General features: G+C 38.4%; 47 protein-coding genes, 7 tRNA genes and 1 pseudogene (1 of these 55 cut by a window edge). 22 read left to right on the top strand and 33 right to left on the bottom strand.

What is annotated here, in order from left to right; translation table 11 throughout:
* Nucleotides 1-94: 94 nt before the first annotated feature.
* The 9 genes from H5161_RS15195 to dnaQ form a co-directional block, all read right to left on the bottom strand.
* Nucleotides 95-171, bottom strand: a tRNA-Asp gene (locus tag H5161_RS15195).
* A gap of 54 nt (nt 172-225) precedes the next feature.
* Nucleotides 226-302 (bottom strand) — tRNA-Asp (locus tag H5161_RS15190).
* A 37-nt stretch (nt 303-339) separates the two neighbouring features.
* Nucleotides 340-416, bottom strand: a tRNA-Asp gene (locus tag H5161_RS15185).
* A 38-nt stretch (nt 417-454) separates the two neighbouring features.
* A tRNA-Asp gene (locus H5161_RS15180) sits at nt 455-531 on the bottom strand.
* Between the two features lie 31 nt (nt 532-562).
* Nucleotides 563-639, bottom strand: a tRNA-Asp gene (locus tag H5161_RS15175).
* A 41-nt stretch (nt 640-680) separates the two neighbouring features.
* Nucleotides 681-757: transfer RNA gene (locus tag H5161_RS15170), tRNA-Asp, on the bottom strand.
* A gap of 27 nt (nt 758-784) precedes the next feature.
* Nucleotides 785-861 (bottom strand) — tRNA-Asp (locus tag H5161_RS15165).
* A 97-nt stretch (nt 862-958) separates the two neighbouring features.
* The gene (locus H5161_RS15160; protein WP_182769598.1) at nt 959-2,329 is read right to left on the bottom strand and encodes a TIGR03503 family protein; all 1,371 of its coding nucleotides are present in this window, start codon (nt 2,327-2,329) and stop codon (nt 959-961) included.
* Between the two features lie 9 nt (nt 2,330-2,338).
* Entirely contained in the window at nt 2,339-3,052 is a 714-nt protein-coding gene (gene dnaQ, locus H5161_RS15155) for a DNA polymerase III subunit epsilon (protein WP_182694170.1), read from the bottom strand.
* A gap of 68 nt (nt 3,053-3,120) precedes the next feature.
* Here dnaQ and rnhA point away from each other — a divergent pair, with 68 nt between their 5' ends.
* A complete protein-coding gene (rnhA, locus tag H5161_RS15150; RefSeq protein WP_002963021.1) occupies nt 3,121-3,585 on the top strand; it encodes a ribonuclease HI in 465 nt (154 codons plus the stop codon).
* Nucleotides 3,586-3,748: 163 nt separating this feature from the next.
* Here the strand turns inward: rnhA and H5161_RS15145 are convergent, their stop codons facing one another.
* Nucleotides 3,749-4,534 carry a class I SAM-dependent methyltransferase gene (locus tag H5161_RS15145; protein WP_002963022.1) on the bottom strand — a complete coding sequence of 262 codons (786 nt, stop codon included), beginning with the start codon at nt 4,532-4,534 and terminating at the stop codon, nt 3,749-3,751.
* A gap of 53 nt (nt 4,535-4,587) precedes the next feature.
* Between H5161_RS15145 and gloB the strand changes: the two genes are divergently transcribed.
* Nucleotides 4,588-5,361, top strand: coding sequence for a hydroxyacylglutathione hydrolase (gene gloB, locus H5161_RS15140; protein WP_182712737.1), 774 nt, complete (start codon nt 4,588-4,590; stop codon nt 5,359-5,361).
* Between the two features lie 155 nt (nt 5,362-5,516).
* On the top strand, nt 5,517-7,097 hold the full coding sequence (locus H5161_RS15135; RefSeq protein ID WP_182769597.1) for a LysM peptidoglycan-binding domain-containing protein: 1,581 nt from the start codon (nt 5,517-5,519) through the stop codon (nt 7,095-7,097).
* Between the two features lie 69 nt (nt 7,098-7,166).
* Here the strand turns inward: H5161_RS15135 and H5161_RS15130 are convergent, their stop codons facing one another.
* The 3 genes from H5161_RS15130 to H5161_RS15120 are packed head-to-tail and all read right to left on the bottom strand — an operon-like array spanning nt 7,167 to nt 8,693.
* The gene (locus H5161_RS15130) at nt 7,167-7,616 is read right to left on the bottom strand and encodes a flavodoxin (RefSeq protein ID WP_182769596.1); all 450 of its coding nucleotides are present in this window, start codon (nt 7,614-7,616) and stop codon (nt 7,167-7,169) included.
* Nucleotides 7,616-8,380, bottom strand: a complete 765-nt coding sequence (truC, locus tag H5161_RS15125; RefSeq protein WP_182769595.1) for a tRNA pseudouridine(65) synthase TruC — start codon at nt 8,378-8,380, stop codon at nt 7,616-7,618. The genes H5161_RS15130 and truC overlap by 1 nt, the downstream gene beginning before the upstream one ends.
* Entirely contained in the window at nt 8,373-8,693 is a 321-nt protein-coding gene (locus H5161_RS15120) for a YqcC family protein (protein WP_182769594.1), read from the bottom strand. The genes truC and H5161_RS15120 overlap by 8 nt, the downstream gene beginning before the upstream one ends.
* 104 nt (nt 8,694-8,797) lie before the next feature.
* On the opposite strand from H5161_RS15120, the gene H5161_RS15115 reads away from it, so the two are divergent.
* Together H5161_RS15115 and H5161_RS15110 are read left to right on the top strand one after the other, a co-directional pair.
* Nucleotides 8,798-9,826, top strand: coding sequence for a DUF3549 family protein (locus H5161_RS15115; protein ID WP_182769593.1), 1,029 nt, complete (start codon nt 8,798-8,800; stop codon nt 9,824-9,826).
* Nucleotides 9,827-10,126, top strand: coding sequence for a DUF3301 domain-containing protein (locus tag H5161_RS15110; protein WP_002963032.1), 300 nt, complete (start codon nt 9,827-9,829; stop codon nt 10,124-10,126).
* Nucleotides 10,127-10,977: 851 nt separating this feature from the next.
* Here H5161_RS15110 and H5161_RS15105 read toward each other — a convergent pair.
* On the bottom strand, nt 10,978-11,631 hold the full coding sequence (locus H5161_RS15105) for a GNAT family N-acetyltransferase (RefSeq protein WP_024597670.1): 654 nt from the start codon (nt 11,629-11,631) through the stop codon (nt 10,978-10,980).
* Nucleotides 11,632-11,783: 152 nt separating this feature from the next.
* Here H5161_RS15105 and H5161_RS15100 point away from each other — a divergent pair, with 152 nt between their 5' ends.
* The 3 genes from H5161_RS15100 (at nt 11,784) to H5161_RS15090 (ending at nt 13,170) form a co-directional block, all read left to right on the top strand.
* The gene (locus H5161_RS15100; protein ID WP_002958240.1) at nt 11,784-12,020 is read left to right on the top strand and encodes a DUF2789 domain-containing protein; all 237 of its coding nucleotides are present in this window, start codon (nt 11,784-11,786) and stop codon (nt 12,018-12,020) included.
* Nucleotides 12,021-12,116: 96 nt separating this feature from the next.
* Entirely contained in the window at nt 12,117-12,383 is a 267-nt protein-coding gene (locus H5161_RS15095; RefSeq protein ID WP_007378199.1) for a hypothetical protein, read from the top strand.
* 13 nt (nt 12,384-12,396) lie between these two features.
* Complete coding sequence (locus tag H5161_RS15090; protein ID WP_024599765.1) at nt 12,397-13,170, top strand: Zn-ribbon-containing protein; 774 nt, start codon at nt 12,397-12,399, stop codon at nt 13,168-13,170.
* A 66-nt stretch (nt 13,171-13,236) separates the two neighbouring features.
* Here H5161_RS15090 and syd read toward each other — a convergent pair whose 3' ends face one another.
* Entirely contained in the window at nt 13,237-13,776 is a 540-nt protein-coding gene (gene syd / locus H5161_RS15085; RefSeq protein WP_182696501.1) for a SecY-interacting protein, read from the bottom strand.
* 59 nt (nt 13,777-13,835) lie between these two features.
* Here syd and queF point away from each other — a divergent pair, with 59 nt between their 5' ends.
* The gene (queF, locus tag H5161_RS15080) at nt 13,836-14,681 is read left to right on the top strand and encodes an NADPH-dependent 7-cyano-7-deazaguanine reductase QueF (RefSeq protein ID WP_182769592.1); all 846 of its coding nucleotides are present in this window, start codon (nt 13,836-13,838) and stop codon (nt 14,679-14,681) included.
* A gap of 204 nt (nt 14,682-14,885) precedes the next feature.
* On the opposite strand, the gene H5161_RS15075 is transcribed toward queF, so the two are convergent.
* Genes H5161_RS15075 through H5161_RS15065 form a run of 3 tightly spaced genes read right to left on the bottom strand, consistent with a single transcriptional unit; the run spans nt 14,886 to nt 21,240 of the window.
* A complete protein-coding gene (locus H5161_RS15075; RefSeq protein ID WP_182769591.1) occupies nt 14,886-15,791 on the bottom strand; it encodes a peptidylprolyl isomerase in 906 nt (301 codons plus the stop codon).
* 32 nt (nt 15,792-15,823) lie between these two features.
* Nucleotides 15,824-19,513 (bottom strand): translocation/assembly module TamB domain-containing protein, encoded by a 3,690-nt coding sequence (locus H5161_RS15070; RefSeq protein WP_182769590.1) that lies wholly within the window; start codon nt 19,511-19,513, stop codon nt 15,824-15,826.
* Entirely contained in the window at nt 19,513-21,240 is a 1,728-nt protein-coding gene (locus H5161_RS15065) for an autotransporter assembly complex family protein (protein WP_182712745.1), read from the bottom strand. Before H5161_RS15065 ends, H5161_RS15070 begins: the two co-directional genes overlap by 1 nt.
* Before the next feature lie 214 nt (nt 21,241-21,454).
* Here H5161_RS15065 and H5161_RS15060 point away from each other — a divergent pair, with 214 nt between their 5' ends.
* Nucleotides 21,455-21,790 carry a ribonuclease E inhibitor RraB gene (locus H5161_RS15060; RefSeq protein WP_002958248.1) on the top strand — a complete coding sequence of 112 codons (336 nt, stop codon included), beginning with the start codon at nt 21,455-21,457 and terminating at the stop codon, nt 21,788-21,790.
* A gap of 44 nt (nt 21,791-21,834) precedes the next feature.
* Here the strand turns inward: H5161_RS15060 and H5161_RS15055 are convergent, their stop codons facing one another.
* From H5161_RS15055 to H5161_RS15040, 4 genes are all read right to left on the bottom strand, one after another.
* Nucleotides 21,835-23,586: a DEAD/DEAH box helicase gene (locus tag H5161_RS15055; protein ID WP_182769589.1), complete on the bottom strand. Its 1,752-nt coding sequence runs from the start codon at nt 23,584-23,586 to the stop codon at nt 21,835-21,837.
* Between the two features lie 124 nt (nt 23,587-23,710).
* On the bottom strand, nt 23,711-24,013 hold the full coding sequence (locus H5161_RS15050) for an H-NS family nucleoid-associated regulatory protein (RefSeq protein WP_002958250.1): 303 nt from the start codon (nt 24,011-24,013) through the stop codon (nt 23,711-23,713).
* Between the two features lie 334 nt (nt 24,014-24,347).
* Complete coding sequence (locus H5161_RS15045; RefSeq protein WP_149602364.1) at nt 24,348-26,288, bottom strand: S9 family peptidase; 1,941 nt, start codon at nt 26,286-26,288, stop codon at nt 24,348-24,350.
* Nucleotides 26,289-26,413: 125 nt separating this feature from the next.
* Entirely contained in the window at nt 26,414-29,068 is a 2,655-nt protein-coding gene (locus H5161_RS15040; RefSeq protein WP_182769588.1) for a TonB-dependent receptor, read from the bottom strand.
* Between the two features lie 314 nt (nt 29,069-29,382).
* Between H5161_RS15040 and H5161_RS15035 the strand changes: the two genes are divergently transcribed.
* The 3 genes from H5161_RS15035 to H5161_RS15025 all read left to right on the top strand — a co-directional run bounded on the left by H5161_RS15035 (nt 29,383) and on the right by H5161_RS15025 (nt 33,605).
* Nucleotides 29,383-30,546 carry a DUF547 domain-containing protein gene (locus H5161_RS15035; RefSeq protein ID WP_182682303.1) on the top strand — a complete coding sequence of 388 codons (1,164 nt, stop codon included), beginning with the start codon at nt 29,383-29,385 and terminating at the stop codon, nt 30,544-30,546.
* Nucleotides 30,547-30,609: 63 nt separating this feature from the next.
* Nucleotides 30,610-32,406, top strand: a complete 1,797-nt coding sequence (locus H5161_RS15030; RefSeq protein WP_182769587.1) for a putative 2OG-Fe(II) oxygenase — start codon at nt 30,610-30,612, stop codon at nt 32,404-32,406.
* 5 nt (nt 32,407-32,411) lie between these two features.
* Nucleotides 32,412-33,605: a DUF547 domain-containing protein gene (locus tag H5161_RS15025; protein WP_182716175.1), complete on the top strand. Its 1,194-nt coding sequence runs from the start codon at nt 32,412-32,414 to the stop codon at nt 33,603-33,605.
* Nucleotides 33,606-33,651: 46 nt separating this feature from the next.
* Here the strand turns inward: H5161_RS15025 and H5161_RS15020 are convergent, their stop codons facing one another.
* The 3 genes from H5161_RS15020 to H5161_RS15010 all read right to left on the bottom strand — a co-directional run bounded on the left by H5161_RS15020 (nt 33,652) and on the right by H5161_RS15010 (nt 40,845).
* Nucleotides 33,652-35,304, bottom strand: coding sequence for a sulfotransferase (locus H5161_RS15020; protein ID WP_182769586.1), 1,653 nt, complete (start codon nt 35,302-35,304; stop codon nt 33,652-33,654).
* A gap of 58 nt (nt 35,305-35,362) precedes the next feature.
* Entirely contained in the window at nt 35,363-38,227 is a 2,865-nt protein-coding gene (locus tag H5161_RS15015) for a TonB-dependent receptor domain-containing protein (protein WP_182716177.1), read from the bottom strand.
* A gap of 278 nt (nt 38,228-38,505) precedes the next feature.
* Entirely contained in the window at nt 38,506-40,845 is a 2,340-nt protein-coding gene (locus H5161_RS15010) for a DNA polymerase II (protein ID WP_182769585.1), read from the bottom strand.
* Between the two features lie 108 nt (nt 40,846-40,953).
* Between H5161_RS15010 and H5161_RS15005 the strand changes: the two genes are divergently transcribed.
* The 7 genes from H5161_RS15005 (at nt 40,954) to H5161_RS14975 (ending at nt 47,609) form a co-directional block, all read left to right on the top strand.
* Entirely contained in the window at nt 40,954-42,687 is a 1,734-nt protein-coding gene (locus tag H5161_RS15005) for a tetratricopeptide repeat-containing sulfotransferase family protein (RefSeq protein WP_182712601.1), read from the top strand.
* A gap of 84 nt (nt 42,688-42,771) precedes the next feature.
* Complete coding sequence (gene dinG / locus H5161_RS15000) at nt 42,772-44,847, top strand: ATP-dependent DNA helicase DinG (RefSeq protein ID WP_182769584.1); 2,076 nt, start codon at nt 42,772-42,774, stop codon at nt 44,845-44,847.
* Nucleotides 44,847-45,623: a TSUP family transporter gene (locus H5161_RS14995; RefSeq protein WP_002958254.1), complete on the top strand. Its 777-nt coding sequence runs from the start codon at nt 44,847-44,849 to the stop codon at nt 45,621-45,623. The genes dinG and H5161_RS14995 overlap by 1 nt, the downstream gene beginning before the upstream one ends.
* A 1-nt stretch (nt 45,624) precedes the next feature.
* Entirely contained in the window at nt 45,625-46,233 is a 609-nt protein-coding gene (locus H5161_RS14990) for a primosomal replication protein (RefSeq protein WP_002958255.1), read from the top strand.
* A 13-nt stretch (nt 46,234-46,246) separates the two neighbouring features.
* A complete protein-coding gene (locus H5161_RS14985) occupies nt 46,247-47,140 on the top strand; it encodes a histone deacetylase (protein WP_182769583.1) in 894 nt (297 codons plus the stop codon).
* Nucleotides 47,141-47,191: 51 nt separating this feature from the next.
* Nucleotides 47,192-47,473: a late competence development ComFB family protein gene (locus tag H5161_RS14980; RefSeq protein ID WP_182769582.1), complete on the top strand. Its 282-nt coding sequence runs from the start codon at nt 47,192-47,194 to the stop codon at nt 47,471-47,473.
* Entirely contained in the window at nt 47,457-47,609 is a 153-nt protein-coding gene (locus tag H5161_RS14975) for a DUF2496 domain-containing protein (protein ID WP_182769581.1), read from the top strand. The genes H5161_RS14980 and H5161_RS14975 overlap by 17 nt, the downstream gene beginning before the upstream one ends.
* A gap of 2 nt (nt 47,610-47,611) precedes the next feature.
* Here H5161_RS14975 and H5161_RS14970 read toward each other — a convergent pair.
* Together H5161_RS14970 and H5161_RS14965 are read right to left on the bottom strand one after the other, a co-directional pair.
* Nucleotides 47,612-48,025: pseudogene (locus tag H5161_RS14970) on the bottom strand (sel1 repeat family protein); the annotation flags it as partial.
* Nucleotides 48,026-48,161: 136 nt separating this feature from the next.
* Nucleotides 48,162-48,299: a hypothetical protein gene (locus H5161_RS14965; RefSeq protein ID WP_002958262.1), complete on the bottom strand. Its 138-nt coding sequence runs from the start codon at nt 48,297-48,299 to the stop codon at nt 48,162-48,164.
* A gap of 102 nt (nt 48,300-48,401) precedes the next feature.
* Between H5161_RS14965 and H5161_RS14960 the strand changes: the two genes are divergently transcribed.
* Nucleotides 48,402-49,286, top strand: coding sequence for a DMT family transporter (locus H5161_RS14960; protein WP_182733824.1), 885 nt, complete (start codon nt 48,402-48,404; stop codon nt 49,284-49,286).
* A 32-nt stretch (nt 49,287-49,318) separates the two neighbouring features.
* Here the strand turns inward: H5161_RS14960 and H5161_RS14955 are convergent, their stop codons facing one another.
* From H5161_RS14955 to H5161_RS14945, 3 genes are read right to left on the bottom strand one after another with little or no spacing between them, the layout of a single operon-like run.
* Nucleotides 49,319-49,831 carry a CC0125/CC1285 family lipoprotein gene (locus tag H5161_RS14955; RefSeq protein WP_182769580.1) on the bottom strand — a complete coding sequence of 171 codons (513 nt, stop codon included), beginning with the start codon at nt 49,829-49,831 and terminating at the stop codon, nt 49,319-49,321.
* 25 nt (nt 49,832-49,856) lie between these two features.
* The gene (locus H5161_RS14950) at nt 49,857-50,597 is read right to left on the bottom strand and encodes an anti-sigma factor (protein WP_182769579.1); all 741 of its coding nucleotides are present in this window, start codon (nt 50,595-50,597) and stop codon (nt 49,857-49,859) included.
* Complete coding sequence (locus tag H5161_RS14945; RefSeq protein WP_024596777.1) at nt 50,594-51,085, bottom strand: RNA polymerase sigma factor; 492 nt, start codon at nt 51,083-51,085, stop codon at nt 50,594-50,596. Before H5161_RS14945 ends, H5161_RS14950 begins: the two co-directional genes overlap by 4 nt.
* Before the next feature lie 140 nt (nt 51,086-51,225).
* Here H5161_RS14945 and H5161_RS14940 point away from each other — a divergent pair, with 140 nt between their 5' ends.
* Nucleotides 51,226-52,572 carry a S8 family serine peptidase gene (locus tag H5161_RS14940; protein WP_182769578.1) on the top strand — a complete coding sequence of 449 codons (1,347 nt, stop codon included), beginning with the start codon at nt 51,226-51,228 and terminating at the stop codon, nt 52,570-52,572.
* Here the strand turns inward: H5161_RS14940 and H5161_RS14935 are convergent.
* The 3 genes from H5161_RS14935 to H5161_RS14925 all read right to left on the bottom strand — a co-directional run.
* Entirely contained in the window at nt 52,556-53,509 is a 954-nt protein-coding gene (locus H5161_RS14935) for a hypothetical protein (protein WP_182769577.1), read from the bottom strand. The two genes, H5161_RS14940 and H5161_RS14935, sit on opposite strands and share 17 nt — an antisense overlap.
* A gap of 62 nt (nt 53,510-53,571) precedes the next feature.
* The gene (locus H5161_RS14930; RefSeq protein ID WP_182769576.1) at nt 53,572-54,453 is read right to left on the bottom strand and encodes a hypothetical protein; all 882 of its coding nucleotides are present in this window, start codon (nt 54,451-54,453) and stop codon (nt 53,572-53,574) included.
* A 135-nt stretch (nt 54,454-54,588) separates the two neighbouring features.
* On the bottom strand, nt 54,589-56,088 hold the 3' portion of the coding sequence (locus H5161_RS14925) for an exonuclease domain-containing protein (protein ID WP_182769575.1). The gene runs 702 nt beyond the window's last position; the window shows 1,500 of its 2,202 coding nt (coding positions 703-2,202); its start codon lies off the right edge, out of view; it ends in the stop codon at nt 54,589-54,591.

The raw sequence follows: 56,088 nt of genomic DNA, 5'->3' as shown, positions 1-56,088 counted from the left end.
CTGATAGCTGATAGCTGATAGCTGATAGCCAAAGAATGTTTTACTAAATCATTTAATCAAGGATTTTTAAACTTGTTATTGAGGAAATAACAAGTGGCGGAGTGGACGGGACTCGAACCCGCGACCCCCGGCGTGACAGGCCGGTATTCTAACCAACTGAACTACCACTCCGCAGTGGTATGTGCATGGGGTAATGCACTTACAAATTTTAATCATGATATCAAATGGCGGAGTGGACGGGACTCGAACCCGCGACCCCCGGCGTGACAGGCCGGTATTCTAACCAACTGAACTACCACTCCGCAGAGATATCATTATACTTGTTATTACTTAATTTGTTGGCGGAGTGGACGGGACTCGAACCCGCGACCCCCGGCGTGACAGGCCGGTATTCTAACCAACTGAACTACCACTCCAGCATACAAATTTTGTAATATAACATTGTTTAAATAGTTGGCGGAGTGGACGGGACTCGAACCCGCGACCCCCGGCGTGACAGGCCGGTATTCTAACCAACTGAACTACCACTCCAGCGCGTATTTAAACTGTTATTTTTTCTTATTGGCGGAGTGGACGGGACTCGAACCCGCGACCCCCGGCGTGACAGGCCGGTATTCTAACCAACTGAACTACCACTCCATAATAAGAATATGTTTTACAACCATACGTTGTGTAAGTGTTGGCGGAGTGGACGGGACTCGAACCCGCGACCACCGGCGTGACAGGCCGGTATTCTAACCAACTGAACTACCACTCCAGCTTTTACTTACAAGTTTTACGAAAATGGCGGAGTGGACGGGACTCGAACCCGCGACCCCCGGCGTGACAGGCCGGTATTCTAACCAACTGAACTACCACTCCATATTTTCGTTGCTGTTTAGGTCTCCCTGACAGCGGCGTGAATAATACGAACCAACCCCTATTTCGTCAAGGGCTTTTTTGTTTTTTTATAGGTTTTTTAGTCATCTGTCATCGAAAGGTTTAAAATTTCACCTGATCTGTCATTTTTTGAGCCATTTTTACCGACTTGATTTTTTTCTGTGTCGGCAACACCACCTTCACTTGTTTTCTTTTTCTTTAAAAAAGGCAGCTTCACTTTAAATTTAATCGATTTTTTCTGAACAAATATACGAATTAACAACCAACCGAGTAATAAAATGAGCGTATTGCAGCCTACAATTAAACTAATAATTGCCGATGTGGCCATTTTTTCTTCAACAGGCTCACTCTCAATCATTTTATCTGGCGTAATAATTGTTGCCGAATCAATTTCGGGCACCGCTTCTATGGGTCGTTCTATCTCAAATTTATACGTTGGTAGCGTTGCCATAAATTCACGGCCATTAATATTAGTGCCAAAAACAGACAGTTCAACACTATATCTACCCCAATCATAATTTTTAACACTAAGCTGACGTGAGTCTTTAGCTGCAGCATCTATGGTAAACATTTGCTCTTCGTTATTGGGATAGTAGATTTTTCCCTGGATGATGACTGTCTCTGGCTTAACAATACTTGGGTCTATATTTATAGTTAACAGATGCTCGTCTGTGTCTTGTTCTGCTAACGCGACATCGGTTATAAAAGGTGGCTCGTGCACTTCTATTGTATTTTGCACAATGCGGCGCTGCAGCAGAGGTGTTGCCACGTAAAGCTCTGGTGTCCATTCACCCGCAGGAAAATCTAAAGTAAACTCGCCGGTAAACACACCATCTTTAGGACGCTCATCAAATCCACGTCCATCGTCTTTAAATTCCGCTACTTCTTGAATGCCTGCGCCAAAGTTAGCAAAGTTTTCATTGTTGGTACTTACAAAGTCAACATTAAGGCTCACAACATCCCTAAATAGGTTTGTGTTAATTGGCTCACCGTCGTTTAGTATTTTCCCGGTGATTTTTATTGTCTCCCCCCTAAACAACATTGAAGGAAGAGGCTCTGCCTCAAGAGATATTTCGCCTAATACAACTATTCTGCTGTCGGGTAAAATACTGCCTATTACTTGCCAAGGACCCGCCATAGGTTTTTTTATGGTAACTAAATCGTAGGTGAGTTCGTCAAACCAATCTAAGTTAGGGTTTTTAACTGAGTCAGTAGCAAAGTACTTACTGCCATCGGGCCGCACTAAAATAACAGCAGGTGCACCTGATTTTCTAAAAAACAGCAGTGTTATTTCATCTATTTTGCTATCTATGCGAAAACGATTATCAAGTAAAGGGATCTCATTTTGATGCCCATCGCGCTTGAGCACTTCTACTTGTTTTACGCCATATGCATTGCCAGTAAATAAACTAGCGGCACATAACGCTGTTACAAAATACATCGTTTTCATTAAATCGCCTTATTCTGCGCGCCATATACATTGGCCGCCTTCTTTGTTTACAAGATCTAATCGTGCTTCGTGTGCGCTTTGCTCAGCGTCGCTTGCTCGCAATACAACTAATGGGGCTCTATCGCTATTTAAACGCTTTATACCGCCTTTCTGTTGCTCGCTGCCGTCATCTTTGTTTTGATTCAAATTCAGCTTTGTTTGACCACCCGTCATGGCAAGGTAAACATCGGCTAAAATTTCAGAATCCAGTAGCGCGCCGTGAAGTGTTCGCTTTGCGTTATCTACATCGTAACGACGACATAATGCATCAAGATTGTTCTTTTGACCTGGATGCAAGTCACGCGCCATTTTAAGCGTGTCGAGAACTTGACAAAAAGTCTCTGTTTTAGGATAGCCCTGATTAAGTAGTGCAAATTCATTATCCATATGGCCAATATCGAACGGCGCGTTATGAATAACTAACTCTGCCCCTTCAATATAGTCGAAAAACTCTTGGGCAATTTGATGAAATAACGGTTTATCACGTAAAAATTCGTTAGTGATACCGTGAACGTCGATTGCTTCTTCTTCGCTTGGGCGTTGTGGGTTTATATAAACGTGAAAGTTATTGCCTGTTAAACGGCGATTTACTAACTCCACACAACCAATTTCTATAATACGGTGCCCTTGTTTAGGGTCGATGCCGGTGGTTTCTGTATCTAAAACTATTTGTCTACGTGCCATATCGAATTTAGCCTGATTCTGGTATCTTTCTATAATCACTTTATTGTACATAAGATCAAGGTAAAACAGTGCAAAAAACCGTAGAGATTTACACCGACGGCTCATGTTTAGGTAATCCAGGCCCCGGCGGTTATGGTATTTTTATGATTTATAACGGCCACGAAAAAGAAATGAGCCAAGGTTATAAACTCACAACAAATAACCGAATGGAAATGCTCGCGGCTATTGTTGCCCTAGAATCACTCACTCGAGAATGCGATGTAAACCTAACAACCGATAGCCAATATGTTAAGCAAGGCATTGAATCGTGGATCACTAACTGGAAAAAACGTGGCTGGTTAACATCAGCTAAAAAGCCGGTTAAAAACGTCGATTTATGGAAACGCTTAGATAAAGCCTGTAGCGAGCACAATGTAACTTGGAAGTGGGTTAAAGGGCATAGCGGCAATAAATACAACGAAATAGTTGACGATTTAGCGCGCGATGCCGCTGGCAGTAAAGATTTACTAGAAGATGTAGGCTACCAGCCTTAAATTTATTCTAAGCTAGTTGTTATACCAATTTTATTAAAAACATGTTCATTTTATCGCATTAAATAACTCACTAACTGCGTTAAAAATTATTCATATAGAACAACTATATGTCACAATTTTCGCCTTGTTAATGTGCTATTTTCTTAGCGCTATGATAGATCACTTATTTAATGCAATTGGTATTATTTTTTTGCTCGCACGATTTAAAGTGTTGCTTTGACGTTTGTCTAAGCCCTGCCCCTTTTACTGGTGCAAACTGCGGCCTAGCATGCCACTTAGGTTTTATCGGCGTAAGTGGCGCAACTCTCTTTCGTGCCACCAGCATATAAACACTGCCCATTGGTTTTAAATACTGTTTTGCAAAAGTCCGCCAAAACTCAAATCTTGATAACCTGTTACCTCTTGCCAGTGATGAATAAATAAAACGTTCGTCACTTACAATTTCAAAACCCAATAAATTTAGCCAATCTTTAACCCTCGCAGGGGTAAAAAAGCGCCCCGTCCATGGTAACTTCTGACCACTAAAAGGCAGCATTTGTGCAAGCCCACACAAACTAAACGGATTAAAACCAGTCACTAGTATATAACCGCCCGGAATAAGCGTGCGATGTGCTTCTCGTAAAATGTGATGTGGGTCTGAATGATACTCTAAGCAGTGGCTTAGTATACAAGCATCAATACTGTGCTCGTAAAATGGCAATTCATCTATGTCAGCAACTACCCCAGTGTAAGGCCCAGGCTCTGCCACACACACTTGGTGTTTAATCGTACTTATACTTGTGTTTAATTCGCCACTTAAATTACCCAACTTAAGCATATGATAGCCAAACATACGCGGAAGCCATTGCTCCATTTTACGTTCAATATCTGTGCGTAAATAATCCCCATGAGGAAACTGCTGCCACGACAGTGGTTTGGGTCCTTCTTGAAAACTAAGGGCTGGTTTCATTTTTTGAGCTCGTTATACTATGCGATAAGTGTCACTTTATAGAGCAATTTACCATGGTGCAAGTCAAAGCAATTAAAGCCTTTTCTGATAATTACATTTGGTGTTTAACTACCGATAACAGTAACCAAGCATGGGTAGTCGATCCAGGCCAAGCACATCCCGTATTAACGTACTTAGCTGAGCACAAACTAACGCTTGGTGGCATTTTAATTACGCATCATCACTACGACCACACTGATGGCGTAGCTGAATTAGTTGACGCCTATCCAGATATATCGGTTTATGGCCCTGCAAATAGTCCATTTAAAGGCGTCACTCACGCACTCACTGATGGACAAAGCATCAGTGTGCTTAATATTAACTTTACTATTTTAGCAACTCCTGGGCATACGCTTGATCATATTTGTTACACAAATGATGAACTTGCTTTTACAGGCGATACATTATTTAGCGGCGGATGTGGGCGCTTATTTGAAGGCACGCCAGAGCAAATGTGGAAATCTTTTAATAAACTAAGAGAGCTGCCTGCAAGCTGTGTTGTTTATTGCACGCACGAATACACGCAAGCTAATCTTGCCTTTGCCAAAGCAGTTGAACCACGCAATCCAGAACTCCTTGAGTACAGTAAAAAAGTAGATGAATTACGCAGTAATAATCAAATTTCTCTACCGACCTCTATTGGACAGGAGCTAAAAATAAATCCATTTATGCGTAGCGATTTGCCAACCATTATAGAGTTAGTGCCAGAGAAATTTATCTCGGTTACAAAAAACAATGAACCTTGGGGAAACTTTGCGAGTCTGAGACAGTTCAAAGACAATTTTTAATGCAAAAACTAATACTTTAATATTTATTTCATTAGAATCATTAACTTAAGATATAGTGATGATTCTATTTCTGCGTTTTAAAAAGTCATTAAGTGGCAATGTTAACTCATAACAGGTAGTATTCGCCGAGTTTTTTACCCGATGTATTGGTATTTATGAATAAATCTCCCCTATTAGTAGCCTTGGCGTTAGCGCTAAGTGGTTGTCAAACTGTGACAACATTAGAGTCAGACTCTCAAGTTGCCACGCAAGCAAACCAACAACTCGAAGGCGCAAGTCCTAACGACATTAACAATGCATTGATGGTAAACGCACAATATCAGCAAGTTGACTCTGATGAGCAAGAAGCGCCCGTGTTTGATGATGTGTGGGAGCGAATTCGCTACCAACTTTCTATCGAAATACCGCAAAACCGCCCTGTTGTTACTGAACGTAACTATTACGCTCGCCACCAAGCCTATTTAGATCGTATTTCTAAACGTGCAGAACCTTACTTACACTTTATTGTTGAAGAAGTAGAAAAGCGCGAAATGCCAATCGAAATTGCACTACTGCCTATTGTAGAAAGCGCATTTGACCCATTTGGTTATTCTAATCGCAGCGCATCGGGCATTTGGCAGTTTATGCCTGCAACCGGTGAGCGATTCGATTTAAAACAAAACTGGTGGTACGACGGTCGTCGCGACATAGTGCAATCGACTCGCGCAGCACTTGACTACTTATCGTATTTACATAAAACACTTGAAGGCGATTGGCTAAATGCGATTGCTGCTTACAACTCAGGTGAAGGGCGTTTAATGCGCGCGATTAAAAAGAATCGTAAAAAGCATTTACCTACCGATTTTTGGTCTCTTGATTTACCTAGCGAAACAACAGCCTACGTACCAAAGTTATTAGCACTTGCCGATTTATTAAAACGCTCAGATGATTTTAACGTTACATGGCAACCAGTAATTAATGCACAAGTGGTTGAAGTGGTTGATGTTGGCTCGCAAATAGATTTAGCACTTGCTGCTGATATGGCCGATATGACGCTTACTGAGCTATACAGATTAAACCCTGGTTTTAACCGCTGGGCAACTGATCCTAATGGCCCACATTCTTTATTACTGCCAGTAGATAAAGCAGAGCAATTTAGCCAAAAACTAGCAAACACTGATGTTAAAAACAGATTACGCTGGCAACGTTATATTGTGGCTCGAGGCGACAGCTTATCAGTAATTGCCAAAAAGTTTACAACGAGCTCAAGTGCAATCCGATCGCTTAATAAACTCAAATCAAATACGATTAAAGTAGGCCAAGAATTATTAGTCCCGCTTACTGATGGCGCTATAAATAGCGAACATTTACCAAAGCAGATGCGCTTAGCTGCTAATAAAGCAACTCGCACAAAGCTTTCGCACACAGTTAAAAGTGGCGACACGTTATGGGACATTAGCCGCGAATATGACGTAACTATGGATGAGTTGACTAAATGGAATAAGCTAAAGAAAAACTCTGTACTGCGCCTAAATCAAAAACTTACTGTGTATAAGTCAGCTAATAAACCACAAGCAACGGCAAGTACCAACCGTACTATTACATACAAAGTACGCCGTGGTGACTCACTTGCACGTATTGCGTCTAAGTTTAATCTAAGCGTTAACGAAATTATTAAGTGGAATAATTTAGCCGGTCAAAAATACTTACAACCTGGCCAAAAGCTAAAACTTAAAGTAGATGTCAGAAGTAGTTAATTTATAAAACTATATTAAAAGTAAAAAGGAGCGCATGCGCTCCTTTTTTAATACTTTAAAATTAAAGGATTAAGCAGGTAGTTTTTCTAGCCATACTTTTAACCAAGGCTCGGTTACCGGCCACGGTTCAAAATCTTCACATGCATCTATTTCTAGGCGGTTGCCCACAGGCTTTGCTTGTAAATCACGAAGTAGCTCGTCAAAGCTTCGCCCTGCGCCACAAAATGTATCGCCGTAACATCTGTCACCCATTGCAATTACACCAAACGGTTTATCGGTAAGCATTGGGAAAGTGCTATTCATTGCAAAGTACAATCCGGCCAAATTACTCGGTACATCACCTTGGCCTGTTGTGGAGGTAACAATTAAAATATGCGATGCATTTTTTATATCATCAAGCGATGCTTCTGTAATTACTGTAGCAGTATGACCCGCTTGCTCTATTGTGGCTGCAACTTCATCGCTTAAACGCTCTGCACCGCCATTAACGCTGCCTACAAAAATACTAATATGTGACATTAATAATCCTTTTCTTGCTCTGGCCAACCTAGCTGCTTACATATTTCAAGCATGTCTTCACCTAGTGGCGCTTTAATTGTTATTGATTCATTACTATAAGGGTGCACAAAACTAAGCTCTGTTGCAAATAACATTAAGCGTCTTAGCTCAAAATGCACTCTAAAAAATTGATTATGCTGGTTATCACCATGATTTACATCACCAATGATAGGCAGTGATAAGTGCTTTAAGTGTCTGCGAATTTGATGCTTTCGCCCGGTTTTTGGAAAACACTCAACTAACGAGTAACGCACTGTTGGATACTTACCTATAGGAATAGGCAATGCAGCTTGGTGCAAGCAATTAAACTGGGTTTGCGCTTCTTGCGGTGCTTTATCTTGATCTGCAAACTTATCGGCTATTTTATCAAGTTCTTCTTTAAGCGGTTTATCTAAAAATACTGACTCTGGCGCAAAACCGCGTACTAAAGCCAAATAGCGCTTAGCAATAGTACCTTCAATAAATAGCTGGTTCATATCGCGAGCTGCTTCAGAGCTCAATGCAAACAGTAATACGCCCGACGTAGGTCTATCGAGCCTATGTACTGGAAATACATGTTGCCCTAGCTGGTCGCGCAACATTTGCATAGCAAACTGGGTTTCGTGTTTATCTAAAAACGAGCGATGCACTAATAAACCTGAAGGCTTATTTATAGCCACATAGTTTTCATCTTGATACAAAATAGTCAGCTCGCCATATTCAATAGGCGCTGGACGCTCACTCATTTGGTTCTCCTAAAAAGGTATCAAGGGCTGTTAGTAATTCAATAATTTCATCGCTTCCGGCTTTATACACAAGTGTCATTTGCGCCATAGGGGCAATAGCAAAGTTACGCGGCAGTGGTTGCCTATGTGTTATTAATTGCTGTATTTTTTCAATAAATACAAATTGTAACCACTGCTCAAATGCCATTGTATCGTGACAAAAAGGAGTATTTGAAAGCAGTGCCTCAGCGTCTATTGGCTCACTTTGCCAAAGCGCGTGTTTTTGTAAAAGTGCCGTTAGCTGCACTAAATAAGTTTGGGTTTGCTGGTACATAACCACCCTCTTTTATATATGTAATGCAATTATACCCTGTTCCCTCACAAGCGGCTATGACGTATAATTAATGTAATTTTGCAGTAAAAACAGTTGAGAAAACAATGAGTGATCAAATAGCTACATTAGGTCAGCTTTTAGATGGTGCGGGTACTCAGTGGCGTGCTTTTGATATTGGCAGGCACATTACTAAGCTTGATAAAAAACAATTTTTAGCTATTGAACAAGCTCAAGTGCCTTACCCTTATCCACTTGCTGGTCATGCATGGCTCGCTATTCAATTTTGGGATACTAAAGCCAGTAAAGAACCGTATGTATGGTTTTTAAAATTCCCCCTTGATGAGCAAAGTATGCTGGTAAGTGCTAGTCGGGATCACTTTGCTGATATGGTTATTCAAGCGCTAGGCACTGAAATTACAGGCGAGCAAGCCGATGGAAAGCTTGATAATAACCCTTATGTTTTTACACCAAACGCAAATAAATTAGCGGCATTTAACGCCCAAGTAAAAGTACTATTAAAACAGCCTGCATCGCAGTATTACGAGCATGCACAATTGTACTTTAGCGGTAAAATTGGTTTTGATAATTGGCAAAGTGTTGCACTACAGGGTATTGCCGATTTTGCACTACGCTTAGACAGTGATACAAACTTAAGTAATCTGCAAAAAGCATGGGCGTATTTACCTATTGAAGTACTACAACCACTCAGTGCCATGCTTGAACACGTTGAAATACCAACATCAATGAGTGAGTTACTTGTTGATTACACACAGACCGCAATTAGTAATAACGATACATTAGCTATAACCGCAGCACTAAGATCAGCTTCAAAAGGTCAAGCTCAAGGGTTATGCGCTCAATTAGTTGATACTGTACTAAGCTCACCAGTGAAGCACGACTCTGACGTGTTACTAACAATCGCTGGGCGGTGTTTTAAACAATTAGAAAACCCTGAACGCTTACATGTATTTATGGATAATTGCGCGCATCATCAAAAAATTGAAGAATTGTTTCCAAGTATTTTTGCTGACTTAGTTGCAATACCAACTATTCGCCCGCATTTATTAGGCTTATTACGTAAAGAAAATCGTAGCGAAACCCTCGCGCGTGCAATTGGAAGGTTATTCTCTTAAATGGCAAGTTTATGGACGTTCATACTTATTGGTAGTGTAATTTACTTATTTTGGCTTAACCGAAAGGTTGCTGAAGCGGCGAACGTTCATGCTAAACGTCAAAGTGAGCAACTGCAGGTGCAGTTGATGAGTGTTGCATGCACAAAACGCCGCTTTGGTTTTTTAAAGAACGGCAAGCCAGGCATTAAAAGTGAATTTATATTTGAATTTTCAAGCGATGGTGAAAATGCTTATCAAGGTGTGTTAATTATGGAAAATGAGTTTTTGAAAAGTGTGGTTGTTCCACCGCATAAAATATAAAACTTAATGTACTTTAAGAGTATGTGTCTTAAATTAATAAATTTAATTCAACACAAAAAACTAAGGCGTAACTAAAGTTACGCCCCAATTGGACTGCATCCTGCTAGATATCCATTATCTTAAATCCGTATTATCATCCCCTGAACGAGTAAACAACCTTGTTTACCCTCACATTGCATCCTGCAATATCCATGGCCACCTTGGCAAACCCACGAAATCTATCGTTTGGCTACATCCGCAGCATCATCCTTGGTAATCCTTTTAAGTAGCTCCTGCCACTTTTTGCATCCTGCAATGTCCATAGCCATCTTGGCAAACCCACGAAATCTATCGTTTGGCTACGTCCCGTAGCATCATCCCTGGTTATCCTTTAAAGTAGCTCCTGCCACTTTTTGCATCCTGCAATGTCCACTTGCCATCTTGGCAGTCCTGCGTAAACTAACGCTCCTGCTACTTCCTGTAGCGTCATCCGTGATTATCCTAAAGTAACTCCTAGCTACTAAGTGCTTCATGCACTTCCTTATTCTTCCTTGTATCCGTTTTAGCTTGTCCTTTATGCTTCCTGCTAGCGTCTGCTATGTTGCCTATTCCTTATCCTTGGCAGTAACTCAATCATTGAGCTATGTCGTCTTGACAAAGAGAAGTTTAAAGCAATCAGGGGGGTGAAATAGGACTTAACACTAAATAAATAAACGTCACAAAAATGAAAAAACAAAATAAACACTGCAGAACAATAACTTAGAACAAAAAAGGCTACTTATTAGTAGCCTTTAAGTGACAATGCTTACGATGATGTGAGATATATCTCACGGTCTTATGTCCGTTTGGGCGCATTGGCTTACATTATAATTTTAAATAGTTGGCTCAATTATTGATTTAAACAGTAACTCGCCCTCTACTTGATTAAAAGTAAGGTGTTTAAATGCTTCAAACTTTTCAGTTTTAAAAAATTCAATGTGCTCCTTACGTGTTACAAATACAGCCATCCCTGTTGACTCAGCGTTACATTTAACCAAGTCATCAAGCCCGCGTAGTAAGTAACGACCAAAGCCTTGTCCATGAAAATGCGGATCTACGGCAATAAAAGCTAAAAAATAGTAATTGCCTTTTTGTTTAAGGGCGTCTCTAATTGTTTGTTCTTTATCTATTAATTGATTTGTTTGTAAGTAGCCCGCACTCAGCATTAATTTTAAACGCCAGTGCCAATAACGCTGCGCTTGTAATTGGCTATTAGATTCAAATACACACGCTACTGCTTTTAATTTATCGTTGCGGTATAAACCAATTAATGGCTGTTTTTCTTGCCAAAAACTACTGAGTTCTTCGCGAATTAATGATCGTAATTTTTTTTCGTAAACTGATTTATTTTCGTCATTGTAGCTAAGCATGTTTAGTAATACAGGATCGTCATGATAAGCCTGATAAATTAGGCTCGCTGCAGTACTAATATCTTCTGCAGCTAAATACTGTACGCTGAACGTATCAGCTGGTGTGGTTACACTCATTGTATTTCCTTTATTATTTAGCTATAGGCTGTTTAACTTTAAACCTAACTATATACCTAAAATTATTAACCGTAAATTCAGCGAGAGTTTAACTAGCAGGAGGTACAGTTAGGTACTAGTATGAATTTTCATTCATTTAAAGGAGCAATATCATGGATACGACAAAACACGACATTAACACACTTTTTGCACAGCTTGGATTACCAAATAGTGATGAGCAAATAGATGCATTTATTGCCTCACATGAATTAGAAGACACAACACTACTCCAAGAAGCTTCTTTTTGGGATGAGGCACAACAGCACTTTTTAGCTGAATCCCTTGCACAAGACGGAGATTGGAGTGAAGTAATTGACGAGTTAGATGTACGCATTCGTCAAAGTAAGTAATTTTATTTAATGTACCCTCCCTTATTTATTGCTAACATAGCATCTGCGCAGCATTTATATGCTGCGTATTTATTTTATTAAAGAGTTATATATCTAATGAATTCAGTTGTATTTGATGCAATCAAAGCCCTTCTCGATGAAGGTAAAACCCCTACTGTAGCACTAACTAAAAGCCGTTTGGCGCAACCGGTTCCAATGCCGATGATTATTGCAGCAGTAAGCCAATATAAAAACAATCCTGATTCAATTAATAACTTCATGAGAAACCCACAGCAGTCAGATAATACTGAGCTTAAAACAAGTCAATTAGATAGAATTGAGCAAAAACTCGATAAACTTCTTGCGCTGCTAGAACAAAAATAATTTGAGACTATAAATGTTCGTTGTTGATTTAACTTTTGATTGCTACCAAGACACCACCCTAGAACAAGCCGAACAAGCAATAAATCGCTTAGTAAATGCACTGCGTTTTAATGGTCAAATAATGGGAGAAGAATTTCCAACCGTTTTAAAAGATGGATTTTTTATTACACGCGTTATGTGCCCGACCGAAGATGCAATGCACCCGCTAAATAACAGCCCGTTTGTTAAGCACAGTATCGAAAAGTTACATAGTGCTGGGCTACTTGCGCCAAAAGTAAAAGTGATCGGACAAGATATTCACTCCAACGGCGCTGATTGCTGCAAAGAACCATCAAGTTATATTTTATATACAACCTATGTGCATACGTGCAGCCCGCTTTATTGTGGTGATGACTTTTTGCCTGTGCCGCTATTTCGTATTCCGGCAATTGCTAATGGTGACTATAAAACGCTTATAAAATGGCAAGAAGATTGGCAAGCCTGCGATCAAATTCAAATTAACGGCGCAACCCGTTGTGAATTTCCGGCGCTTGAAGAAATATCGAGTATTAAAAGCGACTTATATAGACGCGGAAAAGACATAACAAAGCGAATTAGTTTTTTAACTAAAAAGCCAACCTATTATTATTTATACCGTGTAGGCGGCGTAGATAAAGCGTCTGAACTTGAACGAAAATGCCCTAGTTGTAATGGCGATTGGAAATTACCTGAATCGTGGTTTGGGTTATTCGACTTTAGGTGTGAGCCCTGTGGCTTAGTGTCTAATATATCGTGGGATTTTCAGTAGTTACACTAAATTAATGAGCAACAATAGCTTGGTGCTAACTGCACCAAGCTGATTGTTGAATAGACTCTAAACCTCTAATGCCTTTAAAAAAGCATTAATGTTGGGAGCAAGTACATGGTGTGTGTTTTTGCCAACATGCTCTAAACATACTTCACCAGTGTGCACCAAAACACTCACTAGTAAATCATCTTGATCTGTTAAACCAATAAATACTGTTTCTGGCTGCTTAAGCTTGCGTTTCATTAAAACGTGGCCCGTTATATTTTGCTGTAGCAAATTAAAGTCTTCTTCGTTCCATGCTTGTAGTAATTCAACCTGATGCCCATCAATACTTGCTAAAATACTTCCACCGTACATATGTCCGTATAGCTCGCTAAGCGCTTTTGGAAACTCAAGTTCTAGTGCACTGGCTAAATCATTAAGCGAACCTGCAGGTTGCTGACGCGCCCCCTGCCATTGAATGTTTCCTTGCTCGTCAACCTCACCAACTTCACATGGGCTTGGCCATTGCTCGTCGTGCGCAATAAGTGGGTACTTTGTAGTGTTTTTAAGGGTATTTTCGCTAAATGTTTGATGAAGTTGTTCTATAAGCAATGCAACAGACATACTGTGAAACTCATTTAAATTAGATATAATGTCCCTATTGTAACTATTTAAGAGCAAACATGACAGATTACAGCAATTCTCCAGACCTTAAAGGTAGCGTATTAGGCCAATCTACTGAGTATGTAGATGTGTACACGCCAAGCTTGCTTTTCCCTATTGCGCGCAAATTAAATCGTGATGCTTTAAATATTGACGAAGCAGAGCTGCCATTTAAAGGCCAAGACATTTGGACAGGTTACGAGCTTTCATGGTTAAACATTAAAGGTAAACCCCAAGTTGCCGTGGCCTTATTTACCTTTGAGTGCCAAAGCAGCCATATTATTGAGTCAAAGTCGTTTAAACTTTATTTAAATAGCTTTAACCAAACCCTATTTGAAAGCATTGATATAGTAAAACAGCACTTAATTGATGATTTATCAAACGCGGTTAACAGCCCTGTCAAAGTGACTTTATACAATCCTGACGATTACAATTGCTTACCGTGTACGGCGCTGCCAGGTGAATGTATTGATGACTTAGATATTGAAATTAATAATTACGATATTGATGCAAATTCACTTAAAGCAAAAAGTGATGAAGTAGTTACTGAAACGCTCTATAGCCACTTACTTAAGTCGAACTGTTTAATTACCTCCCAGCCTGACTGGGCAAGTGTGATCATAAGATACACAGGCGAGCAAATATGCCGTGAGTCGTTATTGCGTTATTTAATTTCATTCAGAACACATAACGAATTTCATGAGCAGTGTGTTGAGCGTATTTATAGCGATTTAACAACACAACTTAATATTAAAGAGTTAGAAGTTTACGCGCGTTATACTCGTCGCGGCGGGCTTGATATAAACCCGTATCGCTCTACACATTATAACGATACGCCATTTGCAGTTAAAATTAATCGTCAGTAGGTTATTTTAAACTGGAATATGAGTATAAAAAAAGGAGCCAAGGCTCCTTTTTTCATTCTTTAATTAATACCAATTCCATTAAGTATGTGATCTAAATTTTACGCAGAAAAAATAATTCAGTTCTAGGCGTAAATTGATGTAAATGGTTGTTCCCTTTGCGAAATTTACAACAAAGAAATGGGTTGTTTTAGCAAGTAAAATAGATCAGCTATTTATTGGAATTGGTATAACTTCGCGCTTAGTGGGTATAGGCATACCACACACATCAACGTAATTATGTGCTTTAACAAACCATGGTTCAATACGGTTTTTACGAGCACTGATCAAGTTTTTAAACACCGATGAGTTTGTTTTCATCACTTTAAATATACTTTTATCACTTTGTACATCACCAAGTACTTGTATATTGGTAATTGGGTTAAATGCTTTTCCTTCAGTTGGTGTACGCGCTAAACGGTTAAAATGCTCTATACCTTCGAGCACTCGACCAAACACCGTAATATTTTTATCAAGGTAGCGCGGGCCTTGCCCTATTGTTACAAAAAACTCCGTACTCGCACTATTTATATCGTTGTCGCGCGCCATGGCAAACACGCCACTACAATGCACTTGCCATGTTTGCGTATGTGCTGAGTTTTGAGCTACTGCAAAACCGTTTAAAAAGCCAGTAACTGGTGCATATCCGTCGCCATTTAGCTCAGTAATTAAAAGTGGTTTGTTTGTTGTTAAATAAAACTCAGCAGGGACTGTTTTATCTGCCGTTTTAATTAACTTTTTACCCGAGCTGTCCCCGCCTTGCGCTACAAAACCTTCAACAAACCGATAAACGCTGGTATTTTTATAAAACCCTTCTCGCGCTAACTTTTTAATATTTTGAACGTGCTTTGGGGCAAGTTGTTCATTGAGCTCAATGTACGCATCGCCCGTTGGCAGCGTTACCTTTAAAATATTTTGAGCATCCACTACTCGCCAGTCATTATCTGTTGCACTAGCAATTACCTCACTCGCGCTCAATAAAGGTAGCTCTTGTTTAGCAACATCATCACCTAGTTGTTGAGCACAACCGCTCAATAAAACACTAAGCAGAGCTGGCAATATAATTTTTTTCATCGCTTATATCCTTATAATTATTATAGCTTTGGTTATTCCCAATCAAACTTATATAGCACATCAACATTTTGATATAGGCCGCTCGTTATTTCTATGTATAACTGTGAAAGTAACTGATAACGCACAGCCACTTCACTGAGCGAATCAAATACACCCACGCTATATTTAACTTGTAAGCTGGGTGCTACGTAACCAGATATTTCTACTTTGGTGCTATCACCACTACCTGATGAGCTTAAACTTACATCTGACAGCCCAAAGGTTTCACCTACCTTAGAAACAACCCCTTCGCTGCGGCTAACCCCTTGAGAGAGTAATAACTGTGTAAGCATAGCATCGCTTGACGAACTTTCTCCATCACCTAAAGGTTGGCCATTAAGTAAATATGCAAGTGCTTGTGCTTGATCCATCGCAGGCTCAGAAAATATTTTGAGCGTTGGTTGTTCAACATTACCCGTAAGCGTAACCCCTGCAATGACACCATTTGCAGTCGTATCGGGGTTACGTATTGCTTTAATATTTAAAAATGGTTGTTCAATTGAACCGCTAAAACCGACTTGCCCGGTGCTGATTATTAAATCTTGCCCAAAGGCTAAGTAAGTACCTTCAATTAAGTTAAGCTCACCTGTGGCTATAATTGGTGCTCCTTGACTCATTTTTATCGCTAAATCACCCGCAACTTTTGATTCCAAGCCAAACGATTCTACTTTTACATCGTTTTTGACAATCACTTTTAAATCTATGTCGTAATCAAATGGAACTGTTTCTGTGGCCTCGGTTTTTTGATCAACAATAATTTCATCATCGCTAACTTGCACTGCGCCCTCAGGAAGCTCTTCAATCATTATACGACCGTAAGGCACAACTACCTCACCAGCAAGCTTGAGTGCATTATTTGCCAAGCCTATTTTTAAATCCGGCGATACTTTAAAAGTAACCCCTTGCTGCGCACGTACATAAAACTGCTCGCCAACTACCGCCACATTTACAGCTGGTTGCGCACCTTGCCAATCAACGTCACCGGTGAGATTTATTTTACCGCCCTGGTTGTCGTTTAAGTTGCCTTTTATTGTGGCTGTTGTTTTATCAAACAATACGTTTATATTTGATTTTTGCAGCGCTATAGGTAATTGCTCGCCCTCTAAACTAATATCGCTCACATTAAGTTCGCCATTTAATAATGGATCTTTTAACGTACCTGCTAATGCGACTTTTCCACTAATATCACCTTTTAACTGCTCAAGGGTTTCAAGAAATGGTTGTAAGTCTGAAAGGAGTATTTTATCAATATTAATAGTGCCGTTAAGCGCTTGCGTATTTTGTATGTCGTCAATATCAATTTGTGTGTTTATTTTACCAAGCACACTTGATTCTAAATTAGCTTCAAGCTTGCCAACTTGAGAGTCCGAAAATGCACTAACAGTTAGAGTTTCGATTGGTAATTTAAAACGATCTTCTTCCGAGGTAAGCACCGCTTCTAAGTCGCTAGAATCGATATTTGCGCGTAATGTTTTAAGCGCACCGCTTTGCCAATTAAGTGCTACATCGCCCGCTATATTACCGCGAGTACGAATGCTATTAGGTAAAAAGTGCTTAAGCTCCTCAAGTGCTAAGTTGCTTAGTTTAGCATTTAGCTGACCGAGGTTTTTTGATTGGGCTAAGGTGTCTATGCACAATTTACTTTGCTCAGATGCCCAACAATGTGCACTTACATCAAAGTCGCCACTTTGCGTATTAACCATAATGGCAATATTTTTAGTATTACTAAAACTAAGCTTTTTATCGCTGAGCGTTACATTACTAAGCTCGCCATTCCAAGTGGTATTATTAATTTTGCCATTAACTTCAAACTCTACACTGCCTTGCTCAGCATCTACAGATGCCGTAAGTTGGTGATCTGTTTTGTCGCCGCTAATATCAATTTTAACGCTATTAATTTGCTGTTCGGCTACAAGCGCCGAACCAACACTTACCGAAACATCGGTTTGCCAATCGGCTGCGGTATCTAACTGCCCTTTTACTGATAATTTATTAATGTTTATTTCATCAAAAATAAAGCGATCGAGTATTAGCGCTAAATCAACAGAGGGCGTTAACCTTTCCCCCCTTACTTTTAAATTTGCGTTGCCATCGGCAGTAAATGGAATATTAGCTTTTTCATCACTTTTAAGCGTTACTTTGCCATCAACCTGCCAAGTATCATCAACTTGCCCGCTTAGTGCTAATTTATTGGTGCCACTACTTAAATAAAAACTATCAATATTAGCTTTTAACGTGTTGTCGAGCTTAAAGTTTGAAGCAAATTCTAGTGGCACGTCGTTAAGTAATCCGTTTAACTTTGTATTATTCATTTGTAGCTGCCACTTGTCGTCAGCTGCATTAAACGAGCCTTTAAACTGTCCTGAAATATCACTGGTAGCGGCATCAGTTAAGTACTGCGCTTTTAAGTTAGCAAGCGTGCCATTAAAGTTAGCCTGTATGCCTTTTTGCCAATCAACATTGGCTTTTATAGTTGCACTGCTTTCGTTCGCTTTAATGCTTAGCGCTTGTAAAGTTGCTTTGGTGAGACTGCCTTTTAATTGGGTATTTAAGTCAACAGCTGGGTACGCGCCTAATTGGCTATTCCCCTGCAGGCTAAGCTGGTAATCGTCGGCATTACCTTGTGCATTGAGGCTTACATTTCGCACTTTAAGCTCATTACTTTGTGCATCAATAAGCCACTGTTTAATTTTGCCATTTAACTCAAACGGATAGTTTTTTTGCTTTAAATTTGCCGTTGCCGTTAAACTAAGTGGATATTGCCCCTGCGTTTCTAAATTTAAGTTTAGATTTGATAAGTCACCATTCAACTGCAAATTGGCTTGGTGCTCATCACTTTGTAAAACAACATTCCCTTTTATGGGCAAATTTCCTGCAAGCTCAGCGTTAAGATGCGTATTAAGCTGCCACTGTTCATACTTTGCTGAGAATGACTCTAAATTAATAACCGCATCTTCCACACTTAATTGCAGCGAGATCTTTTCAATAACATGTTGGGCTTCGTTTTGCTCAATCGTAATGTTAGCTATTTCAAAGTCTTCAACAACTAAGTCAAGTGGCGAAGTAAATTCTATATTAGGTAATGCGGGTAGGTGCGTCAAAGGCGCTTGAGTATTTTGCGCCGTTTGTGTTTTCGCATCTTGTTCTTGCTCTTTTAAAGCAACAAGTATGGTGGGAATATTCAGGCTTTTAACCGTCAGCTTTGAACCCTCTGCTTTTGCTGAGAGTTTAAAGTGATTAACGCTTACGTTTGCACTTGGGTGCTCTAGAGTAAATTTATTGATCGCAATGTTTTTTACAGCAATATTAAAAGGTAAGCTGATTTTTTCAAGCGGCTCTGCAGCGGCTTCTTCTTGTGACTCTGCAGTTTTTGGTAATGTTAAATTTATAGATTTAGCACTTAAGTTATCTATACAAATTCCATCGCACTGCCACCAAAACAAATCAATTTTCAATTGTTGTGCATTAAAATCCAATCCGTTGCTAGTAAAGCGCACATTAAAGGCATCATTATAAATAAAACGGCCATCTTTAATTACGATATGTAGTCCATCTACCGCTTTGTTTGCACTATAAGCAATAAATTGATTACCGGGTGCGGTAAATAACAAACAAAATAGTGCAACAACTAACGTGACAAAAATAGCACTTACGGCGGCTGTTATCTTTTTTAATACTGACATTAAATTTCTGGCCCTATGGTAATACTTAAACGTGTGCTTTTACTTTCTTTTGTTAATCCCCAAGCGTGGTCTATACGCACTGGGCCAACGGGTGTTAAATAGCGAAAACCAAAACCAGCGCCTACTTCAAAATCATCAGAAAAATCATTCGTTGCAGTACCACCGTCAACAAATAAAGCTGCGCGCCAGTTTTGAGCAAACTGATAGTTGTACTCTATTGTACTGGTTAGTAAGTATTTACCACCAATGAGGTCGCCATCATCATTTTCTGGCGATATTGATTGATACGCAAAACCACGAACACTTTGATCGCCACCTGCATAAAAGCGCAGTGAGTAAGGTACGTTTTCAATATCATCAACAAGCATTGCACCAACATTTGCTTTTAAAAACACTAAATGCTTATCTAAGTATGTACGTAACCACGCATGTTGCATTTGCACCCTAATCAGATTAGTACTCGAAAGCACATCATCTAAACCAAACTCAGCAGATATAAGCCACTGCTCTCCCCAGTATGGAGTCGTGCCGCCTTTTGATTTTTTGCGGGCGTAGCTAATGCCCGGCATTAACATTTCGGTGCTTTCTTCCTCTTCATCACCGATGCGGTAGGTTTCTTGGTCGCGGCGTAAAAATGCAGTACGCACCCACTTATTTTCGGTTAACCATTGGCGCTGAATTTGCCCCGTGAGTATTTCACTGTAGGTATCGTTTGTTAGTTCATCCTCTAATTTATATCCAGCAGAAAAACGCCATAAATCATCATTCGGATCATCAACTGGAATGGTATAAGCCATGGAAATATCTTGCTGCTTTTGCGCCACATTTAAATTAGTTTCGAGATAATGGCCGTCTTCTGTGATCCACGGTTTACTCCATTTAAAACGCACTTTGGGCCCTAAGTCAGTACTAAAACCGCCGCCAATTTCATAGCTATTTGCAGGCTTGTGCAACACATCTACCTTAATAGGTACTTGGCTATTTTTACGCGCAGCAATATCGGCGTAAACGCGCACGCTTGCAAAATAAGGGGTGCTTGATAAATCCAAATTATAGTCAGCAATATGTGTTGATTTATAAGGTTGACCCTGAGTAAAAGGCGCAAGCGAGCGTATGTATTTTTCAGCAGGCGTATTACTAGCTATTTTTATATCACCAAACTGGTATCTAACCCCAGTATCAATTACAAAAGTAATAACAGCACTATTTTTCTTAAGTGACACTTCTAATTTGCGCGCTGGCCACTTTGCATCAAAATAGCCAAGCTCCAATAGCATAGATTCTATTTTTTTATGAGCAGAGTCATATCTACCATGATTTAAAACATCACCTTGTTTTAAGTTGGTATTTTTAATTAATGCCTGTAATTGAGTATCATTTTGGCCATCGCCGTTTAGCGTAATATTAATTGCTTCTATGCGTGTTGCAGGACCTCGCTCAACTTTAACAATTAGCTCGCTGTTGTCTTTATCATAAATAACCTCGACGGTCGGGCTATAATAACCAAGTGCTTTAATACTATTTTGTACTTGCTTTTGGGCATAACGACGAAGTGTACGGGTTGGTTTTTCACCAATTAATTGCTTGAGATAAAGGGCTACGTTATTTTCTAAATCGCCACTTAACCCTTTAATTTCGTAATCTTCTATGACTTTTTCTGCCGCATAGCTACTTGTCGCAATTAAAGCGCTCACAACACACATGCAACGTAAAAACTTAATAAACAAGTAAATATCCTTACTTTTAATATCTTACATAAAACTGGCTGATTACGCGCATATTAGCATAGCCATAATGAGCAACACATTAACTTAATGACAATCTAATGCGTAAATTTAACTTTGAATAAGTATCAGCATAATTAAAATTAGTACGCGTTAAGACAATATTTTAGTTACAATAGTGCCTACGAATAAAAAATTAATTTTAAATGAGTTTTTAATGCAATTCCCTGATGATGATAACGGCCAACTTTTAGCCGAAATAGCCGCTGCTGGCATTGATTTAAATAAAATGCACCAAGTCGATTTTTTTATTTTATTTGAACAAGAAGCCGATGCTGAAAAATTTGCTAAAGAAATAGTTTCTGATGCATTAGTTCAAAAGGCTGAGCTTGAAAAATGTAAAGACACTGGCGTTTGGGAAGTAATCACTCAAGTACAAATGGTGCCAGAGCACACCCTTTTAGGCCAAGCTGAGCAATACATTGAAAGCATTGCTAATAGCTTTAATGGATATGGTGACGGCTGGGGATTAATGGACGGTGACGAGGCTTAGTTACCTTTTAATTGTATTAGTTCAATGCACTCTATCAGTTAAGCTTAACGGCTTAACTGATTTGCCTTCCTAAAATTGCCTTTATAGTCAAATAGCTTATCAGCTACTTTCCAACCATACTTTTTGCTTTTTCGTGCAATAACAAAATCTGGTGGTACTAATTCAAATTGTGCGCTTACTACTTGCGCTGCAGTTTTAAAATTAATAGGTGTTTGTCCAAGTCCTACTCGTAGACCAAATTGCTTATTAAATATAAATTGCCCGCCCTTATTTGCGAGGTTATATACCTCATCGCAACTTGCGCCATCTTCATCAAAATACGTTACTTTAATAAGTTCATCTTTAATTTGAGTAACCGATAACCCACTACATCGAAGCACAAGTGCGTCTTTTAAGTTTAATGCATTACGTAACTTATCATCAGGGTCGGCCATTACCGAGCCGCAATCATGGCATTTACGTGCCGCAATATCATTTTGGGCACCGCACTGCTCACATTCTTTAAACCTAAAACGATAATCGCACTGCTCTTTATGCCCATCATCATCTTCTAACAGGCCTTGGCAACGCCTGCCAAAGTGCTCTATTACTTTGCCAGTGGAGTCTGTTTTACCCCAAAATATATTCGCAAACCCACAACCTGGGCAAAGTACCTGCACAGGTTCATTATCACTATCGCCTTTTTTATCACCTACTTCTGGGTGAAATAAATTAAAACCATTGCCAGCATAATCTATTACTAAGCAATCCGTTTTCGATTCAGATAACCTTAAACCTCGCCCCACAATTTGTTGATATAAACTAACTGATTCTGTAGGTCTTAAAATAGCTATAAAGTCGACATGTGGCGCATCAAAGCCGGTTGTTAGTACCGATATATTAACTAGATACTTTAATTGCTTAGCTTTAAATTGCTTAATGATTTTATCGCGCTCAGTGTTTGGCGTATCACCTGTGATTAGTGCACTTTGATGAGCTGGCAAGTAGCTTAATATTTCCTGGGCATGCATTACCGTGGCGGCAAAAACCATAACACCTTCGCGCTCTTCACTGTATTGAATTACTTGCTGTAATATAGCTTTCGTTGCGCGCTCACTGTTTTTTAAAAGCGCATTCATGTCATCAGTCGTATATTGCCCAAATGCATTGCTATCTAATGACGAAAAATCATAATGGCTAATTGCTGCATCAACTTCGTTAGGGGGCGTTAAATAGTTATGTTTGATCATATACCTGAGCGGCAATTCAAAAATACAACTTTTAAACGGACTTTCTTGAGTACCCTTAACAAAACCATGATAATGGTGGTGGTATATCCACCCCATTCCTAACCGATAAGGTGTTGCTGTTAAACCCAATACTTTTAACTGAGGGTTATACTCTTTTAAACTGTTTATTACTTTACCGTACTGACTTTTTTTATCCCCATTTACCCTGTGGCATTCATCAATAATAAGTAATGAATAATGCTCATTTAATTTATTTAAATTACGAGAAAGTGATTGCACACTGGCAAAGGTTACTTGATGGTTTAATGATTTTTCTTTTAAGCCTGCTGAAAATATACTCGCCTCTAAACCAAAACTTTTATATTTTTGTGAATTTTGCTCTACCAGCTCTTTTACATGAGCAAGCACTAATATTTTTTGCTTAGCTATACGCGCAAGTTCAGCAATAACCAAACTCTTACCTGCGCCGGTTGGTAGTACAATAACGGCAGGATCATTACTCTTTCTAAAGTGTAAAACGGTGCGTTCTACGGCTTCTTGTTGGTAAGGTCTTAGTTTATAGCTCATGGGAAAACAAATAGGTTCGAGTGAAGAGATTTTAGCAAATAATAGCTGGGAGTTTTAAACTTTAATTATATTTTATTGAGGGGTAAACAAAAAAGAGAAGCCGAAGCTTCTCTTATATTTAGCTTTAAGCTAAAAACTTTTCAAGCTCAACACCTTCAAACGCTTTAGGACGACGGCCACGGCCAGTCCATTCAATAGTCTCACCATTAAGTTCCATACGGTACTTAGGCTTAACTTTGGTGCGCTTGTCTGATGCTCCATCTTGTAAATCTTCTAGCGTAAGTCCTTTTTCTTTTAAAAGATCCAAAACTTCCTGTTTCGCTTTTTGCTGCTGGGTATATTTTGAAATTGCATCATTGATAAGCTGTTGAGCTTTTTCAAGCTCTGTTAATGATGCTGTTTTAATAAAAGATCGGACTTCTTTCATCTATATCTCGCTAAATTGTGTGATTGGAATTATTTAATTATTCCTACTTAGTATAATGCCAAGTAGTTATTTTTACCATTCAAAGACACCTGCTGCTTTAAGCTTTATAAAAAAATACTTTTACAATAGTATAATTATCAAATCTAGAGGCTATAAAATGACAATGCAATACTTCTAACCGAGTAGACTCAATAACTAGAGATTACCCTTTTTTACCGTGGCTAAAAACTCTAAGTTCATATTTAGCCTATTTATTAAATAGTACATGCATATAAAAATCACAATATTAAAATTATTTAACTTTATATACATGTATTAATAAAATGGTAAATAACTATAGATGTTTAGCTAAAAACTTTTCAATTTTAGTATATAGCTCTATTTTATTCTCTTCTTTTTGGAATCCATGTCCTTCGTTATCTTTCATAATCCACTCATCGTCAGATAATATAATTCCGCGCTCTTCTAAAGAATCTCTTAAATCGAGTGCATGTTTTTTTACAACACGAGGATCCTTGGCTCCTTGCACAATCATTAATGGCGCTACTATTTTATCTACATGATGAAGTGGAGACATTTTTTTCATTAAAGCTTTATCATCAGGGTTACCAATTTGCTTTTCTAGAAGCTCTCTTTGTGGTTCCCAATGCTTAGGAAGCGAGTCAAAAAGTAACTCAACGTCAGTTATACCTACATAATTAATACCACATTTATAAAGCTCTGGAGTAAAAGTAAGACCGGCCATAGTTGCATAACCGCCGTAACTAGAACCATAAATACATACTCTTTTTGGATCTATAACCCCCTCACCTACCAAGTACTCAATAGCGTCGGTTAAGTCATTTTGCATCTCGGCGCCCCATTTACCGCCATAGCCTGCTTGTTGAAATTTTCTCCCATAACCACCTGAACCACGAAAGTTGACTTGAACTGTTGCATAGCCCCGACTCGCAAAAAATTGCGTCTCAGAATTAAAACCCCATGCGTCTCTAATACCATAAGGGCCGCCATGTGGATTAACAATCAAAGGTAAATTTTTACCGTTGCTATCTTTTGGTATTGTTAAATAGCCACGAATAGTTAAACCATCACGGCTATTAAACTTAATTGGTTTCATAGGTGATAACTGACTTTTATCAATCCAGCCCATAGGTGAAACTAATGATTTGAGCGTATTTTTTGATTTATTGAACAAATAATAATGACCAGGATCTGTATCACTACCAACATATACAACGTTCAGTGCTTCATTTTTTGAGCTGCTAACTACATTAACAACTTTATCTTTAAAAGCGCTCTTCAATGAGGCCATCATCTCGGCGGTTTCTTTATCAAAATAAGCTACTTCAGGGTATTCATCTAAATACCTGACTCCGATTAGCTTTTTACGTTTAGTCGATAACATTAAATTAGAGACATCAACTTCTGGCATGCCAAAGATTAATTCACCTAACTCGTTTTTATCAGGATGAAAATAATAAATAGCTGACGTATCTCTATTAATATTTGAAGCTACAAATAGTGTTTTATTATCAAAATCGAAAGCCAGAGGTGTAATATTTTCTTCTTCAACGTTATAGTCACGTAATATACGAAACTCTTTTTCACCTTTATTCTTATAATAAAACTTACCTTTTAAGCCATTGATAGCAACAGCACCTCTCACTTCACCATCATGATCTAAAAGCCAACCCTGAAAATCACCTGGATTCTTAGCCAGAATCTTCATTTTAAAATTTCTTTCTCGCTTTCTATCCCATTTACTATTAAGAGGTAATTTATAAAGATCCGGAGCTTTAATATTTCTTCCATTATATTGAATAACAATATGCTCTGGATCATTAGGTAGCATATGGACAATGCTTGCAGAACGGATACCTGAGGCTCCTACTTTAGAGCCAACTAACTCAATAACTCTCGCTTTTTTAGCGTTAACATTGATTTTATAAAGGCTAAAAGCTTCATTTCCATCACTATCAAGCTTAAAAACAATTTCATCATCATTAGCCCATGAAAAATCATTAATATCTTGATCATCAAACTTTGTTACCGCCTTTGCATTTTTTAACCCGTCAGTTTCAAGTATAACAATATTTTTTCTCTCATTTATTGGAGATAGTACTGCTAAATACTTACCATTTGGGGAAAGCTGAAGATTAGAGAATTTAGGATTTTTAAAAAAATCTTCAATTTTTGGTTGTGCCTTCTGAGCATTGATTTCAAAAGAAATAATACACAAGTAAGAAATTACTATTAACTTAAATATTGCTGACATAATACTTCCAAATAAATTAAGTGCTTACTAACAACAGCTTGCTGAGAGAGACTTCACTTATTAGTAAATAAAAAAGCCCTACTAAATAGCAGGGCTTTATTCTTTGTAACTAAATTAGATAATGCTTAGAACGACTGCTCTAAACGTAAGTACAATGAACGACCTGTTTGATCATATAGAGACCAGTTAGAGTCTCGGTAATCACGGAAGCCATCGTAGAAGCTAGGTGCAGCTTTATCAAATAAGTTATTTACACCTAAAGCAATTTTGGTATTTGTAGGTGCAACATAGCTTACTTGAACGTTATGTTTGAAATAGCTAGGAATATCAGCATAGTAATCAACGCCGTACTCTTCATTACCCGAATCTTGAGTACCAACATAGAACATAGTCCACGTAGCTGAGAAGTCTTCATAAGCGTAGTTAATCGCTAAATCTGATTTCCATTCTGGATAATCTTGTAAGCCAGCGTAATCAAATGCATCAGATTCTGAATCAGCTACTTCTTCAAATGATAAAACTCGAGATACATTTAATGTGCTCGTAAAGTTACCAAAGTCAGTATCAAAACGGTATCTAGCTGTAAAGTCTATACCGTCAGTAGATAGCGAGCTCTTGTTCACGTAACCAGTGTACATGTAATCAATTTTACCTGTATCAGCACTACGCTCAATTGCATTTGGAGTAGAGTTTAAACCACCTTGTTCAATTTCAAGGCGAAGAAGTTCAGAATTATCTACACTATCAATTTTATCATCGTAATTGATTGAGTAATATGTTAATTCAAGCGAAAGGTTTTCAACTACATCCCAAACGAAACCTACCGTTGTAGAATCACCTGTTTCAGCTTGAAGTTCAGTATTACCACCAAACCACGTTGCAACTTGCTCACCTGCATCAGCACAATAACCATCAGTTTCTTGTCCTGGGTTAGCAGAACACCAAGCTGTATCACGAACAGTTGGGAAGCTTAATGCGTAAGATTGGAACATCTCACCCATGTTTGGAGCACGGAATGACTCCCCCCAAGAACCACGAAGTAATAAAGTATCTGTTGGACGCCAAGTTAAACCAACTTTTGGTACAAATTTGTCAAACGTAGTACTTTTTTTACCAAGATTTGTTGTACCACTTTGCTCATACTTTTCGTATCGACCAGCAACTGTCAAATCAACATCATGTGGGAAAGAAGCTTGTACTTCAAAGTAAGCAGCTGTACGGTCACGATCTGCATAAACATCATCACCACCTGAACCACCAGAAATAAATCCATTCGCTGATTCTGGATCACTGATTTGGGTAAAATCAATTTGCTCAAATTCACCACCAACAACACCGGCAACTACAAATTCACCATCATCTAGTAATGTCGTTGAAATTAGACCATCGATTTGTTTACTTTCGTAACGACCTTCATAAGTACCTGTATGATTTGCTTCTTGATAAAGCTCACCCATACTTGTGCTCCAGTCATCGTAACTCATGCCTGATACGTTAAATACATCGTACTCACCAGTATCAATTGCCGCTTGGAAGGCAACGTCATTAACTAGGTTTTTACCAAATGAGTTAGTTTTTGAAACACTGTTTTGGAAGTTTACTTCCCAATCAAGACCATTACCAAGATCGGTAAAGCCTTCAAGGCCAACTAAAATATCTGTTGTTGTAACTTCAGTTGTTGTATCACGGTTACCAATTGGCACAGCTCGAGTAAAAATGCGTACATCTTCATCTGATGGGCTATATTGGTTATCTGCACTCATGTAAATAGGCGTAGTAGATACTGGTGTACCAGCATAACGTGCATCTGTTTCATTGAAGCTAGCCATCGCACGACCAATGAAACGAATATTGTCTGTTAGTTCATAAGTGAAGTTAGACAAAAATGAGTTTTTGTTTGTATCAGGGTAAAACTTAGTTACTTCACCGTAGTTATATGTACAACGGCCATTACCATCAGCATCAATAGTATTTACAGTATTAGGTTCTGCATCACATAGATCTGAATTTGCATGGTAGCCTGTGCTATCTAAATAGTTAGATACTGGGCTGTACGAGCTGTATGCACCGTAAGTTTCATCATCTAGTGCCCATATATCTCTATCGTAAATAGCATCGCTTTCAGAGTGTTCGAAAGTGAAAACAATATTACCTTTTTCAGCAGTAAAACCTGACGATACAGAGAAAGTACTGCTATCACCGCCGTCAACACTTGGTTGATTAAATTCATATTTAAGATTTAAACCGTCGAAATCTTTTTTAGTGATGATGTTAATTACACCAGCAACCGCTGCAGAACCATATACTGCAGAAGCACCATCACGTAAGATTTCGATACGCTCAACGATAGCCATTGGAATTAGAGAAGTATCTGCAGATGCACCAGAAGAAGTACTTGTTCCAGGCATACGACGGCCATCTAATAATACTAGAGTCGCATCAGAACCTAAACCACGTAAGTTAATACTTGAAGTTGCAGAAGAACCTGCGCCGTAGCCAGAAACACCAGTCCAAGAACCGAATGAGTTTGAAGATAAGTTGTTAAGTACATCTCCTACAGATGGCTCACCTGACAAGTTAATATCTGCTGCAGTAATAACTGTTACTGGAGAGCTATTTTCAAGATCAACCTGTTTAATACGAGAACCAGTTACTTGAATACGTTCTACTTTATCTGCGCTTTCTTCAGCTGCGAATGAACTAGCCGAAAATGCAGCTGTAGATGCCGCGCCAAAAGCTATCGCTAAGCGAACCGCTTTTGAGATTTTATTATTTAACATTGGATTACCCCTAGAATATTTTTTAATTATTTTGTTTTCAAAACGGTCTGCAATTCATCACAGTACCTATTTCGATTTGAATAGTAGGCCCAACTCAAGCAAAAGGTCAACACTTTGACAACGAAAAAACACATTAATTTACAACAACTTAAAGAAACAAAAAACTAACACGTTGCAATATTATCACTATTAACCAAGGAGCAATATTCAACTTTTTGGAGCTATGCTAAGAAAATGAAATTAAATGTAAACAAACCTTGAAAGTGAATTAACATTTGTAGATTATGGTGTTTCTAACAAACAAAGGAATTGCTATGAAAACTCACCTCGTATGTATTTTAATACTCACTATCTCATTCTCGGCTTTCGCTGACTTAAAAGAACTTCCGGAAGAATTTTCAGATTTTAGTTTAAATAGAGATATTACTGTCTCATATGATGACTTAGATACTCTTCTAAGTTTTACTGTAATTGATACTGGAGCATCAGATCGTTCCAAACTAAATTCTCAAGCCTCCATCGGTACAAGAATGAAGTCGCATAAAAATAACGACACAGCATTAGAAGCAAATCGTTTCTTCTTTGAAGAAGTAACAAAATCAGAGATTAAAGACGGTTTTTATAAGATCAGAGTTAGCCTAGAAAGTCTGCCAAATGAAATCTCACTTAACGAACTCAGCCTTGATGAGCAACTTGCTTATTGGTTAAACCTTTACAATACAGCCATGTTAGAAAAACTAATCACACACTATCCTATTCGCGATACAGAAGATTTACTCTTTGGCAGCAATTCAATTTTAGAGGATGAGTTTTTAAATGTTGCTGGCCATAAACTTTCTTTAAACGACATACAACAAAATATTGTTTTTAAAAAGTTTGGTATAAAAAAACCAATAGTTATGTATGGGTTTTATCAAGGAAATATAGGAAGTCCTAACATTCGTGCCGAAGCATATAAAGGAAACAAGGTTTATCATCAATTAGTTGAAAACGCTGAAGAATTCGTCAATTCAAATAGAGGAACTAGTATCAAGCGAAAAAATCGCCTTTATGCCTCTAAGTACTATGAGCAAGTTAAACCATTATTCGAAAACTTCGAGAAAGATTTACGAGAGCACCTAAAAGACTATGCAAACCCGCCAATGAGCTCTGATATAAAATATGCTAAGAGCTTTAAAATAGGTATTGAAGATTGGAGAATCACTGATATTTATGGCACAGAGCGAAAGTTTGGTGGCGCAGCGTCAACAAATCCTGCCGCCATGCTCAATGCTGTTGCAAATAACTCATCAAAACCAATAGGAGCTGATGGCGCAGGTTCAGGACTAGGTGCTGTTAACATAAGCTTTTTATCTAATTCTATTTCGGAGAAAACGATGGACTTTGGCCGCTTTTCTCCAGAAATGCTCGAAAAAATTAGAGCTCTCAAGCTAAAAGAAACTGATAATAGTGGCTCTGTAAAAATAAAAGACCTTTAATAAATTTTATTATTTAACTTTAAAAAACACCCTGTTAACATGGTACGAAAAATAGGGTGTTTTATGTCTAACTTTCTTAACTCTGCGCTCGCTGCTTATAATTCACGCCAATATAACCAAGCTATTCTTTTTTTAAACAAATGTGATATTAAAACTGTTGATTGGTATATTTTACTTGCCGCTACATATAGCGCACTTAACCAAAATGAAAATGCCGAACAAACATATTCTTACGCAGTAAATAAGTTTCCTTCATCCCTCCCTCTAATTGAAAACTATACAAACTTGCTGTGCAGAACTGCTAAACATTCGTTATGTTTAAACTTTTTAAAAAACACAAGGTATTTGGCATTAAGCAAAAAGGTATCTCTGAATTTTATAGAAAGCTTGATCAAAACCAACCAGTTGTTACAAGCAAAAAAGGAACTTTCTAAAACCGTATCTGATGAAACCTTAAAAGAGAGATATCACTGGTTAAAGCTTGAATTACTAGAACGTTTGGGTGACTTAGAATTAGTTGAAAGCTATTACCTCTCTTTACCTGCCGATTTAAAAAATCAATTTTTATTTAAATATAAACGTGCTTGTAATTTTCGCAATATGGGTAAATTCGACAATGCTTTAGATATATTTTTAATGCTAAGCGATAAGCAGAACAAGTATAGCCCCGAGGTTAACTTTTTGATTGGCTGTACTTACTATGATTTACTAAAGTTTGAGCTCTGTGAGCAGTATTTAAAACGATGTCTTGAACAGGCTCCTAACTATATACCTGCGCATGAGTGTTTAAATAAATTATACTGGGATCGTGCAAACAAATCAGCCCTTATGAGCTCCTACAATAGTACATTCTTAAATCATGCTAAAAACCCACAACTAGTTCAATCACAACTAGCTCAGCTTTTACATTTTAAAGATTTTAATCAAGCCCTTGATGTATCTTCACAAGCAATTAGGCTCTTCCCTGATAACTTAGACATAAAACATGCTCATGGCATCATTTTAGGTAAGCATGGGCAAAGTGATAAAGCATTCATTATATTAGATGAGCTTGTATCACAGGCTCCCCAATCAGCAAGATATAGTGTAGATTTGGCAAACTACTGTATTGAAAATTTTGAATATAAAAAAGCAATATTGCACTTAAACACTGCAGTTAAACACAACCCTTTTAATCAAGAAATCTGGGCTTATTTATCCACAGCTTGGCGCTTAGCTAAAGACGATAAATATCATTGGTTAACTAATTACGATATGTTTGTTAAAACAATGGCTCTACCTACGCCTAAAGGCTACAAGTCGTTTGACTCTTTTGGGAAAGATCTCAAGGAACTATTACTTACTTTACACACTAAAGAACAAGACCCGCTTGATCAAAGTGTTCGAAGAGGAAGTCAAACTGAAGGACACTTACTCTATCGCTCAAATACGTTACTCTCATTATTTAAGCAGTCAATGGAGTCATGTATATCTACTTACTTAAATGATTTACCAGCAGATAGTATGCACCCATTAACGGCAAGAAATAGCCTAAACTTTACTGCCAAAGGCAGCTGGTCAGTAAAACTAGAAAATGGAGGATATCATGCCAATCATATTCATCCTCACGGTTGGTTGTCAGCACCCAGCTATATTTCTATACCTGATGAAATGAGTAAAAATGATCCACTTAAAAATGGCTGGTTAAAGTTAGGAGAAACATGTCTTGATCTAGGAAAAAGAGAATTAATAGATCGCGAGATATGCCCTGAAAGTGGACAAATTATCATTTTTCCTAGCTATATTTGGCATGGCACAAATGAGCTTAAAAGCGATAGACCTCGCTTAACAATACCTAGCGATATTATGCCAATTGGTTAATCTAGTTGATTGAAATTCAAACTAGTGCTATAAAAATAAACAAAAACAAAGGATTGATCATGATAAAATGCTTGCTACTTATAATCGCTATTATTTTTATTCCAGTGAAAGCTGAAGAATTCTCTTTACCCGAAGAGTTTTCAGATTTTGGCTTAAATAGGGATATAAGCATATCTTATGAAGACCTAGACCAACTTCTAGAGTTAACCGTTATTGACATGGGTTTATCTGATAGGACTATTCTAAAACCAATAGTAGGTAATGGCACAAGGTTACGGTCTAATAGAGACAGAGATACGGCTTTAGAGGCTAACCGCTTTTATTTCGAAGAAGTTGTAAAATCGGATATTAAGCTAGGTTTTAAAGTAATTCGCCAAAGCCTAGAAAAAGTACCTGAAGAAGTCCCTTTAAACGCATTAACCTTAGATGAGCAATTAGCTTATTGGCTAAACTTATATAATACAGCCATTATTGAAAAGTTAATTGAACATTACCCAGTTCGAAATGCAAAAAAATTACTCGAAGGGGAAAACTCAATACTAAACGATAAATTTATAAATGTTTCAGGTCATACCTTGTCACTTAATAATATTCAACATGATATCGTTTTTAAGAAATTTGGGAATAAGAAAATAGTAATGTATGGCTTCTATCAAGGGATAATCGGAAGTCCGAATTTACGTAACGAAGCTTACACAGCTGATAAGGTATATAAACAACTTTCAGGTAATGCTGAAGAGTTTGTAAACTCCAACCGAGGCGTTCAAGTTAAAAGAAATCGTCTAAACGTTTCTATTTTTTATGATCAAGCAAAAATTTTATTTCCTGACTTTGAGAACGATCTACTAAAGCATATTTTAAACTATTCTGATTCTTCTATTAACTCACAAGTAGAAGATTCGGAAGAATTAATTCTAGCTATTGAGGACTGGAATGTAACCGACATATACGGCACTGAGCGCTCATTTGGTGAGGGTAATGCCACCAACAAAGCGGCCTTACTCAATGCCGTAGCAGCCAATAGTAACGTGCCTGGTGCAGGCGCTATGAACCTTAGCTTCCTAAGCGATATGTTATCCTCTAAAGTTAGCTCTCAATCTCGCTTTTCACCTGCAGTATTAGACAAAATTAATAAGCTTCGTCTCAAGAAAAAAATCAATAGTAGTAGTGTTAAAATAAAAGACTTACCCACTAAATAATTAAATTGTATTCAGCGCTCTATTGAGTGCTGAATACTCTCAGTGATTAATCTAATACATTATTAAACTCTTCAAAATCAGAAATAGATAAGCTTTCTTTAATATACCTACTGAAATTTTTATATCTTCCCGATGAAGATGTATAAAGAGGCTTTCTCACCTGCCAAACACTAGCAGTACTTACAATATTTTTTTGTTGATGAAATAAACCGCTTTCACCTTGATATTTTACGCCTAAAAATTCGAACAGAGGCAATAATACCCCCTCGGGCTTTGAAACAAGTTCATCATAATTGACTGTAAAAATATCATTAGGATACTTTTTTAGCCAATGTGCTTTAACACGCTGCTGCGCTTTATGATAGTGCACTGTATCATTCAGTGCGGTCGCATAATTCAAACTTGGGCCTAAATGTTGAAAGTAAGCTGATAAACTGTTATCTCTAATATCGCGCTGTGTCCAAATAACTTTTGCTTCAGGGTACATCATTTTAATTATATCAATGTATAAGTAGTTCTCAGGCCGTTTATCAGTAACAATACTACTTTTTCCCGCTCTTAACTTTAATTCTTTCTCATAACCTTGCTGAAATAATGTTGAGTTAACCGTGCTTGACAGCACTTTAGGCTTATCAATTAGATTGAATAGTTGCTTATGCAAGTAATCAATCTCTCCTCCATTGCTAATCACCTCAGAAGTGCAAATTATTTGTTCTATTAAGGTTGAACCAGACCTAAACATGCCACAAATAATAATTGGAACAATATCGCCAGTCTTACTTTTTACGTTACTAAGCTCTCTTGCTAGTGTGTTACTTACTTGATGTTCAATATCAACTCTGTTGTATTGCGGGATATATTTTCGATTAAAACTATTGGCTTTAGTATAATAAGACCATGATTTTTCATAATCTTTGCTATCGTCAAAAGCTTTTCCAAGCGCATAATACATATCAGCTTTTAACACATCACCTTCTGTAGCTTCTAAAATAGATAGGCTTTTTAGTTCGTATTCTAACGCTTCTTTTTTATTAAATGTTTGTATATCAGCAATTCTCGCATGCGCCAGACCATATAAAGGATTTATCTTTAATACCTGATTAAAGCTCTTTAAACAGTTTTGCTTATCACCAAGCTGCTCATATATATTAGCAAGATTAAAATAGGCATTAATTTTATTTGGTTCAACTGTAATTGCCTGCTGTAAATAATTAGTCGCAGTCCCATAATCAATTAAAAGCTCAGAGTAGACGGATGCTAACTCCACATAAGCGGTATATATGTCGTGGTAACCAAGCTCGATAGCTGCTAAGAAAGATGTACTTGCAAGAATACCATTGCCATCTTTTTTTGCCATTTCACCCAATTGAAAATACGACATTGCGCTATCCGGTACTATTTCAGTGTATTTTTTAAGTAAGTCTATTGCTAAAGAGAATTCATTACTGGCGGCATATAACTGACAAAGAGTATTTACATAATCGAATTTTTTGGGGGCTAATGAAATGAGTCTTCTACAAACTTCCTTACTTTTTAGTAAATCTCCTTCATTCATAGCTACTTTAAACAATACAGCTAAAGCTTGCTCATTAACTTCAGGGTTGTCGCATAAACCTTCTAGGGTTGCTTTTCCTGCCACAATCTTTCCACTATTCAATTGCTGTATTGCAAACAGTAAACTTTCTTTTACCGATTTCATTTTTTCCCCATAAAAAAAGCGAGCCTAAGCTCGCTTAATATACATTAATTAATTCAAATTAGAATTTTAATGAAAGGCTCGCATGGAAGTAACGACCTAACGAATCGTAGTAACCAGCAATAGCATTTGCGTTTGTTGATAATGAACCACCAACTAGAGGTGCCTCTTTATCCATAACGTTGTTAACACCTACTAATAAAGACGTGTAATCATTAATAGTAAATGTACCTTTAAGGTCAATATAGCTTTGTGAGCTAATACCGTCGTCTTGTACTAATGTATCAGCACCAGTGTAATCGTTTACACCGCTGAAGAAACGCCATTTAGCAGTAGCTCTCCACCAGCTGCCCGTGTCGTAGCTAGCAGATACAACATGACGCCATTCTGGTTGAGGGAAACAACCGTTATCTAATGAGTCAACACAGTCATATACTTCACTTACACCAGGAATATTATCAAATTCCTTAGTTAACATGTAGGTACCAATGATACTAGTTTTTAATGTACCTTCAGCAATTTCCATATCGTAGTTTGCGCTTAAATCGATACCTTCGTAATGGATATTACCTAAGTTAGTATTTGTAGCAACAACTTGGCCAGAACCTATCCAAAGGCTACCACTACCAGGTGTACGGTCTACGTTATCACAAAATACAGCCGCGCCGCTTTTACCACATTGTGTAACTAGAATTTCTGGGTCAATATTACCAATCGCGTCTTCAAGTTCAATATCCCAGTAATCGATTGAGAAGTTGAAGTTTTCAAATGGGTTACCAACAACACCTAAAGTAATAGTATCAGCAATTTCTGGAGATAAATCTGGATTACCACCAAACAGAGCATTATATTGATCCGCAGGGCTCTTACCTACATTGCCATACTGACTTGCAGAAACACCTGTATTTGCACACTCAGCAGCTGTTAGGCTTGGTGTACCAGCACATGGATCAGTACCGGCCCATAAACCAGTGCTTTGTTGAGCGAATAGCTCACCATTGTTTGCTGCACGAACTGCACGGTTGTAGCTTGAACGAATTTTCCAATCGCCTGTTACATCCCAGTTCATTGCCACTTTATAAGTCGGCTCAGCACCTGAAGTGCTATAGTCTGACCAACGGTAGCCTAATTCAACAAGTAAACTTTCAACTAACGGTAAATCTTCAACGATTGGTAGGCTAAGCTCACCAAACACTTCACGTACTTGATAACCACCATTTAAACTCTTAGTAGTACCACCTTGGCCTAGTAATAGACCTTGTGCAAATACTTCATCAGCTGTTCTACTGAATGTTTCTTCACGATACTCTGCACCAAATACTGCAGCAACTGGGTACTCTGAAGATGGAAGTGAGAAATCGAATTCGCCAGTAACAAAACCACTTACAATCAATTGCTCAGTAACACCGTTCAAGATTGCCGTACCAGTAAGTGACCCTGCAGCTTCTTCTGTTACACCATCAAACTGAAAAACATCGTACGGAATACAACCAGAAGTCGCGCTACAATCTTCACCATTTGCTGATAAAGCGGTGATTATACGCGGACCAAAGAAATCATTTTCATATGCTGAAGAAGATGAAGTTGAACCGTATTGAGCAAATGCTTCGTAAGACCAAAGGTCGTTAATTTCGCCTTTACTACCTAACACTAAACGGAAAGAGTTATGTTCAAGGCTGTCTGCACGAGGGCCACCTTCAACGTTACGCTTACCAATATAAGTTGCAAACTGATCACCAGAAGTCAATCCAAAGCGCTCAGTTAGTTGTGCACGTTGTGTATCATTTAATAATGGGCTATCAAAATCAATTGAGTAATTATCATTAAAGAACGTACCAGACTCAGCAATCTGCGCTGTAGTGCGGTTACGCATAAACATTGCTTCCATGAACGGACGGAAGCTATCATTGATTTCGTAGTTAGCAAACATACCTAATGTATGACGTTCATCAGGACGCATAAAGTGGTTAATTGGCGCGTAGTTATATGTATTACCAACTGAAGGAATAAAGCTGCTATCTTGACCTAGAGTCCAGTATTCGTACTGGCCTTCACCAAAGTCTACAACACCGTCAGCGTTAGGAGCTGAGATATAAAAGTTAGGGTTAACAGCATTACCTGAACCACCACAAGCTGTACCAGCAGCATTTAGAGCACAAGATGAGTAATCACGTGCACCTTGGCGTAATTCATTTTGTCTGTTGTAAGTAAAGTAAGCTACTGCATGACCCCTACCACTATCAAATGCACCACCTAGAGTCGCTGCAAAATCAAATGACGCGCCATCAAGACCCGTATTACCTTCTTCATATTCAAAGCCAGCATCATCCATTAGGCCTTGCATGTATTCATTATCGTTATTATGTTGGTAAGCAGTTGTACCTACATTAACTTCAAAACCCTCAAACTGATCGTTCATTACAAAGTTTACAACACCAGCAACAGCGTCTGCACCGTAAGTAGATGAACCACCACCAGTCATTACATCTACGCGTTTAATTAGCGCAGCAGGAATTTGGTTAATATCAGCTGATTGTGTGTAAATACCACCAGCTTGCATACGACGACCGTTTACAAGAACAAGAGTACGCTGAGAACCCATACCACGTAAATCAAGAGTTGCAGTTCCCGAAGCACCATTTGATTGGAAAGAAGTATTAGACGCTTCTAGTTGCGGTAAGCTATTCATCATGTCTTCAACACGAGTAAAACCTGCAACAGCAATTTCTTCAGCAGTTGTTACTTGCACTGGGCTAGCTGTTTCCATATCTGTACGTTTGATACGTGAACCAGTAACTTCAATTCGTTCAACCTTATCAACTTTTTCTTCATCAGCAGCAAACGAACTTGCTGAAAAAGCAGCTGTTGAAGCTGTACCGAAAGCTATCGCTAAGCGAACTGCTTTTGAAACTTTATTATTTAACATTTGATTCTCCCAGAATACTTTATATTTTTTATATTTTTTGCTTGATTACCATTTGTTAATAAATGGTAATCATACGTTATGATAATACCAGCAACACAACGTGGTCAACATAAAATTAACTTATTGTTAATTACCAACACTTTCAAAGCTAAAGCATTACAATTTTAAAATCAAAAAATTTACATTGGTATTATTAAATAGCGCCATTACTGCATTAAGGGAAATTATAAAAAAGGGGGGATTGAATTCACAAAGGTTAACTTTTAGCTCACGGTAACTTAAAAGAGAGAGGTTTGAGAGCTCTTTGATAGCGTCACTTCCATAGCACTAAAAATCATTTCGGCTATTGGGTCTAATTGTTTTTTTATATACAAAGGATAATTCAGTCTTTTATTTGTATCACTGAGCTCTGGTCCATCAAATGTGTAAACATACTCTATAATTTGCCCTCGTTTCACCTCAAAGTTTGGGTTCTGGGCTTTATATTTTTTAACTGCTTGGACATGTGGTGGAATATTCTTTTTATATTCAGTTAAATTTTGTCCTAACCTTTTTCTATAAATTAATTTATCGTCAAATTCTCCATTTTGTAAACGCCTAGAGTAAGAATTAACTAACTCCTCTAAAAGGCTTATTTTATAGTCACTACTGAACAAAGCTTCAAACAACTCTACTTGAAACTCTTGAGCGAACTCAGTCCAATCACTTCGAACTGCTTCAACACCTTTAAATACTAGCTCATTGTGATTTTTATTAATTTTTTGACCTACATATCGTTTTTTAGAGCCCATCGTTTTCCCCCTAATTGTAGGCATAAAAAAAGGACTGTATAAGGTTTCAAATTCAATCTCCAAAAAGCTCTCTAAGTCGTGCTTCTGACTAATTTCTTGTACCCACTGTTGATTGATATTAATAGCTAATTGTTTACCAATTTCATCGCATTGAAGCGTATTCAAACCGTCATCCAAAGTAATGAATATTGAATCTGTATCGCCATAAATTACATTGTACCCACACTCCTCTATCCATTTTTTTGTGGTTTGCATTATATCGTGCCCACGTAGTGTGATTGAACTTGAAAGACGTGGATCGTAAAAGCGACACCCCCGAGAACCAAGCACTCCATATAAGCTATTCATAATAATTTTTATAGCCTGCGATAACATAGGTTTTTGGCTATCTTTTGCTTCTTGTCTTGTTATTGATAGAGTTTTTATAAGGGCTGGTAAATGATTTTTATGTCTTGAAAAAAGTGCATTATTATATCCTGGAATTGCATCTTTTGGATTGAGCAACCCCTCAATTAAACCAAGAGGGTCTATACAAAAAGTACGCATAATTGATGGATATAAGCTTTTAAAGTCGAGTACAAGTACATTTTTATAAAACCCCGGTTTTGAAGACATTACATACCCTCCAGGACTATCAAAACTTAAGCCATGATCTCCTAAATTAGGTGCAACATAACCACTTCGGTGAAGTAAGGGCAGATAAAGGTTAACAAATGAAGCGACTGAACCGCCCATTCTATGAAGTTCAAGCCCCGTTAATTGACTCCTAACAACAGCAAAATCAAGTAAATTTAATTTGTTAAAAATACGTAGAACCAGTACGCAATCTTGTCTATTGTATTTCGCAAGGGATAACTTATTATCATTAAATTGGCGTTCAATTTCTGCTAGCTGGTCACTTGAACTGATGAACTTTTTCTCACCAAGCTCCTTAGCAGCTACATTTGACAGGCTAAAGCTATCATAGTGGTAGGTCGCATTTTTTAACGTGTCTATACCGTCTATAACAACTCTTCCTGGTATAGTTAATCGAGTATAATGGCCTACTCGTAATTTTATTTTTTCGTTATTACGTCCAAGACGCAATTCTATACCTAGAGTTTCAGCTCTGGAGTGAAGAACAGAAAAATCAAACTCAATGACGTTCCAACCAATAATAAGATCTGGATCTGTTTTTGCTATAAAGTGCTGTAATTTTTGTAAAAGATCGATTTCATCAACACACCATATTATTTCAATTGCATCACTATATTTAATAGGACTGCCAATCATTAATACACAATCAATGCCATGACCGACCAAACCAATGGAAAATAATACCCCTTCTCCATTGCACTCGATGTCTAAAGAAACTGTTTTAAACTTAGGATTTACATCTGGGTTATTTTTAAATTGGCAATTGGTTAACAGCCTATATCCGTCTTTATGTGTAATATCTCCTCTCACCCATGTGGAGCCTTTAATAAATCGCTCCATTAAAAAGCGATCTATAGGGCGTATGTCATCTTCGTATGTCACAATGCCCTCTGCGCTTAGAGCTTTTAACGCATTGTAGTAATGTTTAAGTGATTTAAAGTAGCAACCAGCCACAGTCCCCTGCTGAAAATCTTTTAATTCTATAGGGACAATTTCAAAAGAAACATCTGAGAGCCGCAGTACTTTTTCTACCGTCGCTTTATCCTTTAACTTGATAAAAAAAACAACTGACTCTGGTAAGCTAATTGCTTTTAATGGCCCTTTTTCAGTTAAAAGCCAAATAACAAAACTTACGCCCAAAGGTGAATCAACTGTTTCTGTAGAGAGAATAAACCCCGAGTCTAAGTGCATTAATGAAATAAGCCTTGTAATAAAAAACGACAAAAATAAAATTTGTAAAGCAGGTTATATTTTATTTCTTTCTAAGTTAGTCTTAAGAAAAAATAATATGAGCATTCAATGAGCCCTTCTGAAATTATCCAACACGCTAATAATCTCCTTCAACAAAACAAGCTTCAACAAGCCAAAAAAATAATATTATCTTTAATTCAAACTGCACCAGAGCACCATCAAGCTTGGCAAGTATTAGCCCAAGTACATCGACAGTTAAAAGAGCAAGAGCAATACCAACAAGCCATTAAACAATATGAGATGATTGCTTGGTTTAACCAACGTTTAGATAAAGCGAATCAGCATCTATTAAACAAAGAATTAAAACCAGCAGAAAACATTGCCCATGAGTTGCTCAAGCTTGTAGCGAATGAATACCGTGTTTTAGTGTTATTAAGTAAAATAGCTTTTCAGGCAAACGACTTAAAAACGTATTTGGCTATTACTTCTCATAATATAAATATAAATAGCACAAAATCAGCCGCTTATGATGCGCACATTGAAGCATTATTTAATACAAAGCAATATTTAGAGCTAATCTCTTTTTATAATAGGTCGACCAAATTAGTTACTTTACTACCACAATCCCAAAGTCTACTCGCTGCTGCCTATGTAAAAATGATGGACTTCAAAAATGCATCTCTAAATTACCAATCTTTGTTAAATAAAAATTATTACCCCGCATATTGCAATTTAAGACTTGGAAACATAGAAAAGATAATTGGCAATAACCAAAGTGCTATTGCGTACTATTGCAAAACAATAAAACTAGCTCCCCATATCGGCGAAGCCTATTGGAACTTAGCAAACTTAAAAACATATACTTTCACTCAGCTCAATATAGCTAATTTAGAACAGCAGATAACAATAGACTCAAATAAATTAAATAGAGCACAACTTCACTTTGCTTTAGCTAAAGCATATGAACAACATAGCAGATACGAAGATGCCTTTTTGCAGCTAAGAATAAGTAACGATTTACAAAAGTCACTTACCCCTTACATTACTAATGACTTTAATGAGCGCTGTAAAAAATACCTAACCAAAAAAGTAGCCAATACAGTACATTCCTCAACCGAAAATGAAGTCCAGCTGATATTTATTGTAAGCTTGCCTAGAAGTGGCTCTACACTTATTGAGCAAATACTGGCATCGCATAGCCATGTTGACGCTAGCTATGAATTATCAGAAATCAATTCTATTGCAGTAGAGTTAGAAAACCTTCAGATAAAAAGCAACGTACCTTATAAGCTAAATAGTTTGACTCAAGAGCACTTGGCAACATTAGCCAAACGCTACTTAAAATTCATTGAACCTTTTCGCAATAACAAGCCTTACTTTATTGATAAACAACCAGTCAACTTTCAACATATTGCTCTTATCAAAACTTTATTCCCTAATGCAAAAATAATCGATGTACAACGAGATAAAAAAGCGACTGCATGGAGCCTTTATAAGCACTCATTTTCACAAGGCCATAGTTATAGCTACGATCAGGAAGATTTAGCTCACTACATGAATGAATATTATAAGCTGATGACACATTGGCATAGCGTATATCCTGACGAAATATATACAATTAATTATGAAAGCTTAATAAACAACTTCACTGAAACGGTTAATGATTTATTTGAACATTGCAATTTAGTAGTAGAGCAAGCGTGTTATGAGTTTTATAATAACCAACGCCCTGTTTTAACTCCCAGTTCAGAACAAGTACGTAAGCCAATTTACAAAGAAGCGCTGACTGACTGGAAAAAATATGCAAATCATCTAACGCCACTGCTTAATAGGCTAAATTAGTAAACAAGCTGCTTGTAGTTACACTCTTATAACTCTAAAATCCATAGCACTGTAATTATATACATACTTTAGGTAAATCATCCCATGCTTTCTGACTCACTAAAAAAAACAATTAGGCAAGTACACCAGCATGTGGCTAGTAACCTAAAAGATTATCGCCCTCGTAGCAGTCAAAATTATCTTGTAGCCGAAATAGCAAAAACACTTGCTGGCGAATACCATAAAAAGCAGCGCATTTGCGTAATTGAAGCAGGCACCGGTACCGGTAAGTCTCTTGCCTATTGTTTAGGCGCGTTGCCTCTTGCCTTAGCGCAAAAAAAGAAGCTAGTTATTTCTACCGCAACCGTTGCACTGCAAGAACAATTAATAGCAAAAGAGCTCCCATTTTTTAAAAAGCATTCAGGCCTCGACTTTAAATTTGATTTGGTAAAAGGTCGCCATCGTTATATTTGCGCTCACAAATTACATAATGCTGTAAACGGCGATAGCCAAACACAAATGGACTTTATGCCAACACTTACTTCACCATTGAGCGCAATGGAAACCAAGTGTTTAAATGAGCTATATAACGCCTATGTGAATAAAAAATGGCAAGGCGATAGAGACAGTTGGGCCGATACCGTACCCGACAGAGTATGGAACTTAATAGCGTGCGATAAACATTCATGCCAACGCCAAATGAAGGCCCATCAAACGTGTCCGTTTCAGCTTGCTCGTAATCAATTAATGCAAATGGATGTGCTGGTAATTAATCACTCTTTATTACTAGCTGATTTAGACTTAGGCGGCGGTAAAATTTTACCCGAGCCCGACAACACCATTTATGTAATTGATGAAGCGCATCATTTAGCACATATAACACGCGACTTTTCATCGGCCGCAGCAACAATTAAAGGTACAATAGAATGGCTTGATAAGCTCACCAAGTTTAGCGGAAAAATGGCAAAGGTTTTAGTGGGGCAAAGAGCCATTGGCCAAAACTTTAAACTTTGCGACAGTATTAATGACGCGAATAAAGATTTAAAAGTAGTTCGCGATATTCTCGATAATGCTGACTTTGAATATTCGAAAGACGATACTTATCGCTTTGAGCACGGTGAAATTCCACAATCGCTGCACAGTAAAGCAAAAGACATAAGCGAAGCCACGCAAGATGCGCTGCGCTGTTTAAACAAAATGCACGACACCCTTACCCAAGATGTAAGCGACGGCGACATAAAACCTTACGTTGCCGACCCAATACTAGGCGAAAGCGGTCAATACATAAACCGCTTAGAGCAACTAAACAAACTATGGTTTAGTTACGCAAAAAAAGGCGAAGGTGCTCCCCATGCACGGTGGATAAAACGTCTTGAATACAAAAGCCATAACGATCACTTATTAAGCGACTGCCCTATCGAGGTCGGTTATTACTTAAAAGATAAATTATGGCGAGAATGCGCGGGCGCTGTTTTATGCTCAGCTACATTAAGTGCACTGGGCTCGTTTGATCACTTTGCTTACGAAACAGGGCTTGCTAAAGAAGAAGGCGTTAAATTTATTAAAGTACCTTCTCCTTTTGATTACCCAAAACAAGCCACTTTACGTATTCCGGTATCTAAAGTAGAACCTACCGATAAAGACTTTAGTGATCACCTAGCTAAAACTTTACCAGAGTACCTAAATGATAAAAAAGCGAACCTTGTACTATTCGCTTCTTACTGGCAAATGGACCACGTAACAAAGTTTCTTAGAACAAAAGGTTTTAACTTATTAGTACAAGGTGAGATGTCGCGAGAAGCATTGCTTAAATTACACACTAAAAATGTAGACGAAGGCAAAGGCAGTATTTTATTTGGAACCCAGAGCCTTTCGGAAGGTCTTGATTTACCAGGTAAATATTTAGAGAACCTAATAATTACTAAAATTCCGTTTGCTGTACCTACTTCGCCAATAGAAGAAGCGCAAGCAGAATTTGTACAAAGCAAAGGTGGTAACCCGTTTTTAACGATTACCGTGCCAGATGCCGCAAAGAAATTGGTACAAAGCTGTGGTAGACTGCTGCGAAAAGAGAGTGATGAAGGCTGTATTACTATTCTCGATAGACGCTTAGTTACTAAGCGATACGGTAAAGCCATGCTCGACACCCTACCACCTTTTAAAAGACAAATAGATTATTAATGTTTGAACTCGCACTCGATCCAACAACCTGGGCTGTTTTATGTGCTGTTGCACTTGCCGCAGGTTTTATAGACGCTATCGCCGGTGGCGGTGGCATGTTAACTGTACCCGCTTTATTAACTGCTGGCTTACCTCCACATTTAACATTAGGCACCAATAAATTAGCGGCTAGCTTTGGCTCGTTAACGGCAAGCTATACATACTATAAAAAAAACTTATTTAGTCCTAAGTTTTGGGCAGCCTCCATTATTGCTACCGCAATAGGTGCATTGATAGGTACTGTTATTGTTGATCATTTAAGTATCGATTTTTTAAACAAACTACTCCCCATTATTATTATTTTAGTTGCTGGCTATAGCTTATTTGGTAATTTAAGCACCACCGAAGGCGATGAACTTCCTAAACTAAACAAAGCGATGAAAATAAAACAATGGCTACAAGGTTTAGCATTAGGCTTTTTTGATGGTTTAGCAGGCCCAGGTACGGGTACATTTTGGACTGCTTCTAATGGCATGCTTTACAAAATGAACCTGCTACTCAACTGTGGTTTAGCGCGTTCAATGAATTTTGTGTCTAACTTTATATCTTTAATTACCTTTGTTGCACTCGGCCATGTAAACTTTTTACTTGGCATAACAATGGGCTTTTTTATTATGCTAGGCGCATGGTTTGGGGCGCATTCAGCAATACGTTTTGGTAGCAAATTTATTCGCCCAGTATTTAATACTATGGTTATACTTTTAGCATTAAAACTAATTTACGAGGCTTACTTTTAATATGCATTCAATGGCTTTAGATAAACTACGCCAACAAGTTGCAACGCTAAAACAACAAGCTGAGCAATTTGATAAAGCTAAACTTTTTTCTAAAAATCGTTACATGCAAGCACAACCTAGCTTGTTTGACCGCGCAGTTTTTAGTACCAAAAGCATGAACCTAGTCGATTACGTAATAGAAATAGAAGACGAAGTTTCAAGGTTACCGCCAAGCGAGCATCGCCATGCTTATACCTACGCGCTTGAACGTATTGCAGCTCAAATACAAGCTGTATTCAATGTTATTAAATCAACGCCTATTTGGGTTAAAGAAAACAAAAGCCATTATAAACCACGCCCTAAGCAAACCGTTTATAAGCAAGCTGTGCAAAAAATAATGCAATCATCCCATGAGCTTTACGACGAATTAAAACAAAACCATGAGTTTGAACGCCGTTTAGTGCTCATGATTGAAGAGCGAAAAATGCAAATGGATAAAGCCTCGCCTGCTAAAGCACAAAAGCTTAACCTTGAAATATTAAGCACACACGCTCGATTAGGCCGCTGCAGAAAAGCAATTTCTGCCACCGAAGATAAAATTCAACAAGTAGAAAAACAGCAGCTGCGTTAAGGCGCACTTTACTATGCAGCTTTATTATCATCCATTGTATTCAGACCTTATACTCCCAGAACGTCATCGATTCCCTATTCAAAAGTATAAGTTACTTAAAACAGAAATAGAAAACCTAGGTGTTTCGGCTATTCACTTTCAAGAGCCTAAAAAAGCAACCAAATCTCAACTTTCGCTATGTCATAGCCAACGTTATATAGATGACTTTTTAAATGGGACTCTTGGCAATAAAGCCATAAAAAAAATGGGCTTTCCTTATTCAAATGAATTGGTAGAGCGCACATTACTATCAGTTGGGGCAAGTATCCAAAGTAGTGAACACGCGCTAAAACATGGTTTTTCGGCTAATTTAAGTGGTGGCTATCATCATGCATACAGTGATTACGGCAGCGGTTTTTGTATTTTTAACGATCTAGCTATTGCAGCAGCACATTTAATAAATACAGAGCAAGCCGACACTGTTTTAATTTTTGATTGCGACGTACACCAAGGCGATGGCACAGCACAAATCACTCAAAACCATGACCAAATTATTACCTGCTCAATTCATTGTGAACAAAATTTTCCTCGTAAGAAGCAAGAGTCCACCTACGATTTTGCATTGCCCGCTAAAACAACCGACGCTGAGTACCTTGCTACATTAGAGCAAGCACTCGATTTTTGCGTGCGTATTCATAACCCCGATATTATTTTGTATAATGCAGGTGCTGATATTTACACAAAAGACGAGTTAGGCTTGTTTGAAGTATCACTAGATGGCGTATATAAACGCGACTTTTTTACTCTCAACTTTTGTAAGCAACACCAAATCCCACTAATGTGCGGCCTAGGCGGAGGTTATCAGCGTTATTTGAGCTCACTAATTAATGTTCATAAACAACTATTTAAAGCCGCTATCGATTTATAGCAAGCCATAGTATAGACTCAATTAAACTGATTATTTTAAAGCGGTGGGAATATGCGATTACACGAAGACATACACAACTATTACGAAAAGATTGTAGTCGAGGAAGTTATCAAACTTAAACTTGATGAAAAATATGATGAAGATGTAATGGCTGACTTTTGTTGTACGATACTAAATCAGCTCCCGCCACGATATATTCGCTACGATGTAGATATGGCGTTTTATTTACCGCAATCAGAACGCATACATATGGAACAACGTGTACAAACCGCAATAAACGTTGCCATCAGCCAAATATCAAAAAAGAAAGAGTTAAATGACAAGTCCACTTGATCAAGCCCCTACACATATGAAACTTGCAGTAGATTTAATTATGATACTAGAGCAACACGATGTTGCTCCAGAAGAAGTACTTAAAGCACTTGAAATAGTTCAAAGCGACTTTGAAAAGAAGCTAGAAAAGTCATAACTCTATTCTATTATTTGTATGTCGTGCTCGGTAACGCTACCTTCGTGCTTAGTGCAATCAATTTTAACTTCACCAAATGTACGCCTAGGCGAAGTTGAACGCCGACAGGTCATATTTTGTGCTTTAACGCCAAATTGCGTTATATACAACTCAACTGTTTCGTCTATTTGTTGTTTTTGCTGCGTAGTCGCTGCACTGTAAAATGCATCGTATTGCGCAGACCAATTCTCAATCCCCGCTTCTTTTGCAACACCTAGCCAGCCCATTCCGAGTTTAGTAGATTGCTCCAAGTATTGGCCTTTTAAAAACATGAATGCCAACGTATATTGTGCACTTTTATAGCCAAGTGCTGCCAGCTCTTTTAAATCATAAAAAGCTTGCTCGTACAGCCCCTTTTTATACGCTTTATACCAATTCGCTTAATTAAGTAATCTATTTTGAGGATGGAGAAACTTGTTGATAGCTAGGCAAAAAATTCGCTATTTAGTTGTTCTAAATGAAAATTTTTTAACGCAGGTAGCGACACGTTTAGCCCCGCAAAATGATTAAGTATTATTGCGGATTGGTATTAATACCATTGTATTCTTTTTTCTTCATTGTATTGTCGCTGTATAGGCTAACAGGGGTCGACCCACACCCACCTAATAAACCTACAGCCAAAATTGCTGCAACCGATATACATTTAGCCATAACTAGTCCTTTATTATTTCTATATGCGAGTACCGAATCTGGCTTACACTCTTTGCAAAGCCTGCTATTGTGTAATCCTGTTTGTATAATTAAAATACTATCATGAGCTTAGCAAGTTTACTTCGGTTATTTTTTCTGGCTGCAATTTGGGGCGCGTCATTTTTATTTATGCGAATGGCAGCTAACAGCTTAGGCCCAGCGGTGTTAATAGAATTTAGAGTTGGCTTTGCCGCACTCACCCTCTTTATTGTGGCGCTGTACTTAAAACGCCGCTTGGCGTTTACTGAGCACACAAAACACTTTTTTATAATAGGCGCGTTTAACTCTGCTCTGCCGTTTTTATTTTTTGCTTACGCAGCCCAAACTATTAGCGCATCCACACTCTCAATTTTAAATTCTACAACACCAATATGGGGTGTTGTTGTTGGAATTTTATGGACAAAAACAAAGCCCAATAAAAGTATGGTGATTGGTTTACTACTGGGTTTAATTGGCGTAGTTATTTTGGTTGGGCAAAATCATTTTGTGTTAAATAGCCAATCAATTTTGGCCATAGTAGCAGCATTAAGCGCATCACTTTGCTATGCCATTGCATCGCATTACACTAAAAACGCGCCTAAACTGCCCCCATTCGATAACGCCCATGGCTCAATGTGGGCTTCAAGCTTTATGGTATTACCGCTTATCTTATTTATGCCAATACGAGAAATACCAAGCACCAACGTTATGCTAGGTGTACTCGTATTAGGAGTAATGTGCACCGCACTTGCTTATATTTTATTTTTTAAATTAATCGAAGATATAGGCCCTACCTCGGCGTTAACAGTCACTTTTTTAATTCCGCTATTTGGCATTTTTTGGGGGCATTTAATTTTAGATGAGCAAGTTGGGCCAAATACATTATTAGGCGCATTATTTGTCATTGTGGGCACTATGCTGGTTACTGGATTTTTACCACGAAAAAAGCACTTAGCTAAAACAAGCTAAGTGCTTATATCAAGCACTTTTACCAAAAAAGCTTACTTTTTCGCCTTTTTGCTTAAGTTTTCAATTAAGTCTTGGGCGCTAAAACTATTGTCGCTTGGTTTTATCCCTTTGCCCATTTTAATATCAATTAAGGTGTGCACTTCTTTGCGTTTATCATTGTTACTTACCTGTACGCCTACGCTGCTTGTTGGGCGTGCACTAGTTTCGCAGGTTAATAAACCACAGTTTCGCTCATATTGCTGGCTTTGTGATGCACTAATAGATGACGCGGGCGCTTGCGATTTAGACTCAACAAAGGTTTCTTTGTTGGTTACAACAAACCAGTCGTAGCCTTGTGCTTGTGTAAGCTCAGCCGCGCGCAATAATGCATAGTCACCGGCATCGGCTACATTATTTGATACGCTTTTAAACTCTACTCGGTATTGATCGTCGCTAATTTTTTGCTCGCTATAACCTTGTGAGCCATTATTTGCGGCGCGGTAATCAGGTTTAGATGCACATCCCGCCATAAGTAAAATACTGATAATTAAAATAGATGTTTTCATAGTTCACCTCGTTTTATACACATTATTATTTGTTTAACTGCCACTTTGCGCTAATTGCTTGCTGCTCTTGCGCTCTATCTAGTGGTGCGCCGCTGATCATGCTATCTATAACAGCATCTAACTCACTGTTATTAGACGCCGTTTGATATTGCGCGCCACTGTTACTTTGCTGCACGGCTGTTTGCGCTTTAATTTGCCAACCGCTTTGCGTTTTACAAGCAATGCTTGTTTGCGTTGTATTATTTGAGCTTAGTGCATACTGCCTACAAAGCTCACCTTGCTGATTTTTAAAACTAAGCTGTGCACTAAATAGTGAGCCATCACTTTGCTTATACTCACCACTACTTAGCTGTGTATTAAGTGCTGTGGCTATGTTACTGGCTACTAAATTTTGCGACTCATTGGGTTGTAAATAGCTCGTCATTGCAACACCAAATACCACGGCAACGCTTGCAGCTATTGCTAAACTTTTATTAGCCGATTGCTTAACCTTTTGCCAAGGCGTTAAGGTTACTACATTACTGTTTAACGTGTTTTTTGTCGTTGCTGTATCAAGCTTTACAACCGTTTTAGCTAATGAGTCACTAAGTGGTGCGTCGTCAATACTTGTTGCGTGCTCTTTTACTAACATGTCTACTTCGCTAAATTCTGCAAGTCGCATTACTAGCTCATCATCGGTTTCAAGGGCTTTGCGCACTTGCTCCATTTCGTGCTCGCTTAGTTCTGAGTCTAAAAAGGCGCTAAGTGTTTCGTCGTTAATGTTCATACTTGCTCCTTTTTAAAGTCGGGTTTTATTAAATTATAAAGTGTACTGCGTGCGCGCGATAATTTACTCATTACACTGCCTATAGGTATATCTAGCGTATGTGCTACCTCTTTATAAGCCATGCCCTGCACTGCCACCAGCGATACTATGGCGCGTTGCTCTTCTGGTAATTGCCCAAGTGCTGTATTTACATTTTTAAGCATTTGTTTATTTTCGAGTGTTTGGTGTTCATTGCTTGTAATTGGCTCTGGTAAAATATCGGCCTGAGCCGTATTTTGCCTTACCTTGCGTGAGCGGTATTCGTCTATCCACACATTACGGCAAATTTTAAATGCCCATTTAGCAGGCTCAACGTCATCCGGAATGCCTTTTACTAATAGTTTTTCAATTGTTATTTGCACTACATCGTCTGCATCTGCTTTACTACCCGTTAGCGAATAGGCAAAACGCCTAAGCATGGGCAATAAGGTTTTTATAGTTTCGTTCATTGATTTTTACCCCTTTTATAAAGAAGACGATTCAAAAAAGCATTTATTCCCAAATAATCAAAATAATTTAAATAATGAAATATTTCTATGTGTTAAACGTTAACTAACCAGCATGATAAATTTAATAGAAGTAACCCACTATGAATATTATAAACACACGCGTTAAACACATAATAGCCGCTTCGCTTTGTATATTTAGCGCAACGAGTTCAGCCAATATAGTAAGAGTCGATCAGGTGCTTGGGCAGCTAAACCCAATAGAGCAGCGTATTGAACAAACTATAGAGCGAGCACAGCGCCTGCCGCTTCCGGTGCCTGTTCCACAAATATCGATTGATGAACTAAAAGCGCAAATTAGTGAGCCAATTAGCAGCTTACCCAATGTGCTTAACATTAATATAAATAGCCAAAACACCGCATTTGTTGAAGTAGAGCTTGAAAACGGCTTTAGAGCAATAGAGCGCCAATGGTTATTAATGGCAAATAGCCAACAACTTAATACCCTAAAGCAGCAAAATGTAACCATTGTATCGGTAAAAAATTACAACGCACTTAACATGAGCTTAGTGCGCTTTAATGTACCCCAAGGTGTTAACTCTAAAAGTGAGTTATTAAAAGCACTTAACTTAGATGAGTCTGCAATACTTGACCGAAACCACATTTACCAAGCGCAAACAGGCGAACCTAGCGTGAAAGTAACACCAAATAAGCCTGTTGCTCCTTACTGCACAAAAAGCGTAAAAATTGGCATGATCGACAGCGCAATTAATACCAAACACAACGCTTTTAAAGGCGCAAATATCACCACGCAAAGCTTTTTACCTAAAGGGTTAAGCTCGCCAAATTTACACGGCACCGCCATAGCGGGGTTAATTACAGGTAAAGGAGCAATGCTCAGCCCGCTTTTAAGCAGTGCCAAGCTTTACAGTGCCGAGGTGTTTTATAGGCAATCTGAATATGCACAAGGGGCTACATTATTTGCCATAGTAGAGGCACTTAACTGGCTAGTTAGTAATAAAATCCCCGTAATAAATATGAGCCTAACAGGGCCAAATAACGCAATTTTAGAAGCAAGTATTACTGCAGCAATAAAACAAAACGTATTAATTGTAGCTGCTGCGGGTAACCAAGGGCCGGCGTCGCAGCCGTTATACCCAGGCGCGTATAAAAGCGTGATAGCGGTAAGTGCTATTGATTCAAAAAACCACATTTATAGATGGTCAAATAAAGGCGATTACATAGACTTTGCAGCCCTTGGTGTAAATGTTGTTACAAGCCAAGGCAATGGAAAATTTGGGAGGGAGTCGGGTACGTCAATGGCGGCGCCGCATGTAAGCGCGGCATTAAGTTGTTTATTGTTAAAGCATGGGAATAATAAAACCAAAGCACTTAACGAGCTTACATCGCTGGTCGTCGATTTAGGCGAGCAAGGCAAAGACACCACCTTTGGTTATGGCGCCATTTACCCACCTAAAAGTGCACTTTAACTGACGCCGATAAAACCGATTGCGTATAGGTATTACTACTAAGCTTTGATTGATAATCGCCATATTCAGCCTCGGCTATTAGCGTTACGTGCTCAAACACAGCTAGGTTATAAAACGCATTAACTACATTTCGGTGCTCATCTCGCGACGGTATTTGCTCAAAAAAATCATCCGTTGTTTGCTCATCGTAATCTTTATTTTGATAACGCCAGCCAGCCCCTACTTTGTTAGCCACATTAAAGGCCGTAAATTTGTGCGTAACTTTAGTAGTAAAGCCGTAGCCGTTAAAGTCGTATTGGTTGTCGTCGGCGTTTTCTTTATCAGCACTTAGCGTTGCCATTAGCATGGTTTGGCCATTATTTATAAAATGATAAAGCGCTACATCGGCACCTACGCCGTCGGCATTACGTGCTTTTGCATTAGCAAAACGTTTAGTTTTGGTTTTTATGCTCATACGTAAATACGTATACGGGTTTAAAAAATGGCCATAGTAAGCACTAGCTTGATTAAAATGTAAAAATGTATCGCCATCTACATTTGCTTTTGCACCATCGTAACGAACTCCTACCTCATGGCTATTAAAGCTATAACTGCCATCTAAACCATATTGATGAAGGTCTAAATCGTATTGATCAAATTCATCGTAGTCTTGTTGCTCAAACTTATAGCTTGAGGCTAATTTAGCGCTTTTGGTTACTTGCCATTTTGCATTAACACCGGCTGCGGTTTTTATGCCGCAGTCGCTTTGCGAGGAAATATCGTCAAGCTCTTGAACAGAGAGCGCCGAGTTACTTAATACCCCAACTTCAGCATCAGCATTTAGCTCAAAGCTACTTTTAAAGGGCTTATTTTGCTCAGCTGTTTTAACTTGGCTGGTTTGTGCAAGCACCGCTTGGGCACTAAAAACACACAAAGTGGCGGTTATAACTGCTTTCATATTTATTCTCCAACAGGCCGAATAGGTTTCCCCATTCGGCATTTGTGCAAACACGCGGCGTATTAAAGGCCTAGGTCTAAATCGTTAGTAATGTTGGTTACTACTTCACTTGCGGTGCTAAGTGCTACATCGTTATTAATTTGATCAGTAACCGCCGCACTTACCTGCCCGCTAACACTTTGCTGTACCGTGCTTTGTAAACTACTAACCGTACTGTCTTGCACACTGGCAATTAAAGATTGCTGAACACTGCTTACTACTTCATTACTGGTGTTAATTGCATCACCCATTTGAAGTGCAGAACTCACTGAGTTTGCAGCCGTATTAGTAATTGCTAATTGGTTTGTAAGCTCACCCGCATTAAGCGTATTAGTTGCATCAGCTTGTGTTACTGAATCGGTTGCGCTACCCACATTTGAAAGTAAAGAGGCATCGGCTGGTGTATCGGTAGTATCTGGCTGAGCGCCTTGTTCAGAGGGAACAGAAAGTAATGACGACTGGCTCACAGCGGTTGTTAAATTACCCGCCGATGAGGTTAGCTGCGCTGTTGCATCGAGCGCTGTATTGGCTGTGGTAATGCCTGTGGTATTTAAAGACGAGGCCGATGCGTTCAATGAGTTATTTAAAGATGAACTAGCAGATGCAACTAATGAATTTGCAGGCTCTGCGGCCTCACTGCTTTCTTGCGCTGAAGTTTGCGTGTTATTCGCCGTTGAATCTGTGTTTTGCGAGTCATCTGCCGTTACTTGTGTATTGCTAGATGCGTTTGTGTCATTGTTACCACTGGCTGTTAAACCATTTTGTGAAAGCGCAATAGATGTAGATGTTTGTTGCTGCGCCGACGTTGACTGGGATATTTCAATATCAGCGGCGTGCACGGCACCTGTAAAAGTACACACACCGCTTAACATCATTACGCTTACAATTTTATTTAATTTAGTCATTGTTTTGTCCTCTAGTTTGTCGGATTGACATAAAGAAGACGATTTACAAAAACACTTTATTCCAAAATAAATTAAAAAATTACAATAAAATCACTTATTAACTAAATTTCAAATACTTAAAGGTAAGCCAATACCCTACGGCGTTTGCGTTTCACTATTTTGTATCAGCAATAACAGCTCGGCAGTGGCGGTTGCGTCGGCCAATGCGCGGTGATGGCTGGTTAAATTTAAATCAAAATGCGCACTAAGGTTACCAAGCGAATACGACTTTAAGCCTTTAAACGCTTTGCGCGATTCAACCACGGTGCACATTTTTGGCATTTTAAAAAAGTGCCCTGCCATCTCGCACTCTTTTTTAATAAAGCCGTAGTCAAAATTAACGTTATGGGCTACAAAAATACTGCCTGCGAGTTTATCTAATAGCGGCTTAACTATATTGGCAAATACAGGCGCGTTGTAAACCATACTGTCGCTAATACCGGTTAATGACGTAATAAAGCCAGGTATATGGCGCTCGGGGTTAACTAAGCTCGTCCAGGTATCAATTACTTTACCGTGCTGCACTTTAACAATGCCAATTTCGGTAATTCGGTTGCCGCCTTTTAAGCCGCCCGTGGTTTCTATATCAACTACGCTGTAAACACGGTTTGGGTCTACAAACCACTTAACTGCGGCAATATGTACCGTAAAGCCCACATTTTTTAAATTATCTATGGTGGTTAATTGGTTGCGCCTAAGCTTATCGCCTGGGGCTTTTACCTCTTCAAAGTGTACTTGGCCATTATTAATGACCATTAAATCGGGGTAACCGTCTTTTAGCTGTAAATAATGTTTACTCATGGCTGCTAAGTGCGCAATTAGTGCCTCAAGTGGGCTGTTTAAAATAAGCGCTTCTAGTGGCTCTAATAAATTGCTGCGCCATCTAAATAAGCCATTGGGCTGATCAAAGTATTGCGCTGCATTTTTGCATACTAAATTAAGTAATGCTTGCGACGTTTGGCACTGAGCTAAGCGCTCGTTTATCTGTGTTTGCTGCGCTTCATAAAAATTACCAAGCCTTAATACTTGCGGATAAATATCAAACTCATTGCATGGCGGATAAGGCGACTCCACAAATAACTCGTGCCAAAATACTAAACCAAACAAACTTTGCCAAAGCGTGTTTTCGGTATTAAATACAGCCATACCTTCGCGAGTATAATAATCGTTTACGCCCTGCTCTACTTCACCTCGGTACAGTTCATCTATTTCTAGCACGCACTGAGTGTCGGCAAGCATGGCACTTAAACGCGAACGTGTTTTTTTATTAAACTTACGCATTAAAAAATCGTCAGCAAAATAAAGTAAATCATCAGTAAGTGGGTTTTCGATAATGGCTTCTAATCGAGCTTTTACCCACTCTTTATTGCCAAGCCTGTATTGCTCTCTTATTTGAATTTCTTGTGCTTCGCTATCATCCACGCACCCTTCAAGTAAACTAAAAGCAAGTTCGCTATCAACTGTTTTTAGCTGCCTATAAAGCCTAACTAATAGTTTGTTTTTTAATACAACGGCAATTGCACCATGTGCAGCTTGCACTAAGACCTGCGACGCTAAAGCGACGTAATCGCTCTCATCTGTAATATTTTTAAATGC

Source organism: Pseudoalteromonas sp. SG43-5 (assembly GCF_014164345.1).
Classification (GTDB): domain Bacteria; phylum Pseudomonadota; class Gammaproteobacteria; order Enterobacterales; family Alteromonadaceae; genus Pseudoalteromonas; species Pseudoalteromonas distincta.
Note: the sequence above shows the minus strand (reverse complement) of the source record. Positions and strands in the feature narration are given on the sequence as shown.

Bases quoted from the DNA above. Each gene is read 5' to 3' on its own strand.
- H5161_RS14980 (WP_182769582.1), top strand. From the start codon at position 47,192: ATGCGATTACACGAAGACATACACAACTATTACGAAAAGATTGTAGTC.
- H5161_RS15005 (WP_182712601.1), top strand. From the start codon at position 40,954: ATGAGCCCTTCTGAAATTATCCAACACGCTAATAATCTCCTTCAACAA.
- H5161_RS15110 (WP_002963032.1), top strand. From the start codon at position 9,827: ATGGCAAGTTTATGGACGTTCATACTTATTGGTAGTGTAATTTACTTA.
- H5161_RS15045 (WP_149602364.1), bottom strand. From the start codon at position 26,288: ATGTCAGCAATATTTAAGTTAATAGTAATTTCTTACTTGTGTATTATT.
- H5161_RS15075 (WP_182769591.1), bottom strand. From the start codon at position 15,791: ATGAAAAAAATTATATTGCCAGCTCTGCTTAGTGTTTTATTGAGCGGT.
- H5161_RS15055 (WP_182769589.1), bottom strand. From the start codon at position 23,586: ATGAGCTATAAACTAAGACCTTACCAACAAGAAGCCGTAGAACGCACC.
- dnaQ (WP_182694170.1), bottom strand. From the start codon at position 3,052: ATGGCACGTAGACAAATAGTTTTAGATACAGAAACCACCGGCATCGAC.
- H5161_RS14975 (WP_182769581.1), top strand. From the start codon at position 47,457: ATGACAAGTCCACTTGATCAAGCCCCTACACATATGAAACTTGCAGTA.
- H5161_RS15105 (WP_024597670.1), bottom strand. From the start codon at position 11,631: ATGAGTGTAACCACACCAGCTGATACGTTCAGCGTACAGTATTTAGCT.
- syd (WP_182696501.1), bottom strand. From the start codon at position 13,776: ATGTCTGTTGCATTGCTTATAGAACAACTTCATCAAACATTTAGCGAA.
- H5161_RS14990 (WP_002958255.1), top strand. From the start codon at position 45,625: ATGCATTCAATGGCTTTAGATAAACTACGCCAACAAGTTGCAACGCTA.
- H5161_RS15050 (WP_002958250.1), bottom strand. From the start codon at position 24,013: ATGAAAGAAGTCCGATCTTTTATTAAAACAGCATCATTAACAGAGCTT.
- H5161_RS14985 (WP_182769583.1), top strand. From the start codon at position 46,247: ATGCAGCTTTATTATCATCCATTGTATTCAGACCTTATACTCCCAGAA.
- H5161_RS14965 (WP_002958262.1), bottom strand. From the start codon at position 48,299: ATGGCTAAATGTATATCGGTTGCAGCAATTTTGGCTGTAGGTTTATTA.
- H5161_RS15030 (WP_182769587.1), top strand. From the start codon at position 30,610: ATGTCTAACTTTCTTAACTCTGCGCTCGCTGCTTATAATTCACGCCAA.
- dinG (WP_182769584.1), top strand. From the start codon at position 42,772: ATGCTTTCTGACTCACTAAAAAAAACAATTAGGCAAGTACACCAGCAT.
- gloB (WP_182712737.1), top strand. From the start codon at position 4,588: ATGGTGCAAGTCAAAGCAATTAAAGCCTTTTCTGATAATTACATTTGG.
- H5161_RS15130 (WP_182769596.1), bottom strand. From the start codon at position 7,616: ATGTCACATATTAGTATTTTTGTAGGCAGCGTTAATGGCGGTGCAGAG.
- H5161_RS15115 (WP_182769593.1), top strand. From the start codon at position 8,798: ATGAGTGATCAAATAGCTACATTAGGTCAGCTTTTAGATGGTGCGGGT.
- H5161_RS14960 (WP_182733824.1), top strand. From the start codon at position 48,402: ATGAGCTTAGCAAGTTTACTTCGGTTATTTTTTCTGGCTGCAATTTGG.
- H5161_RS15020 (WP_182769586.1), bottom strand. From the start codon at position 35,304: ATGAAATCGGTAAAAGAAAGTTTACTGTTTGCAATACAGCAATTGAAT.
- H5161_RS14935 (WP_182769577.1), bottom strand. From the start codon at position 53,509: ATGAAAGCAGTTATAACCGCCACTTTGTGTGTTTTTAGTGCCCAAGCG.
- truC (WP_182769595.1), bottom strand. From the start codon at position 8,380: ATGAGTGAGCGTCCAGCGCCTATTGAATATGGCGAGCTGACTATTTTG.
- H5161_RS15160 (WP_182769598.1), bottom strand. From the start codon at position 2,329: ATGAAAACGATGTATTTTGTAACAGCGTTATGTGCCGCTAGTTTATTT.
- H5161_RS15090 (WP_024599765.1), top strand. From the start codon at position 12,397: ATGTTCGTTGTTGATTTAACTTTTGATTGCTACCAAGACACCACCCTA.
- H5161_RS15095 (WP_007378199.1), top strand. From the start codon at position 12,117: ATGAATTCAGTTGTATTTGATGCAATCAAAGCCCTTCTCGATGAAGGT.
- H5161_RS15015 (WP_182716177.1), bottom strand. From the start codon at position 38,227: ATGTTAAATAATAAAGTTTCAAAAGCAGTTCGCTTAGCGATAGCTTTC.
- queF (WP_182769592.1), top strand. From the start codon at position 13,836: ATGACAGATTACAGCAATTCTCCAGACCTTAAAGGTAGCGTATTAGGC.
- H5161_RS14955 (WP_182769580.1), bottom strand. From the start codon at position 49,831: ATGAAAACATCTATTTTAATTATCAGTATTTTACTTATGGCGGGATGT.
- H5161_RS15120 (WP_182769594.1), bottom strand. From the start codon at position 8,693: ATGTACCAGCAAACCCAAACTTATTTAGTGCAGCTAACGGCACTTTTA.
- H5161_RS14950 (WP_182769579.1), bottom strand. From the start codon at position 50,597: ATGAACATTAACGACGAAACACTTAGCGCCTTTTTAGACTCAGAACTA.
- H5161_RS14995 (WP_002958254.1), top strand. From the start codon at position 44,847: ATGTTTGAACTCGCACTCGATCCAACAACCTGGGCTGTTTTATGTGCT.
- H5161_RS14930 (WP_182769576.1), bottom strand. From the start codon at position 54,453: ATGACTAAATTAAATAAAATTGTAAGCGTAATGATGTTAAGCGGTGTG.
- H5161_RS15035 (WP_182682303.1), top strand. From the start codon at position 29,383: ATGAAAACTCACCTCGTATGTATTTTAATACTCACTATCTCATTCTCG.
- H5161_RS15070 (WP_182769590.1), bottom strand. From the start codon at position 19,513: ATGTCAGTATTAAAAAAGATAACAGCCGCCGTAAGTGCTATTTTTGTC.
- H5161_RS14940 (WP_182769578.1), top strand. From the start codon at position 51,226: ATGAATATTATAAACACACGCGTTAAACACATAATAGCCGCTTCGCTT.
- H5161_RS14945 (WP_024596777.1), bottom strand. From the start codon at position 51,085: ATGAACGAAACTATAAAAACCTTATTGCCCATGCTTAGGCGTTTTGCC.
- H5161_RS15060 (WP_002958248.1), top strand. From the start codon at position 21,455: ATGCAATTCCCTGATGATGATAACGGCCAACTTTTAGCCGAAATAGCC.
- H5161_RS15145 (WP_002963022.1), bottom strand. From the start codon at position 4,534: ATGAAACCAGCCCTTAGTTTTCAAGAAGGACCCAAACCACTGTCGTGG.
- H5161_RS15100 (WP_002958240.1), top strand. From the start codon at position 11,784: ATGGATACGACAAAACACGACATTAACACACTTTTTGCACAGCTTGGA.
- H5161_RS15010 (WP_182769585.1), bottom strand. From the start codon at position 40,845: ATGCACTTAGACTCGGGGTTTATTCTCTCTACAGAAACAGTTGATTCA.
- H5161_RS15040 (WP_182769588.1), bottom strand. From the start codon at position 29,068: ATGTTAAATAATAAAATCTCAAAAGCGGTTCGCTTAGCGATAGCTTTT.
- H5161_RS15135 (WP_182769597.1), top strand. From the start codon at position 5,517: ATGAATAAATCTCCCCTATTAGTAGCCTTGGCGTTAGCGCTAAGTGGT.